Origin of the sequence: Pseudomonas extremaustralis, assembly GCF_900102035.1 — a bacterium.
Lineage (GTDB): Bacteria > Pseudomonadota > Gammaproteobacteria > Pseudomonadales > Pseudomonadaceae > Aquipseudomonas > Aquipseudomonas extremaustralis.
In genome coordinates, this window is sequence record NZ_LT629689.1 from 6,626,367 (window position 1) to 6,674,329 (window position 47,963).

46 protein-coding genes, 4 tRNA genes and 2 pseudogenes (1 of these 52 only partly in view) are annotated in these 47,963 nt (G+C 59.4%); 37 read left to right on the forward strand and 15 right to left on the reverse strand.

Features of this window, described 5'->3' with window-relative positions; all coding sequences use genetic code 11:
- The 6 genes from BLR63_RS30700 to mgtE form a co-directional block, all read left to right on the forward strand.
- Positions 1-257 carry the final stretch of an aspartate kinase gene (locus BLR63_RS30700; protein WP_010566599.1) on the forward strand. The gene continues 985 nt to the left of window position 1, outside the view, so only the last 257 of its 1,242 coding nucleotides appear in the window; its start codon lies beyond the left edge, outside the window; the stop codon is at positions 255-257.
- A 175-nt stretch (positions 258-432) separates the two neighbouring features.
- Positions 433-621 (forward strand): carbon storage regulator CsrA, encoded by a 189-nt coding sequence (csrA, locus tag BLR63_RS30705; RefSeq protein WP_003175645.1) that lies wholly within the window; start codon positions 433-435, stop codon positions 619-621.
- 62 nt (positions 622-683) lie between these two features.
- Positions 684-774: transfer RNA gene (locus BLR63_RS30710), tRNA-Ser, on the forward strand.
- Positions 775-882: 108 nt separating this feature from the next.
- Positions 883-959: transfer RNA gene (locus BLR63_RS30715), tRNA-Arg, on the forward strand.
- Positions 960-1,031: 72 nt separating this feature from the next.
- Positions 1,032-1,108, forward strand: a tRNA-Arg gene (locus BLR63_RS30720).
- Positions 1,109-1,447: 339 nt separating this feature from the next.
- Positions 1,448-2,890 carry a magnesium transporter gene (mgtE, locus tag BLR63_RS30725; RefSeq protein WP_010566598.1) on the forward strand — a complete coding sequence of 481 codons (1,443 nt, stop codon included), beginning with the start codon at positions 1,448-1,450 and terminating at the stop codon, positions 2,888-2,890.
- Between the two features lie 102 nt (positions 2,891-2,992).
- Here the strand turns inward: mgtE and BLR63_RS30730 are convergent, their stop codons facing one another.
- From BLR63_RS30730 to BLR63_RS30740, 3 genes are all read right to left on the reverse strand, one after another.
- Positions 2,993-3,319: an Arc family DNA-binding protein gene (locus BLR63_RS30730; protein ID WP_010566597.1), complete on the reverse strand. Its 327-nt coding sequence runs from the start codon at positions 3,317-3,319 to the stop codon at positions 2,993-2,995.
- A 386-nt stretch (positions 3,320-3,705) separates the two neighbouring features.
- Entirely contained in the window at positions 3,706-3,888 is a 183-nt protein-coding gene (locus BLR63_RS30735) for a PA3371 family protein (protein ID WP_010566596.1), read from the reverse strand.
- Positions 3,889-3,899: 11 nt separating this feature from the next.
- Positions 3,900-4,127 (reverse strand): hypothetical protein, encoded by a 228-nt coding sequence (locus tag BLR63_RS30740; protein ID WP_010566595.1) that lies wholly within the window; start codon positions 4,125-4,127, stop codon positions 3,900-3,902.
- A 326-nt stretch (positions 4,128-4,453) separates the two neighbouring features.
- Between BLR63_RS30740 and BLR63_RS30745 the strand changes: the two genes are divergently transcribed.
- Together BLR63_RS30745 and BLR63_RS30750 are read left to right on the forward strand one after the other, a co-directional pair.
- Positions 4,454-4,530: transfer RNA gene (locus BLR63_RS30745), tRNA-Arg, on the forward strand.
- Between the two features lie 190 nt (positions 4,531-4,720).
- Entirely contained in the window at positions 4,721-5,353 is a 633-nt protein-coding gene (locus tag BLR63_RS30750) for a hypothetical protein (protein WP_010566594.1), read from the forward strand.
- A gap of 70 nt (positions 5,354-5,423) precedes the next feature.
- Here BLR63_RS30750 and BLR63_RS30755 read toward each other — a convergent pair whose 3' ends face one another.
- Positions 5,424-5,975 carry a recombinase family protein gene (locus BLR63_RS30755; protein ID WP_010566593.1) on the reverse strand — a complete coding sequence of 184 codons (552 nt, stop codon included), beginning with the start codon at positions 5,973-5,975 and terminating at the stop codon, positions 5,424-5,426.
- A 113-nt stretch (positions 5,976-6,088) separates the two neighbouring features.
- A pseudogene (locus BLR63_RS30760) lies at positions 6,089-6,360 on the reverse strand (integrase core domain-containing protein); the annotation flags it as partial.
- Here BLR63_RS30760 and BLR63_RS30765 point away from each other — a divergent pair.
- Positions 6,354-6,621: pseudogene (locus tag BLR63_RS30765) on the forward strand (transposase); the annotation flags it as partial. The pseudogenes BLR63_RS30760 and BLR63_RS30765 sit on opposite strands and share 7 nt — an antisense overlap.
- Positions 6,622-6,670: 49 nt before the next feature.
- Here the strand turns inward: BLR63_RS30765 and BLR63_RS30770 are convergent.
- A complete protein-coding gene (locus BLR63_RS30770) occupies positions 6,671-9,067 on the reverse strand; it encodes a membrane-bound PQQ-dependent dehydrogenase, glucose/quinate/shikimate family (RefSeq protein WP_010566591.1) in 2,397 nt (798 codons plus the stop codon).
- A gap of 724 nt (positions 9,068-9,791) precedes the next feature.
- Between BLR63_RS30770 and BLR63_RS30775 the strand changes: the two genes are divergently transcribed.
- The gene (locus BLR63_RS30775; protein ID WP_010566590.1) at positions 9,792-11,177 is read left to right on the forward strand and encodes an MFS transporter; all 1,386 of its coding nucleotides are present in this window, start codon (positions 9,792-9,794) and stop codon (positions 11,175-11,177) included.
- 62 nt (positions 11,178-11,239) lie between these two features.
- On the opposite strand, the gene BLR63_RS30780 is transcribed toward BLR63_RS30775, so the two are convergent.
- The 4 genes from BLR63_RS30780 to flgA all read right to left on the reverse strand — a co-directional run bounded on the left by BLR63_RS30780 (position 11,240) and on the right by flgA (position 13,835).
- Entirely contained in the window at positions 11,240-11,989 is a 750-nt protein-coding gene (locus BLR63_RS30780) for a flagellar brake protein (RefSeq protein WP_010566589.1), read from the reverse strand.
- Between the two features lie 96 nt (positions 11,990-12,085).
- A complete protein-coding gene (locus BLR63_RS30785) occupies positions 12,086-12,556 on the reverse strand; it encodes a flagella synthesis protein FlgN (RefSeq protein WP_010566588.1) in 471 nt (156 codons plus the stop codon).
- A 48-nt stretch (positions 12,557-12,604) separates the two neighbouring features.
- A complete protein-coding gene (flgM, locus tag BLR63_RS30790) occupies positions 12,605-12,928 on the reverse strand; it encodes a flagellar biosynthesis anti-sigma factor FlgM (protein WP_010566587.1) in 324 nt (107 codons plus the stop codon).
- A gap of 142 nt (positions 12,929-13,070) precedes the next feature.
- Positions 13,071-13,835 (reverse strand): flagellar basal body P-ring formation chaperone FlgA, encoded by a 765-nt coding sequence (flgA, locus tag BLR63_RS30795; protein WP_042947297.1) that lies wholly within the window; start codon positions 13,833-13,835, stop codon positions 13,071-13,073.
- Positions 13,836-13,916: 81 nt separating this feature from the next.
- Here flgA and BLR63_RS30800 point away from each other — a divergent pair, with 81 nt between their 5' ends.
- The 6 genes from BLR63_RS30800 to flgE all read left to right on the forward strand — a co-directional run bounded on the left by BLR63_RS30800 (position 13,917) and on the right by flgE (position 18,971).
- Complete coding sequence (locus BLR63_RS30800) at positions 13,917-14,849, forward strand: chemotaxis protein CheV (RefSeq protein ID WP_010566585.1); 933 nt, start codon at positions 13,917-13,919, stop codon at positions 14,847-14,849.
- A gap of 43 nt (positions 14,850-14,892) precedes the next feature.
- Entirely contained in the window at positions 14,893-15,720 is an 828-nt protein-coding gene (gene cheR / locus BLR63_RS30805) for a protein-glutamate O-methyltransferase CheR (RefSeq protein ID WP_010566584.1), read from the forward strand.
- Positions 15,721-16,026: 306 nt separating this feature from the next.
- A complete protein-coding gene (gene flgB, locus BLR63_RS30810) occupies positions 16,027-16,434 on the forward strand; it encodes a flagellar basal body rod protein FlgB (protein WP_010566583.1) in 408 nt (135 codons plus the stop codon).
- A gap of 3 nt (positions 16,435-16,437) precedes the next feature.
- Positions 16,438-16,881, forward strand: a complete 444-nt coding sequence (flgC, locus tag BLR63_RS30815; protein ID WP_010566582.1) for a flagellar basal body rod protein FlgC — start codon at positions 16,438-16,440, stop codon at positions 16,879-16,881.
- Positions 16,882-16,897: 16 nt separating this feature from the next.
- A complete protein-coding gene (gene flgD / locus BLR63_RS30820; protein WP_010566581.1) occupies positions 16,898-17,623 on the forward strand; it encodes a flagellar hook assembly protein FlgD in 726 nt (241 codons plus the stop codon).
- 31 nt (positions 17,624-17,654) lie between these two features.
- Positions 17,655-18,971, forward strand: coding sequence for a flagellar hook protein FlgE (gene flgE / locus BLR63_RS30825; protein ID WP_010566580.1), 1,317 nt, complete (start codon positions 17,655-17,657; stop codon positions 18,969-18,971).
- Positions 18,972-19,284: 313 nt separating this feature from the next.
- Here the strand turns inward: flgE and BLR63_RS30830 are convergent, their stop codons facing one another.
- The gene (locus BLR63_RS30830; protein ID WP_010566579.1) at positions 19,285-22,176 is read right to left on the reverse strand and encodes a ribonucleoside-diphosphate reductase subunit alpha; all 2,892 of its coding nucleotides are present in this window, start codon (positions 22,174-22,176) and stop codon (positions 19,285-19,287) included.
- A 774-nt stretch (positions 22,177-22,950) separates the two neighbouring features.
- On the opposite strand from BLR63_RS30830, the gene BLR63_RS30835 reads away from it, so the two are divergent.
- Complete coding sequence (locus tag BLR63_RS30835; RefSeq protein ID WP_010566578.1) at positions 22,951-23,676, forward strand: response regulator; 726 nt, start codon at positions 22,951-22,953, stop codon at positions 23,674-23,676.
- Positions 23,673-25,283, forward strand: a complete 1,611-nt coding sequence (locus tag BLR63_RS30840) for an ATP-binding protein (RefSeq protein WP_010566577.1) — start codon at positions 23,673-23,675, stop codon at positions 25,281-25,283. Before BLR63_RS30835 ends, BLR63_RS30840 begins: the two co-directional genes overlap by 4 nt.
- 5 nt (positions 25,284-25,288) lie before the next feature.
- Here BLR63_RS30840 and BLR63_RS30845 read toward each other — a convergent pair whose 3' ends face one another.
- Entirely contained in the window at positions 25,289-26,008 is a 720-nt protein-coding gene (locus tag BLR63_RS30845; RefSeq protein ID WP_010566576.1) for a 4'-phosphopantetheinyl transferase family protein, read from the reverse strand.
- Between the two features lie 149 nt (positions 26,009-26,157).
- Between BLR63_RS30845 and BLR63_RS30850 the strand changes: the two genes are divergently transcribed.
- From BLR63_RS30850 to BLR63_RS30860, 3 genes are read left to right on the forward strand one after another with little or no spacing between them, the layout of a single operon-like run.
- On the forward strand, positions 26,158-26,466 hold the full coding sequence (locus tag BLR63_RS30850; RefSeq protein ID WP_010566575.1) for a hypothetical protein: 309 nt from the start codon (positions 26,158-26,160) through the stop codon (positions 26,464-26,466).
- A 17-nt stretch (positions 26,467-26,483) separates the two neighbouring features.
- Positions 26,484-27,161 carry a response regulator gene (locus tag BLR63_RS30855; protein ID WP_010566574.1) on the forward strand — a complete coding sequence of 226 codons (678 nt, stop codon included), beginning with the start codon at positions 26,484-26,486 and terminating at the stop codon, positions 27,159-27,161.
- Positions 27,158-28,504 carry an ATP-binding protein gene (locus BLR63_RS30860; protein WP_010566573.1) on the forward strand — a complete coding sequence of 449 codons (1,347 nt, stop codon included), beginning with the start codon at positions 27,158-27,160 and terminating at the stop codon, positions 28,502-28,504. Before BLR63_RS30855 ends, BLR63_RS30860 begins: the two co-directional genes overlap by 4 nt.
- Here BLR63_RS30860 and BLR63_RS30865 read toward each other — a convergent pair.
- On the reverse strand, positions 28,501-29,499 hold the full coding sequence (locus BLR63_RS30865) for an AraC family transcriptional regulator (protein WP_010566572.1): 999 nt from the start codon (positions 29,497-29,499) through the stop codon (positions 28,501-28,503). The genes BLR63_RS30860 and BLR63_RS30865 overlap by 4 nt on opposite strands.
- Before the next feature lie 340 nt (positions 29,500-29,839).
- Here BLR63_RS30865 and BLR63_RS30870 point away from each other — a divergent pair, with 340 nt between their 5' ends.
- The 3 genes from BLR63_RS30870 (at position 29,840) to BLR63_RS30880 (ending at position 32,987) form a co-directional block, all read left to right on the forward strand.
- Entirely contained in the window at positions 29,840-31,171 is a 1,332-nt protein-coding gene (locus tag BLR63_RS30870; protein WP_010566571.1) for a dicarboxylate/amino acid:cation symporter, read from the forward strand.
- A 248-nt stretch (positions 31,172-31,419) separates the two neighbouring features.
- Complete coding sequence (locus tag BLR63_RS30875; RefSeq protein ID WP_010566570.1) at positions 31,420-32,406, forward strand: XdhC family protein; 987 nt, start codon at positions 31,420-31,422, stop codon at positions 32,404-32,406.
- Positions 32,403-32,987 carry a nucleotidyltransferase family protein gene (locus BLR63_RS30880; protein WP_010566569.1) on the forward strand — a complete coding sequence of 195 codons (585 nt, stop codon included), beginning with the start codon at positions 32,403-32,405 and terminating at the stop codon, positions 32,985-32,987. Before BLR63_RS30875 ends, BLR63_RS30880 begins: the two co-directional genes overlap by 4 nt.
- A 63-nt stretch (positions 32,988-33,050) precedes the next feature.
- Here BLR63_RS30880 and rne read toward each other — a convergent pair whose 3' ends face one another.
- Positions 33,051-36,212 (reverse strand): ribonuclease E, encoded by a 3,162-nt coding sequence (gene rne, locus BLR63_RS30885; RefSeq protein ID WP_010566568.1) that lies wholly within the window; start codon positions 36,210-36,212, stop codon positions 33,051-33,053.
- Between the two features lie 767 nt (positions 36,213-36,979).
- On the opposite strand from rne, the gene rluC reads away from it, so the two are divergent.
- From rluC to BLR63_RS30905, 3 genes are read left to right on the forward strand one after another with little or no spacing between them, the layout of a single operon-like run.
- A complete protein-coding gene (gene rluC / locus BLR63_RS30895; RefSeq protein WP_010566567.1) occupies positions 36,980-37,939 on the forward strand; it encodes a 23S rRNA pseudouridine(955/2504/2580) synthase RluC in 960 nt (319 codons plus the stop codon).
- Positions 37,926-38,588, forward strand: coding sequence for an HAD-IA family hydrolase (locus BLR63_RS30900; protein ID WP_010566566.1), 663 nt, complete (start codon positions 37,926-37,928; stop codon positions 38,586-38,588). Before rluC ends, BLR63_RS30900 begins: the two co-directional genes overlap by 14 nt.
- 21 nt (positions 38,589-38,609) lie before the next feature.
- Entirely contained in the window at positions 38,610-39,593 is a 984-nt protein-coding gene (locus BLR63_RS30905) for a S49 family peptidase (RefSeq protein WP_010566565.1), read from the forward strand.
- Between the two features lie 34 nt (positions 39,594-39,627).
- Here the strand turns inward: BLR63_RS30905 and BLR63_RS30910 are convergent, their stop codons facing one another.
- The gene (locus tag BLR63_RS30910) at positions 39,628-40,206 is read right to left on the reverse strand and encodes a Maf family protein (RefSeq protein ID WP_010566564.1); all 579 of its coding nucleotides are present in this window, start codon (positions 40,204-40,206) and stop codon (positions 39,628-39,630) included.
- Between the two features lie 105 nt (positions 40,207-40,311).
- Here BLR63_RS30910 and BLR63_RS30915 point away from each other — a divergent pair, with 105 nt between their 5' ends.
- From BLR63_RS30915 to tmk, 10 genes are all read left to right on the forward strand, one after another.
- Positions 40,312-40,842 (forward strand): YceD family protein, encoded by a 531-nt coding sequence (locus BLR63_RS30915; RefSeq protein ID WP_010566563.1) that lies wholly within the window; start codon positions 40,312-40,314, stop codon positions 40,840-40,842.
- Positions 40,843-40,855: 13 nt separating this feature from the next.
- Positions 40,856-41,038, forward strand: a complete 183-nt coding sequence (gene rpmF, locus BLR63_RS30920) for a 50S ribosomal protein L32 (RefSeq protein WP_003179396.1) — start codon at positions 40,856-40,858, stop codon at positions 41,036-41,038.
- Between the two features lie 4 nt (positions 41,039-41,042).
- Complete coding sequence (plsX, locus tag BLR63_RS30925) at positions 41,043-42,053, forward strand: phosphate acyltransferase PlsX (protein WP_081480383.1); 1,011 nt, start codon at positions 41,043-41,045, stop codon at positions 42,051-42,053.
- A gap of 126 nt (positions 42,054-42,179) precedes the next feature.
- Positions 42,180-43,118 carry an ACP S-malonyltransferase gene (gene fabD, locus BLR63_RS30930; protein WP_042947291.1) on the forward strand — a complete coding sequence of 313 codons (939 nt, stop codon included), beginning with the start codon at positions 42,180-42,182 and terminating at the stop codon, positions 43,116-43,118.
- A gap of 19 nt (positions 43,119-43,137) precedes the next feature.
- Positions 43,138-43,881 carry a 3-oxoacyl-ACP reductase FabG gene (gene fabG, locus BLR63_RS30935; protein ID WP_010566560.1) on the forward strand — a complete coding sequence of 248 codons (744 nt, stop codon included), beginning with the start codon at positions 43,138-43,140 and terminating at the stop codon, positions 43,879-43,881.
- A gap of 190 nt (positions 43,882-44,071) precedes the next feature.
- Positions 44,072-44,308 carry an acyl carrier protein gene (acpP, locus tag BLR63_RS30940; RefSeq protein WP_010566559.1) on the forward strand — a complete coding sequence of 79 codons (237 nt, stop codon included), beginning with the start codon at positions 44,072-44,074 and terminating at the stop codon, positions 44,306-44,308.
- Between the two features lie 128 nt (positions 44,309-44,436).
- Entirely contained in the window at positions 44,437-45,681 is a 1,245-nt protein-coding gene (fabF, locus tag BLR63_RS30945; RefSeq protein ID WP_010566558.1) for a beta-ketoacyl-ACP synthase II, read from the forward strand.
- Complete coding sequence (pabC, locus tag BLR63_RS30950; RefSeq protein ID WP_010566557.1) at positions 45,681-46,496, forward strand: aminodeoxychorismate lyase; 816 nt, start codon at positions 45,681-45,683, stop codon at positions 46,494-46,496. The genes fabF and pabC overlap by 1 nt, the downstream gene beginning before the upstream one ends.
- A 1-nt stretch (position 46,497) precedes the next feature.
- Positions 46,498-47,631, forward strand: a complete 1,134-nt coding sequence (mltG, locus tag BLR63_RS30955) for an endolytic transglycosylase MltG (RefSeq protein ID WP_042947288.1) — start codon at positions 46,498-46,500, stop codon at positions 47,629-47,631.
- 19 nt (positions 47,632-47,650) lie between these two features.
- A partial coding sequence (tmk, locus tag BLR63_RS30960) for a dTMP kinase (protein WP_083365991.1) occupies positions 47,651-47,963 on the forward strand: 313 nt, incomplete at its 3' end.

The following is a 47,963-nucleotide window of genomic DNA, read 5'->3' on the forward strand; positions in this document are numbered from 1 at the left end:
GCGGGATCGGCGCCCGTGAAGTGGTTGGCGATACCAAGATTGCCAAGGTGTCGATCGTGGGTGTGGGCATGCGTTCCCATGCCGGCGTTGCCAGCCGCATGTTCGAGGCCCTGGCCAAGGAAAGCATCAACATCCAGATGATCTCCACGTCGGAAATCAAAGTCTCGGTGGTGATCGAAGAGAAGTACCTGGAACTGGCCGTTCGCGCGTTGCACACCGCTTTTGAGCTGGATGCTCCGGCCCGACAGGGCGAGTGATGTAATGCCAGAAAGGCGCGGCTTACCGCGCCTTTCATTTTTTTGTAGGGCGCATGGTCTTTTGATTGCGCTGGACAATACTTAGGCAGGTAGGGCTATGACTTTTTGGTTGTAGGTCGAATGCCTTTTTTTTGCAGACTGTTGTTCCTGAACTGAAATGCGTGAGGAGAAAGGCATGCTGATTCTGACTCGTCGTTGCGCAGAAAGCCTGATTATCGGTGATGGCGAAATCACCGTGACCGTGCTCGGCGTCAAAGGCAATCAAGTACGTATTGGGGTTAACGCTCCGAAAGAGGTAGCGGTGCACCGCGAGGAAATCTACCTGCGGATCAAGAAAGAGAAGGACGAAGAACCAAGCCTTTAATTTTTATCGTTTTTTATGTTTGCAAACGGGGATGAACGTGGTTAATATACGCCCCGTGTTGCGGAGAGCTGGCCGAGTGGCCGAAGGCGCTCCCCTGCTAAGGGAGTACACCTCAAAAGGGTGTCGGGGGTTCGAATCCCCCGTTCTCCGCCATTATTTGCTTAGTACGTTGCAATCTGGTTTTTTCGGTAAGTTGTTGAAATTACTCGAAAAAATAGCTTTACATAGAGATTGAACGGCCTATAATGCGCGGCAACAAATGCACTCGTAGCTCAGCTGGATAGAGTACTCGGCTACGAACCGAGCGGTCACAGGTTCGAATCCTGTCGAGTGCACCATTTAAGAGTCAACTGCAGTAATGCTGGTGATTCGGCTTCAACCAGTTGTGACCTGGTCTAAAAACACAATCTGCACTCGTAGCTCAGCTGGATAGAGTACTCGGCTACGAACCGAGCGGTCACAGGTTCGAATCCTGTCGAGTGCACCATACAAACAAAAAGCCCGCCAAGTGCGGGCTTTTTGCCGCCTGGGGGTTGTGTAGGATTTCACCTTTTTCTCCCGCCCCATGTGTTTTCCTTTCCCTCTGCGTCGTCGCAGTTCAAAGATGCAGCCAATGCTCAGCTTTGGCTCGCAAGCGCTTGTTCTTTCCAGTTTTTTGACGTTAAAAACGGCCGGGCGGTGTATCATTGCGCCCGTCAGCCCCGCCGGGGCTTGTGGAATACCTCCATGGACTTACCCAGTAGTTACTCAGTATCCCGTTTTACCAATCATGAATTGACTGATTGATCCTTCCGGCGTGCCCCGCTGCTGGGAGTGGAGTTCGCCTATGACCGAAGTAGAAGTAAAGAAAACTCAAGAAAGCCTGCAGGATCGCCTGGCGCAAGTCATCGAGCTGCTGCAGCGTCAGCGCGTGGTAGAAGACCTTACGCACCGCCAGGAAGGTCCGAATAACGATCGCGTTGAAAGCCTGGTTCACCGGCAAAACCTCGTCGAACTGCAACGCAAGCTCGATGACCTGCACTCTGCCGACGTCGCCTATATCCTCGAAGCCTTGCCGCTGGATGATCGACTGACCCTCTGGCAGTTGGTCAAGGCCGACCGCGACGGCGACATCCTGCTCGAAGTATCCGACTCCGTACGTGAAACCCTGATCGCCGACATGGACGATCACGAGCTCCTGGCTGCGGCCAAGGAGATGGACGCCGACGAACTGGCCGACCTGGCCCCTGAACTGCCCCGGGATGTGGTCCATGAGCTGATGGAGGCCCTCGACACGCAGCAGCGTGAGCGAGTGCGTTCAGCGCTGTCTTACGATGAGGATCAGGTCGGCGCACTGATGGACTTCGAGATGGTCACCATCCGCGAAGATGTCAGCCTGGAAGTGGTCCTGCGCTATCTGCGCCGCCTGAAAGAGTTACCGAGCCATACCGACAAACTGTTCGTGGTCGACTATGAGGGCATCCTCAAGGGCGTGCTGCCGATCAAGCGTCTGTTGGTCAATGATCCGGAAAAGAAAGTTGCGGACCTGATGGCCAGCGACACCGTGAGCTTTCACCCGGATGAGGACGCCTACGACGCGGCTCAGGCCTTCGAACGTTATGACTTGATTTCCGCTCCAGTGGTCGACAAGAACGGCAAGTTGATCGGTCGTCTGACCATCGACGAGATCGTCGACCTGATTCGTGAAGAGAGTGAAACCGAAGTCCTCAACATGGCGGGTTTGCGTGAAGAGGAAGATATTTTTGCGTCGGTCTGGCGTTCGCTGCGTAACCGCTGGGCCTGGCTGGCGATTAACCTGATCACCGCCTTTATTGCTTCCAGGGTGATCGGGCTGTTTGAAGGCTCCATCGAGAAACTGGTCGCACTGGCAGCGTTGATGCCAATCGTGGCCGGTATTGGCGGCAACTCCGGTAACCAGACCATCACCATGATCGTGCGTGCCATGGCACTGGATCAGGTGAGTACCGCCAACTCATCGCGGCTGCTGCGCAAGGAGTTGGCTGTGGGCCTGATCAATGGCCTGGTATGGGGTGGAGTGATCGGTGTGGTGGCCTACTTGCTGTACGGCAGTTGGTCCCTGGGGGTTGTCATGACTGCCGCCATGACCCTCAACCTGCTCCTGGCGGCGCTGATGGGTGTATTGATCCCCATGACCTTGTCTCGTCTCGGACGCGATCCCGCCATGGGCGCCAGTGTGATGATCACCGCCATGACCGACAGCGGCGGCTTTTTCATCTTCCTGGGCTTGGCGACGATTTTCCTGCTCTGAGCCCTTGAGGTGGGGGCAAATCTGCCCCCGTCTTGTTTTGTCTTCCCATATTTCAGACGAAAAAAAGCCAGCATCTAGCTGGCTTTGGCTTTCGGTTGCAAATCAATCGGCTTCGGTGGCCGCCTCAGCGTCGTGCGCGATAAGCGAGACGAGAGCATTTTGCTGGCGGTGGGAGAGCTGACGAAAACGCTGCAGCAGTTCGCGTTCATGCAGCGACAGCTCAGGGCTGTCCAGGCGCATGCTCAACTCGTCACCCAGCGCACCTTCCTGAATAAGGCTCTGTTCCAAGCGCGCGATGATTTCGGAGTTCATGCTGCGGTGATGATTGCGAGCCACCTCGGCAATGCGTTCCCGCATTCCGTCTGGCAGACGTACGACGAACTTGTCAGCCGTACGGCTGGAATAAATTGCCTGTTTCAATGGGCGCATATATTTAACCGGTTAGTTCAGGGGAGCGGTTTCTGGAATTGGCCGCAAGATGAGTGTTAAGACAAGGCTCACGACCAAAGTTCAACCTGAATTGCAATGAGGCCGCATCATGCCTCAGATTAGCCGGTTCCTTGGCGTCAATTCTGTGACAAATATTGAACTGCCTGAAGGCTTTATGCCAGCATTCATTTGCTTTTTTGTGGACTGGTTGGAAACTCTTGCGCGAGCGATTCCGCGAGGGAACTTCCCGCAACGCCAGGCCACCACAGGGTTTTAGGCCGCACATCGTATAGCAAAGTGGCCCTTTGCCCTTATCTTTAAGAGTAGTGGCAATTTGCCGATTTACTAGGGGGAAGCGACGTAAGGTAGGGCGGAATCGGAGGGGACTAGCGCAGTACCGGGTCGAATTTAATTCGACGGCCAAAAATGAGCGTCAACAGCAAAAGGCTCGCCGATACGCCGCTGGCGATGAATGCGCAGGTTTGAAGGTCTTGTTGCGCGTCAGCGCCTAAACCGATGGCGCCGGTGGCGAGGGTCAGGCACAGAAATAGCCAGGCGGATTTGGACATGAGCGGTTTCCTCAGAAAACCCAGTGTTCAGACGCAGGCGCGGCCTGAGTGCCTTGGGCCAGGCGTACCGGCGATTGCGCGTTGGGAGTCATCACGGCCAGTTGCGGGCGTTGTTGCAGATGGTGCGGCACGGCTTGGCTGATCTGCGCAGGATCGTTACTGCCGGTCGATTGAAAATGGAACATCACCAATGCAGCGAGGGCTGCGGTGTTGAGGGCTAACAGCAGGGCACTGCTCATGGTCATGTTCTCCGCTTGACGCCGTGGCTGAGTGGGTCTTGTAGGAGAAGTATTGCAGGTGCCGTGCCAATGTATAAATCTAATAAAATCAATTGGTTGGGTCTTGTTTAATAGGCCTGTGGATTGCAATTTGCAATGCTGGCAATTTGGGTGATTGCATTTTGCACGATGACGTCACGCGCCCGTGTTTACGGAGTGCAGGCGTGATGTACCCGACAAGCATCGACCTACACTGAAAAAGCCAACGGACGACATGACAAAATCGACCTTGGCCGTTAACATGCACGCCGTCCGTCGCCGTGCCCCTGGCCTGTAGGCAGACATTCGTCCCAGTAGCTCAATTGGATAGAGCATCCCCCTCCTAAGGGGAAGGTTGGCCGTTCGAACCGGCCCTGGGACACCATATAATTCAATATCTCCAGCCAATGTATGTAATTCTTGCACAGTCTTATGGGTGCATGATGGGTGCATACGCAATACTTTAGACTGAAAAAGCCGCAACAAAATTAGTTGAGGGCTGGGTGTAAGTGGAGGTATGAAGAGCGGGGTGATAATTCTGCCACCATGAAAAATTCGACTACAGGGAAGCAGTGATGCGAATTCTATTTTTTGCGATGTGCTGTTTGTTGATCACCGCCTGTTCAAGCAACCCAACAGCACTCTTTGAAGAGCAAGTCAAAAACAGCACCACGCCGTTAGCACGGACCCCCTTTGAGGCCATGCACAACGCGCAAGCCGTGCCCATGCCGATCAACCCAGGATGGCGGCCACCCCAGTGGAAGATCACCGCTGCGGAACCGCGCATCTTGATTAACGGGGTACCGTCGAACTATCGATTATTCAGCGTCGCCTTAATAAAGGACAAACCCTTTCATATTGACGTTAACTCCTGGTGCGTCAACGCGTGCCTGGGGTTCAGCAAGTACGCCCTGAACCCTTATTTGATATTGGTGGACGCCAAAGGCAACGTGCAGGCTGAAGGTTTTGGCAAGGCGACTGGCATAGTGGGAGTCATCAGCCAAGTGTTGAAGGGCACGGTGACAACCAGCGGCACTTACTACCTGATAGTCGCGGCGGATAACCGTGCTCCTGGGGAAACCATTGTCATCGACAACGTGCTGCTGATTGGGGCAGCGGCGAGCCCAATCACGCCGTTGCGGATTGGGATGGGTAGTTATCCGTTTGGGTCGGTTGGGCCGTTGTTGAATACGGAAGAGACGCCTTGAGGCTGTGAGGCAAGAAAGCGAACACGCCCGCTGCTAATTCAGTGGTGGAAGAGGTGAAGAAAGTGCCGGGCTAAGCCCTATCTCTGATTCGTAATACTGTTGTAGTCGAGCAGTTAGCATGACGTGCTGTGGCACGTACACCAAGGCCGGCACGGAGCAGTTCGGTCACCCGCTTATGCATGTCATTGTCGATGGGGCGGCCCTGATACTTGCCGGCGGCTTTGGCTTTCTCGATGCCTTGGGCCTGGCGCTCGCGCCGCTGCTCGTAATCCTTGCGCGCAATGGCGGCCATCATATCCACCAGCATTGAATTGATCGCCCCCAGCATCCTCCCGGTGAACTCATCCCCCTTGGAATCCATCGCAGCCTTGAGCTTTTGCCAGTCGTCTACCGGGAGGCGGGAGAGGCGGTCTATAGATTCCACCAGCAGCACGTCACCCTTGCGCGCATCTTTCAGCAGGCGCGGCAACTCCGGCCGGTCGGCGGTGGCGCCGCTAGCGTTCTCCAGGTACACGCTCGCAATGACCTTATTATGGTCGCTGGCGAACTGCTCAAGCGAGGCACGGGCGCGGCCGGCGTCTTGTTCTTCGGTGGAAGCTCTGAGGTATGCGCGGATGAACATGATGGGTGCCTGTATCAGTTAGGGCGTTCTACTAACGCTGTTGCACTTTGGGTGTTCCTTATCAAGCGGAAAGCTCGGAAAAGGCAAAATAAGCCTGTGTAGTGGCCAACTATCCCGGACACGACGTTAAGTTTTTCTTCGGCCCGAGTTGGAGCCAGCCCACCGTTAAACTGATGCGGCCTAACCCAGTTGTATCGATGCATCAAGAAATGGCTTATATCCCGCTGAGTTTCCTGAGTCGTCATGTCCCCAATGGTCGGTATCCACTCGGTTTTGAGGCTCCTGAACACCCGTTCCATCGGCGCTTATCCCAACAATTTCCTCGTCGGCTCATTCTCTGACGCATGCGATTTCGCCAGAGTCGTTGGCGAAAATGACGGCTTCCAGTACTGCTCCGACTTATACCAGCAGACGCACATCAAGCACGGGATCAGGTGCTCAATGACCGACGGTTATGATTGCTATCAGAACGCGATGGCCGAGCGGGTAAACGAGATTTTGAAAACGGAGCTTTTGCTGCATCGACCCCAAGACCTGGCGGATGCAGTGAAAATGGTGGATGAGTCGGTGCAGATCTACAACGGGGGAGCGACCGCATTTCTCCCTGAAATACAAAACGCCCGATGCGGTGCACCGGGCGTTTTGAGACTGAAATAGGTTTGAACCTATTCCAGGACTAGACAGCCACTAACGCATTATTTCTTGACGCTGTCCGGCAGCGTGTAAGCAATGATGTAATCACCGACGTCAGGCGAATGGCTCATGCCACCGGCGGAGATAACCACGTACTGCTTCCCTGTGGTGGGTGACTTGTAGATCAGCGGGGCGGCAACTGCGCCAACCGGCAGGCGTGCTTTCCACACTTCTTTGCCGCTGGCCGAATCGAGCGCGCGCAGGTAGTAGTCCTGGGTGCCTGCGAAGAACACCAGGCCGGAGGCCGTCGAAGTCGGGCCGCCCAGTGTCGGCATACCCAGGGGAATCTGCATGTGCGTCTTGATCCCCAGCGGGCCTGTGTCCTGGACCGTACCCATTGGAACCTGCCAGACCAGTTTTTGAGTATTGAGATCAATCGCGCTCATGCTGCCGAACGGTGGGGTGTTGCACGGCACGCCCAGCGGAGACTGGAGAATGTCGATTTTCACGCCGCCATAGATGCCGGCCACTTGCGGACGAATGGTGCCCATGAAGCCGGGGACTTCATCGGTGGATACTTTGAACTTTTTGGTCTCTTCCTTGGTGACCAGTGACATCCGCAAAGGCATGCGCATGTCGTTGACGAACATCATGCCGGTGTTTTCGTCGATGGACATGCCGCCCCAGTTCATGCCGCCGAGCAAGCTAGGCCACTCGATGTACGGCTTTTCGGTGGGTGGTGTAAACGGCCCTACGTAGACGGAGTCTTTGAACATGATGCGGCAATACAGTTGGTCGAAGGTCGATACGCCCCACATCGACTTTTCAGTCAGTGGGTCGGCGCCAATGACTGGCATGCCAACCGAGTATGGTTGCGTCGGCGACAGGTGCTCGCCTTCTGCTGCCGGCGAGGTGGTGACCGCGCGTTCCTGGACTTCGGTTACCGGCTGGCCGGTACGACGGTCCAGCACAAAGATATGGCCAGTCTTGGTGGTCTGAATCAGCACTGGCGTTTTCACGCCTTGGGCATTCTTGATGTCATACAGCACGGGTTGGGAAGGCAGGTCGTAATCCCACACGTCGTGGTGAACCATCTGGTAAACCCATTTGGCTTTACCGGTCGATGCATCGACTGCCACGACGGCCGCGCCGAATTTTTCCTTGGCTTGGTTACGATCACCGCCCCAATAGTCTGGAGGGCCATTGCCGGTCGGCAGGTAGACCAGGTTCAATTCTTTATCGTAGGTCGGAATAGTCCATACGTTAGGAGTTTCCAGAGTGAATTGGTGATCGGCAGCCGTTGTATCTGTACCCTCGGGCGCACCTACGTCCCAGGCCCATACCAGGGACCCGGTCAAGACATCGAATGCCCGAACCGCCCCGGAAGGCTCGCCCGCCACAATGTCGCGTACCCAGCCGCCGACCACTGTGAGGTGGCCCATGACAACAGGCAGCGACGTCGGGTGATAGCGCTTACTGTTTTCCGTCGGGCCCATGCCTTTCTTGAGGTCGACATAACCCTTGTCCCCAAAGCTTTGGCAAAGGGCGCCGGTGTGTGCATCCAGTGCAAACAAGCGGGCATCTACAGACGACACCAGAATACGCTGGCGACATTGCTGCTCATTGCCATAGGAGGCTTTTGCCGCCGCGCTCAAGCTGTCGTCTTTATCAATGTCGTAGTAGCCCACGCCGCGGCAAGTGACATGCTCTTCGCTCTTGGCATGAGGGTCGAATTTCCAGATCGGGTTACCCGTATCTCCGTCAAGAGCGGTGATCAGGTTTTCCGGCGTACATGAATACAGTACGTTGCCGATCTGCAGCGGTGTGTTTTCGTCAACGCCAGCGCCCGCACCGGTGGTGCGGCGGCCGGTCCTGTAGGTCCAGGCAACTTGCAGGTCCTTGACGTTATCCGGGGTGATTTGCGTATAGGGGGCAAATCGTGTTCCCGAGGCATTACGCCCGAAGAACTCCCAGTTTTCAGGGGCGTTGGATGGCTCGCTGGGTGTGGTCGGGCCAACTGCGGCGACAGGGTTCGAGATCCCGCCGTGGGGGAAGAACGCAGCAACGAACGTTGCGATCAGGGCGAGAAACACAGCAAACCCGAAGCGATTGGCTGCGCGCCGTGTGCTTGAGGACGTATTCGGGAAGGCGGCGCCGACCCACAGGCTGAGGGTCAGGATGATGGCCGGAACGACCAGGCGCGGAAGCAGCTCCCAATAGCTGAACTGACCGACTTCGTAAAAAGCCCACGCACAGGTGGCCAGGAATATGACCACGGAGAGGGCAATGCTAATGGGTTTGCGCACAACGAAGAGTGCCGCGAGCACTAAATAAGCCAGGCCGGCAAGCAGGTAATAACTCGATCCGCCGAGTGCTGACAGCTTTACGCCGCCGTATATCAACGCCAATGCTGCGGTAAAAACAAGCAGGGAAAACAGTCCCCTTGCGATATTGCTCATTGAGGAACTTCCAGGGTTGGATCGATTATCGTCCGTCATATTTGTATGTGCTCAGTTGGGGAGATACAAAGTTGCGTCCACTGCGTACGGGCAATCTGGCCGACTGCTCAGTCCGGCATTTCGCTGTCCAGGTGTCGTTCGTCCATGTTCCCGAGGCAAAGGGAGGGCGAATTACTGGACTGATTGAGTGTTGGCAGGAGGGGTAAACAAAACGTTGGCGGCAGTATTAAGCCGGCTTACTGTTCAGTCTGTAATGAGTATGTCCGCAGGTTCTGCGAACCTTGGCCGGGCGCATACGCTGTTTCGACTGATTCGGGGTTTGATCGAGGTGGTTTGATGCACGCGCTAGTCTATAGCGATGTTTTTTTGAATAAATCCATAAGACTGGAAAACATTGTTATTGGAACCGTAACAATCCGACGTGAACCGCATCGCCGAAGCGGTACTCCTCCAGATCTTTCACGCGGGGCTTTTTCGTGGGCGTTCGGTCTTTTCCTACGCCGGTCGAACCTTGCCGTCGATTGAGGTTCACAGCAAGGGCTCCTGTATTTATCGCAAAGGTGTACCCACACGCTTCTCGCCGGCGTCTGATCTGAGCTGTAGCCAATCGTGGTAAACAAAATAATCCCCGGAAATAGCGCATGTCGCCTGTCCGGACCCGGCAACCCGGGACTATCATGCCGGTAGTCCTGTCTCTCACCGCAAGGAGCCGCTCGGAACGCCGATGCGCCAGATCTGGAAATCTTTTCGAGCCCTTTATTTCGCTTCTTTGATGATGCTGATCGGCTCTGGCCTGCTCAGTACCTACCTGGCCCTGCGCCTGGCAGCCGACCATGTCGACAGCTTGTGGGTCGGTGCGTTGATGGCGGCCAACTATTTTGGCCTGGTACTGGGGGGCAAGATCGGGCACCGCCTGATCGCCCGGGTCGGACACATCCGTGCCTACGCCACGTGTGCCGGGATTGTCGGTGCGGCGGTGCTTGGTCATGGCCTGGTCGACTGGCTGCCGGCCTGGATCGTGCTGCGGGTGATCGTCGGCCTGGGGATGATGTGCCAGTACATGGTCATCGAAAGCTGGCTCAACGAGCAGGCGGATGCCAAGCAGCGTGGCCTGGTGTTCAGCGGCTATATGATTGCTTCTTACCTGGGGCTGGTGCTGGGTCAACTGATTCTGGTCATGCATCCTCAACTGGGGCTGGAACTGTTGATGTTGGTCGCGCTGTGTTTTGCGCTGTGCCTGGTGCCGGTGGCCATGACCCGACGTATTCACCCGGCGCCTCTGCATCCTGCGCCAATGGAGCCGCGCTTCTTTATCAAGCGTGTACCGCAGTCGCTGAGTACCGTGCTGGGGGCCGGTTTGATCGTGGGGTCGTTCTACGGTCTGGCGCCGCTCTATGCTTCTCAGCAAGGGCTGACCACCGAACAGGTGGGCCTGTTCATGGGTAGCTGCATCTTTGCCGGGCTGGTGGTGCAGTGGCCGTTGGGCTGGTTGTCGGATCGCTATGATCGCGCACTGTTGATTCGCTGCTTTGCCGTGTGCCTGGCAGTGGCGGCATTGCCGTTGGCGGTGTTGACCAAGGTGCCGCTGGAAGTGCTGTTCGTGGTGGGGTTCGTGTGTTCCCTGGTGCAGTTCTGCCTGTACCCGTTGGCGGTAGCGTTTTCCAATGACCATGTGGAGAGTGACCGTCGTGTTTCGCTCACGGCCATGTTGCTGGTGACCTACGGTGTCGGCGCCAGTATCGGGCCATTGCTGGCCGGTGTGATGATGAACATGTTCGGCAGCCAGATGCTGTATGCGTTCTTCAGTCTGTGCGCATTGATCCTGGTGTGGCGTATCCGGCCCAAAGCCGTTACCAATATGCATCAGGTGGATGACGCGCCGCTGCAGCATGTGGCGATGCCCGACAGCATGTCCAGCTCGCCGTTGGTGGCTGCCCTTGATCCGCGGGTGAATGAGCAGATGGTGCAGGAGCAGATGCAGACTGCCGCCGCGGAGCCTGAACCTGAGGTCGATCCGCAACCGCCGGTGGATGAGCCCGCCTTTGAAGGTCCGCCGGAACCTCTGGGGCCGGAAGAGCATCCCCATGACTTGAGTCGGGCGCGGCCCTGATGGCAAAAAAAACGGGCAGATCCCAGAAGGACCTGCCCGTTTTTTGTCGCGATCGTTAAGGTTTAAAAATCGTCGTCTTTGTCGAAGCGCCGCGCTTCACGTTGCAGCTGGTACACAAACCGTTCGACCTGGCGTTGTACCAGGCCACTCATGTTGTGGAAGCGCACGCCGGCGAAGGTGGTGTTGATCTTCTCTTCGTAATGCAGGTAACGCAGCTCTACCGAGGTGGTCATGCTGCCAAAGGGCAGGGCGGCGATAAAGCGGTCGTAGACCTGGCCCAGTTGCAGGCGCTCGGAGATGTCACCTTCAAAGCGCAATTTGCAACCCGTGGCGGAAATATCCAACAGCTTGCCGCTGACGGGCACCTTCAACTTCTCGCCGCCCAGCTCGATGTTGACCAGTTGGGCCAGTTTCAAGGCTGCGCGGAAGGCATTGCGGCGCTGGTGGTAGACCACTTCGTCGGGCATGCTGCCGGTATAGATGCGGTGGCCGTCCTTTTCGCTGATGCTCAGGTTGCCTTTGCTTTCCCAGGCGACGCGCACGCCATCGTGGAAGCCTTCGATGCGGAAGGGTTCGCCGTTCTCAAGATGGCGTTCGCCGTCGCGGGGGATCATTTCATCCAGCGCCAGGGTGCCGTTGTCCCGGCTGACGTCCACCAGGTAGCTCTGGAAGCGCTGGCTGCGTTCATGGAAGGTGATGATCAGCGGGTCATGGCTGTCCTGCAGCATCCGCAACGTGCCGGCGATTTCCAGAGGCGTGGTGAGGACCTTGGGTGGCTGCGGGGCATCTTCCGCATTAAGTGCGTTGAACACGGTTCTTCCATCTCCAGACAAAATACGACTACACGCAATGGCGAGCATTTTGCCAGTATGTGGCGCGACTTGGATAGGCCGCGCGCTAAACAGGCATCAGGCTTGGCTGCGGGTACTTGGCTTGACCAGGCGCGAGGTGGAGCCCTGGGCGTTGTAAAGCGCCGGAGGTTCTCCGCCGTGAAGTATGCGCAACTGGTTGGCGGTCGTCGCTTGCTGAAGCTGGATCGACTGACCATTGAGCAGGTTGACTTCCTGGCATTGGGCGAGCAGTTGATTGAGTTCTTTGCTCTGGGCCAGTAGTTGATCGCCGACCGAGGAGTGGCTGGCCAGTTGCGCCAGGCCATCATGGTCTGCCGGCAGGCCCAGGCCGGTGAGAATCTGACTGCGTTTCTTGCCATGCTGTTCCAGCAGGACAATCAGCGACTGCTTGCGTGCCAGAATTTCTTCCAGCAACGGCATATCCCGGCCATAGAGGGCCAGGGATTCTTCTTTGAGCAGCTCGAGCAATTGTTGCGTCGGCGCTAGATCATCAATGATCAGTTGAAGCAAATGTTCGTCGTGATGCATGGCTGGCCTTGGGTTTTAAGCGTCCAAAAGCCCGGCGCAGGCCTGTGCCTAGCGCTCGGCTTCGAAGTTAAGCAGCTTGCTGGCTACACGGTTGCTGTCGACTTTATAGCTGCCATCGGCGATTGCCTGTTTCAATTCGGCCACTCGGGCTTTATTGACGACGGGCTGATCGCGCAGCGAGTCAGTGACCTTCTGCAACTGTTGAGCCTCATTGCTCAGGTGTACGGATTCCCCGCTCTGGCTGGCGCTGGCCTGTTCTGTCTTGGCGGGCAGCGGCTGGGCCTTGGCTTCTACGCTGTCCTTGGTGCCAGCGGCGCGCGTAGTGCCTGACGTTGTCGGGGTGCTATTCAAACGACTGAAATCGATGACCATGATAAAAAAAACCTCTGGGTATTTGGACGCTTGCCATGTTTTCGGCCATACCCGGACAAACTTTAGGCGCGAATGACAATAAATCTCCGCACGGGACATCTCGCGCACAGTGTAGGAAAAGCCGGCGTCCTGTACCAGTAATCTATAAGGCTACCTCGACTTGGCCGGGCGCCGTCACCCGTGCCTTGATCACTCGGTTGGAGTTTAGGTTCTTGACCCGGATCTGTTCGCTCATGCCGCCGTTGGACAGCGCTTCTCCGGGCATTTTCACGTTCAGCCCGCCACTACTGGCGGAAATCACCACCTGATCGCCCTTGCGAATGACCTCGGCCTGTTCCAGATGTACCAGCGTAATGACCTGATCGGTGACCACTGGTCGGGTCAGTTTCTGCCCGATGGCTTGGTCGAGCGAGGTCAGGTACCCCTGATTGATCAGGCTGATATCCCGTTCGCGCAGCACAACATCCTCAAAGCCGATGATGCCGGTGCGTTTCAGTGGGCGGGCTACCACCACCACATCCCTGAACAGTTTGACCTGAGCCGGCACGAACACGGTCCAGGGCGAGCCACCTTCGCAGCGTACCTTGACCGTCACGCGACCGATGGGTTGGGCGGGGCTTTCCAGGGAGGCTGTCAATTCCTTGTCGCACATTGGCATGCGCAGACGGGGGTCCAATGGGTTGACCTGGATCTCATAACGTCCCGGCGTCTGTGTGGTCGCCAGATAATCTTCTACAGTGAATTCAAGAAAGCCTTGAGTGACGCCGATAAGGAGATCAGGCAAGGTGACGTTGTCAGCGCGGGCCGTGGCGCCCAGGCTCAAGGCGAGCAGCGCCATTGATGCGTAGAGTGATCTGCGCATTCCTGTGAGGCGAGGGCGTCGGGAAACTGTCGTTTTAATGTCCATGATCAATAAATAGCAAAGCTCGTGCCGTTTAGTGTTGGGTACGCGTCGTACCCCCAAAGGTTTTAGCGTAGGAGTCTGGGCATGGCAGGTGTAATGGATTCAGTAAACCAGCGTACACAGCTGGTAGGGCAGAATCGCCTGGAGTTGTTGCTTTTCCGTCTCGACGGCAAGCAGCTATATGGCATCAACGTGTTCAAGGTGCGGGAAGTGCTGCAATGTCCCAAGCTGACGATCATGCCCAAATCCAGCCCGGTGGTATGTGGGGTCGCCAATATCCGTGGCGCTACCATTCCGATTCTTGATCTGGCCCTGGCCACCAGTTCGGCAGGTCTGCAGGACCGCGAAAACCCGTTCGTGATCATTACCGAGTACAACACCAAGACCCAGGGGTTCCTGGTGCGCTCTGTGGAGCGCATCGTCAACATGAACTGGGAAGAGATCCATCCACCACCCAAGGGCACTGGCCGCGATCACTACCTCACGGCCGTGACGCGGGTCGATAATCAATTGGTGGAAATCATCGACGTCGAGAAAATCCTCGCCGAAGTGGCCCCTACGTCGGAAGCGATTTCCGTCGGCGTGGTGGACGCTGACACGGCGCACAAGGCCATCTCGTTGCGTGTGCTGACGGTGGATGACTCTTCAGTAGCGCGCAAGCAGGTCACCCGTTGCCTGCAAACCGTCGGCGTTGAAGTGGTGGCCCTCAATGACGGTCGCCAAGCGCTGGATTATCTGCGCAAGCTGGTGGAGGAGGGCAAGAAGCCGGAAGACGAATTCTTGATGATGATCTCCGACATCGAAATGCCGGAAATGGATGGCTATACCCTCACGGCCGAAATACGCAGCGACCCACGCATGCAAAAATTGCATATCATCCTGCATACTTCGCTGTCGGGCGTATTCAACCAGGCGATGGTCAAGAAGGTCGGTGCCGATGACTTCCTGGCCAAATTTCGTCCTGATGACCTGGCATCCCGGGTAGTCGACCGGATCAAGGCAGCAGATCACGGCTAGGGAATTTCTCCCGGGCGGTCACACGATTTAAGAGGCGGTATCATTGTCTACGGGTAATTTGGATTTCGAACAGTTCCGGGTCTTCCTGGAGAAAGCCTGTGGCATATTGCTCGGTGAAAACAAGCAGTACCTGGTATCCAGCCGTCTCAATAAGCTGATGGAGCAGCAGGGCATCAAGTCTCTGGGTGAGTTGGTGCAGCGTATTCAGGGGCAGCCGCGCAGCGGGCTCAAGGAAATGGTGGTCGATGCCATGACCACCAATGAAACCCTGTGGTTTCGCGATACCTATCCCTTTGAAGTGCTCAAGAGCAAGGTGCTGCCGGAGGCCATCAAGGCCAGTCCTGGGCAGCGCTTGCGTATCTGGTCGGCTGCCTGCTCGTCGGGGCAGGAACCGTACTCGATTTCGATGGCCATCGATGAGTTCGAGCGGACCAACATGGGCCAGCTTAAAGCCGGGGCGCAAATTGTCGCTACCGACCTGTCCGGCACCATGCTCACCAATTGCAAGACCGGCGAATACGACAGCCTGGCCCTGGGGCGCGGTTTGTCCCAGGAACGGCTGCAACGTTACTTCGACCCAAAAGGGGCGGGGCGCTGGGCGATCAAGGCGCCGATCAAGAACCGCGTGGAGTTTCGCTCGTTCAACCTGCTCGACAGCTATGCCAGCCTCGGCAAGTTCGACATGGTGTTCTGCCGCAACGTACTGATCTACTTTTCGGCCGAGGTGAAGAAGGACATCCTGCTGCGCATCCACGGAACCCTTAAGCGCGGCGGCTACCTGTTTCTCGGTGCGTCCGAGGCGCTCAATGGCCTGCCGGATCATTTCCAGATGGTGCAGTGCAGCCCGGGGATCATCTACCAGGCGAAGTAAGCCGTACGCAGACAAAGTGTGGGAGGGGGCTTGCTCCCGATAGCGGTGGTTCAGTTGATGTAGCTATCACTGATATACCGCTATCGGGAGCAAGCCCCCTCCCACATTTGTTTCTGCGGCAAAGCTGAAAAAAACGGCAATCCCATTGCCGCTTTACTGGCACTACGCGGAAACCGGTTGCCGCTTTTCTGGCATTGCCGCCGGCAATTTTCGCGCAAGCCCTTGATTTACGGGGCTGTCAAACATTGGCATGGGCCTTGCTATAACCCTGTTAACGAACAGCAGGTCAGCCTAAAGGTTTCCGCCATGAGCATCAGCTTCGATAAAGCGCTCGGTATCCACGAACAAGCCCTGGGCTTTCGCGCCCAGCGTGCCGAAGTCCTGGCCAACAACATTGCCAACGCCGACACCCCGAACTACAAGGCTCTGGACCTGGACTTCTCCGCCGTGCTCGCCGCACAGCAGGATAAGACCAAGAACGGCACCTTCGCCTTGAATATGACCAACAGCCGTCATATCGAAGCGCAAGGCCTGAGCAGTGGGGACGAGTCGCTGCTGTATCGCACGCCGATGCAGCCGTCGATCGACCAGAACACCGTCGACGCCCAGCTGGAGCAATCGGCCTACGCCGAGAACTCGGTGAACTTCCAGGCCAGCTTTACCCTGCTCAACAGTAAATTCAAAGGGCTGATGTCAGCCCTGCGTGGAGAGTAAGCCATGTCCTTAGCCAGTGTTTTCAATATTGCCGGCAGTGGCATGAGCGCGCAGACCACGCGCTTGAACACCGTCGCCAGTAACATCGCCAACGCCGAGACTGTGTCTTCGAGCATTGACCAGACCTACCGCGCCCGTCACCCGGTGTTCGCCACCATGTTCCAGGGCGGCCAGAGCGGTGGCAGCGATTCGTTGTTCCAGAACAAGGATGCCGCAGGGTCTGGCGTGCAGGTACTCGGCGTGGTTGAAGACCAGAGCAATCTGGAAGCCCGCTACGAGCCTAACCACCCGGCGGCCAACGAAAAAGGCTACGTGTACTACCCGAACGTCAACGTGGTCGAGGAAATGGCCGACATGATTTCCGCCAGCCGCTCGTTCCAGACCAACGCGGAAATGATGAACACCGCCAAAACCATGATGCAGAAGGTCCTGACCCTGGGTCAGTGATAAGGGGCGCCAAATAATGGCCATTGTTGATACGTCTACCAACACAGCGGTCCAGGACCTTTTCAACACCAAGGTCAAGACTGCGACAGACAACACCAGCATCGCCGCCGCGACCAGTGCGGCGACGGGTAACCAATCGCTGGGCAAGGATGCGTTCCTGCAATTGCTGGTGACACAACTGAAAAACCAGAATCCGCTGTCGCCTCAGGACAACGGTGCATTCGTGGCCCAGCTGGCACAGTTCAGCAGCCTGGAAGGCATCAACACCCTGAACGATTCGGTGAATGCGATCTCCAGCAACTTCAGCTCCTCGCAAGCGCTGCAGGCTTCTTCGCTGGTAGGGCGTTCGATCATCACCCAGACCGACAAGGCCTTGGTGGACACAAGCAAGAGCATGACCGGTTCGGTCGCGGTGACTGCGGCAACGGGCAACGTGTCCGTCAAGATCACCGATGCAAGCGGCGCTGTGGTGCGCACCATTGATATGGGCGCCCAGAGTGCTGGCACTTCCAGCTTCATCTGGGATGGCAAGACCGATGCGGGTGATGTTGCTCCCGCCGGTACTTACACCTTCGCGGCGACCACCAAGAGTGACAGCGGCGACTCGGTGGCCCTGGCGACTTCGCTGCCGGCAACGGTGACCAGTGTGACGTTGAGCCAGACCGGCGGCGAAATGGTGCTGAACCTTGCCGGTGGCATGGGCAGCGTCAAGCTCTCGCAAATTCAGACTATCGGTACATAGAGCCGGCTAAATACGGCAGAGGGAGAGAAACATGTCTTTTAATATCGGCCTTAGCGGCCTCTATGCGGCCAACAAACAGCTGGACGTAACTGGCAACAACATCGCCAACGTCGCGACCACTGGCTTCAAATCGTCCCGCGCGGAATTCGCCGACATCTACGCCGCGTCCAAGCTGGGCACCGGCCAGAACAGCGTCGGTAACGGTGTGAACCTGGCTGCGGTGTCCCAGCAATTCACCCAGGGCGACGTCAACAACAGTGGCGGCATCCTGGACATGGCGATCCAGGGCGGTGGCTTCTTCGTTCAGAAGGGCAGCGACGGTTCGCTGGAATACACCCGTAGCGGTGCCTTCCGTGCGGACAAAGACGGCTACATCACCAACAACACCGGCACTTCGCGCCTGCAAGGCTACGCTGCGGATACCAACGGCAAGATCGTCAAGGGTGGCTTGGTCGACCTGCAACTCAACTTGTCGAACCTGCCGCCAAAAGCTTCCAGCACCGTGGACTCTACCAGTAACCTGAACTCCTCGGAGGTGGTGATCGACCAGGTGGCCAAGCCATTCAACCCAAGCGACACCAGTACCTTCACCACCCAGTACAGCACCACCTTGTACGATACCCAAGGCAACGCTCACCCGATGGTGCAGTACTTGGTGAAGACGGGTTCGAACCAATGGAACTCCTACACCCTGATCGACGGCCGTAACCCTGATGGTACCCCGATCAGTGGCGCAGGCGCGGTGGCACCCGTTGCGTCGACCCTGACATTCGACACCGGCGGTAAGCTCACGGGTGTGGTTACCCCGCCTAGCGCGGTCTCCAACACCACGCTGACCATTTCCAACTGGGTACCGGGTACCGTGACCAACGGTGTATGGACTGCTAACGGTGCCGCGGCCAATGCCGGTGGTATTGCGGTCAATATGGCGAATATCACCCAGTACAACTCGGCCAGCTACCGCAACCCACCGGTCACCGATGGTTATGCCACCGGCCAGATCACCGGCTTGAAAATCGACGGCAGCGGCGTACTGTTCGCCACGTTCAGCAACCAGCAGAGCAAGGCCATCGGCCAGATCTCCCTGGCCAGCTTCAATAACGAACAGGGCCTGCAGCCATCGGGTGGCACGACTTGGAGAGAGACCTTCGCCTCGGGCCAGCCGGGTTATGACACCCCTCAAGCCGGTACCCTGGGCTCGATCGTGGCCAACTCCCTGGAGAACTCCAACGTCAACCTGACCAACGAGCTGGTGGACCTGATCAAGGCCCAGAGCAACTATCAGGCGAACGCCAAGACCATCTCCACCCAGAGCACCATCATGCAGACCATCATTCAGATGACCTGATGCGGTAGCGCTCCACAATAAGCCCCTCGAAAGAGGGGCTATTGAGAGGCCTCCTCCAACACCCTGCGAAGGCTGAGCTTTCGCAGGGTGTTTTGTTTTCGCAGGCCATCATCATGAGTGAGCCAGCACTGATTTCACGGTCGGTCTAAGTCGAAGCATCGGGTTTATTGTGGCCAGCCCGCTCTCCACAGCAAATCTGCCTCCCATGGAGCCCCCAAAAAGTAAAACCGCAGGCAAAAGAAAGCCCCCGGCAAACCCAGTGGGTCTGTCGGGGGCTTCTCATGCAGCGCCTTGGGGCGCCTGCCGGCTCAGCTTATTGGCAAGCTTCACAATCCGGCTCGTCGATCGCACAGGCCTTTGGCACTGGTGCCGGGCCGGCCGGTGCGGCGAGCACCGAGTCATCACCGTGGTTGCCGCTGGAAACCGCGTTCAGCTTACCGGTGTTGATGGTCGACTTCTCGGTGCTGGTCGCGGCCAGGGCACGGAGGTAGTAAGTGGTTTTCAGGCCGCGGTACCAGGCCATGCGGTAGGTCACGTCGAGCTTCTTGCCCGAAGCGCCGGCGATGTACAGGTTCAGCGACTGCGCCTGGTCGATCCACTTCTGGCGACGGCTGGCGGCGTCAACGATCCACTTGGTGTCCACTTCGAAGGCGGTCGCGTAGAGCTCTTTGAGTTCTTGCGGGATGCGTTCGATCTGCTGCACGGAACCGTCGTAGTACTTCAGGTCGTTGATCATGACCGAGTCCCACAGGCCGCGGGCTTTCAGGTCGCGAACCAGGTACGGGTTGATCACGGTGAATTCGCCCGACAGGTTCGATTTCACATACAGGTTCTGGTAGGTCGGTTCGATCGACTGCGATACGCCGGTGATGTTGGCGATGGTGGCGGTCGGTGCGATGGCCATGATGTTCGAGTTACGAATACCTTTTTGCACGCGGGCACGTACCGGCGCCCAGTCCAGGGATTCGTTCAGGTCAACGTCGATGTACTTCTGGCCGCGCTGCGCGATCAGGATCTGTTGCGAATCCAGCGGCAGGATGCCTTTGGACCACAGCGAACCCTGGAACGTCTCGTAGGCGCCACGCTCGTCGGCCAGGTCGCAGGACGCCTGGATCGCGTAGTAGCTGACCGCTTCCATGGACTTGTCGGCGAACTCGACCGCTGCGTCCGAACCGTAAGGAATGTGCTGCAGGTACAAAGCGTCCTGGAAGCCCATGATCCCCAGGCCGACCGGGCGGTGCTTGAAGTTGGAGTTCTGCGCCTGTGGCACCGAGTAGTAGTTGATGTCGATCACGTTATCGAGCATGCGAACGGCGGTGTTGACGGTGCGGGCAAGCTTTACGGTGTCCAGCTTGCCGTTGACGATGTGGTTCGGCAGGTTGATCGAGCCCAGGTTGCAAACGGCGATCTCGTCCTTGTTGGTGTTCAAGGTGATCTCGGTGCACAGGTTCGAGCTGTGGACCACGCCCACGTGCTGCTGCGGGCTGCGCAGGTTGCACGGGTCTTTGAAGGTCAGCCATGGGTGGCCGGTTTCGAACAGCATGGACAGCATTTTGCGCCACAGGTCTTTGGCCTGGATGGTCTTGAACAGCTTGACCTTGCCTGGGTATTCGGTGAGGGCTTCGTAGTACTCGTAGCGCTCTTCGAAGGCCTTGCCGGTCAGGTCGTGAAGGTCCGGTACTTCGGAGGGCGAGAACAGGGTCCACTTGCCGTCGTCGAAGACACGCTTCATGAACAGGTCAGGAATCCAGTTGGCGGTGTTCATGTCGTGGGTACGACGACGGTCATCGCCGGTGTTCTTGCGCAGCTCGATGAACTCTTCAATGTCCATGTGCCAGGTTTCCAGGTAGGCACAGACAGCGCCCTTGCGCTTGCCACCCTGGTTGACCGCTACGGCGGTGTCGTTGACGACTTTCAGGAACGGTACGACGCCCTGGGACTTGCCGTTGGTGCCCTTGATGTACGAACCCAGTGCGCGCACCGGGGTCCAGTCGTTACCCAGGCCGCCGGCGAATTTGGACAACATGGCGTTGTCGTGGATCGCGTGGTAGATGCCCGACAGGTCGTCCGGCACGGTGGTCAGGTAGCAGCTCGACAGCTGTGGACGCAGGGTGCCGGCGTTGAACAGGGTCGGGGTCGACGACATGTAGTCGAAGGACGACAGCAGGTTGTAGAACTCGATGGCGCGGTCTTCTTTGTGCTTCTCTTCGATCGCCAGGCCCATGGCCACGCGCATGAAGAACACTTGCGGCAGTTCGAAGCGGATACCGTCCTTGTGGATGAAGTAACGGTCGTACAGGGTTTGCAGGCCCAGGTAGGTGAACTGCTGGTCGCGCTCGTGGTTGATCGCCTTGCCGAGTTTTTCCAGGTCGAAAGTCGCCAGGACCGGGTTCAGCAATTCGTATTCGATACCCTTGGCGATGTAGGCCGGCAGGGCCTTGGCGTACAGGTCGGCCATCTCGTGGTGGGTGGCGCTGTCGGCCACGCCGAGGAAGCCCAGGCCTTCGGCACGCAGGGTGTCCATCAGCAGGCGTGCGGTCACGAACGAGTAGTTCGGTTCGCGCTCAACCAGGGTACGGGCGGTCATCACCAGGGCGGTGTTGACGTCGGTCAGGGCCACGCCGTCGTACAGGTTCTTCAGGGTCTCGCGCTGGATCAGGTCGCCGTCGACTTCTTCCAGGCCTTCGCAGGCTTCGGTGATGATGGTGTTCAGGCGGCCCAGGTCCAGAGGGGCAAAGGTGCCGTCGGCTAGGGTGATGCGGATCGAGGGGTGCGCTTGTACGGCGGCTTCTTGCGGGGAGCGTACGGCACGTTCCTTGGCGCGCGAATCACGGTAGATCACGTAGTCGCGGGCGACTTTCTGCTCGCCGGCACGCATCAGGGCCAGTTCGACCTGGTCCTGGATTTCTTCGATGTGGATGGTGCCGCCCGACGGCATGCGACGCTTGAAGGTCGCGGTAACTTGTTCGGTCAGGCGGGCAACGGTGTCGTGGATGCGCGACGACGCGGCAGCGGTGCCGCCTTCAACTGCAAGAAACGCTTTGGTGATGGCGACGGTGATTTTGTCATCGGTGTAAGGAACGACAGTGCCGTTACGCTTGATCACGCGCAGTTGGCCGGGTGCAGTGGCGGACAGATCCATATTCGAATCAGCGGCCTGCGGCACGGAGCCCTGCGGGTTCTCGCGAGTTGTGTCGGTTTGCATGGGGTGTTGTCTCCACATTCTGTATTTATTTGGGCACCATCACGGTGCCCACCGTTCCGTCCTGAAGCACTTACAGCAGGCCTGGGCCTGGCATAACAACTTCGGGACAGGAGGAAGAGAGCTATTCGCGCCGCTTCCATGCCGAAGTCTTCGGTTCGGAGCTCAAAGGCCCTTCGCCGTATTCCTGGTGGGTGACAGTTGCCAGGTTCAAGCACTGCAACACCCATACCGTCTTCCGCTGTTGGAGCTTGAAAACGGTTGCCATCCGCGTGCACGGTTTGGGCTTTGAAAAAATGCTTGGTTCAGGCCAAACAGGAGCAAGAAAGGGCTTGAGTTTCTCGTCTGATTTGTGTTTGGTCTTTTTGTCGAAAACCCTACATGTAGGGTTTTTTTGGCGCCGAGCTACAAGATAATGCGTTTTGGAGGGCTTAGCAACGCACCGCCTGTGGATAACGTTGTGAGTAAAATGTGTATGAAACGTGGAACGCCCGTGTAGGCCGCAGTGCTGCTGGATTCAGCCGTTTGTCACTGAATATTCCAATATGAAAACAGCCGATTGGATTTTTGAGGGCGCGAACCCTATCACAAAAAAACGCGATCACCGAATGGATTTCCTGGCTTGTGTTGGTGGCTTGAGGCATGGCTACAATCGACTTCCGTTATGCCCTCAAAACATGACAAAAAGGGTATGCCTGGCGAAGATCAAAGCAGGAGCGAGCCCGCCCCGCACGCGATCGCGTCGGCCAGAAGAACTTATAACAATGAGGATCACCCGTGGAGCAGGAAGCCTGGCAAATACTGATCGTCGAGGACGACCAGCGACTGGCCGAATTGACCCGTGACTATCTGGAGAGCAACGGCCTGCGCGTGTCGGTGGAGGGCGACGGGGCCCTGGCGGCGGCGCGGATCATCGCCGAGCAACCGGACCTGGTGATCCTCGACCTGATGCTGCCCGGCGAGGATGGCCTGAGCATCTGCCGCAAGGTGCGTGAGCGCTACGACGGCGTGATCCTGATGCTCACCGCCCGTACCGATGACATGGACCAGGTGCTGGGCCTGGACATGGGCGCCGACGACTACGTGTGCAAGCCCGTGCGCCCGCGCCTGTTGCTGGCACGCATCCAGGCCTTGCTGCGGCGCAGCGAACCGACGGAACCCGTTGCACTGGAGATCCAGCGCCGCCTGCAATTCGGCCCGCTGGTGGTGGATAACGCCCTGCGTGAAGCCTGGTTGCACGAAGGGGAGATCGAGCTCACCAGCGCCGAATTCGATCTGCTGTGGCTATTGGTGGCGAATGCCGGGCGCATCCTGTCCCGCGAAGAAATCTTCATCGCCCTGCGCGGCATCGGTTACGACGGGCAGGACCGCTCGATTGACGTGCGCATCTCGCGTATTCGTCCGAAGATCGGCGACGATCCGATCCATCCGCGCCTTATAAAGACCATCCGCAGCAAAGGCTACCTGTTCGTCCCTGAAGCCGCCGCCGACATGCCGCTGTGAACTCGATCTTCCTGCGTATCTATGGCGGCATGTGCGCCGCGCTGATCCTAGTGGCGCTGCTCGGCGTGCTGGCGCTGCACCTGCTCAATGAGGTGCGCAGCGGCCAGTACCGCGAACGCCTGGCCCACGGCACGTTCGCCTTGATGGGCGACAACCTTCAGCCCATGAGCCCCATCGAGCGCCAGCGTGCCCTGGCGGTGTGGGAGCGTCTGCTCGGCATTCCGCTGGAATTGCGCACCCTTGCCGATGCCCAACTGGACCTCAGCCAGCGCAGTCGCCTGCAGCGCGGCCAAGTCCTGGTGGAGCAGACCGGCCCCCATGCTGCACGGGTGTTGCGTCTGGTCAGCGAGCAGGAACAACTGGTGTTGACCGGTGAAGTGCAGCAGATCAGCGAGCAATTGGCCCGCGCAACCATCTATCTGCTGGCCGACGAACTGGTGCGCTTCCCGGTGGCCGAGCAGCCCAAGCGGCTGGCCGATATAAAAGAAGCGAAGGGCTTTGGCTTCGAGATGCACCTGATGACCCTCGATCAGGCGGATATGGACGACGATCAACGCCGCCGCGTGTCGGAAGGCGACACGGTAATGGCCCTGGGCAAGGGCGGCGATTCGATCCGCGTGTTCGCCGGTATGGTCGGTACGCCTTGGGTGCTGGAAATCGGCCCGTTGTTTCAGATGAACCCCTACCCGGCGCAGTGGTTGATCCTGATCGCCTTGATCGGCCTGACCCTGATCGGCCTGATCGTCTATCTATTGGTGCGTCAGCTCGAGCGCCGCCTCAGAGGCCTGGAAGCCGCCGCCACACGCATCGCCAAAGGCAACCTGGAAGTCCGCGTACCGGCCCGTGGCGCCGACTCGGTGGGGCGCCTGGCGGCGGCGTTCAATGGCATGGCCGAGCACTTGCAGCAGTTGCTGGCGATCCAGCGCGAACTGGTGCGCGCAGTGTCCCATGAGCTGCGCACGCCGGTGGCACGCTTGCGCTTCGGCCTGGAAATGCTTGGCGACGCGGCCACGCCCGATGCTCGGCGTAAATACCTGGAGGGCATGGACAGCGATATCCAGGACCTGGATGGCCTGGTGGATGAAATGCTCACCTATGCACGCCTGGAACAGGGTTCGCCGGAGCTGAATTTTCAGCGGGTCGATCTCGATGCGTTGCTAGACCAGGTGATCGGCGAATTGTCGCCACTGCGTCCTCAGATCAACGTGACCAGGGGGATTTGTCTGTCCTCGACGCACTGGGATGATGCCTGGGTCGACGCCGAACCGCGCTATTTGCACCGCGCCCTGCAAAACCTGGTGAGCAATGCCATGCGCCACGCCCAGGGCCAGGTATTGATCAGCTATCAGGTGGGACAGGTGCGCTGCCGTATCGACGTGGAGGATGACGGTCCCGGTGTGCCGGAAAGCGCCTGGGAGCGCATCTTCACGCCCTTCCTGCGTCTGGATGACAGCCGCACCCGTGCCTCGGGGGGGCATGGCCTGGGCTTGTCGATCGTGCGACGCATCATTTATTGGCACGGCGGGCGGGCATTGATCGGCAAGAGCAACAATCTGGGTGGGGCGTGTTTCAGCCTGAGTTGGCCGCGGGATCGGGAAAAGCCCTGACATCGCTATCCAGCGCCGATGGCTACCAGGCTCAGCAACTGCCCATCCTCCAGCGCAAACTGCGCCGCCAGTTCCGTGCCGTGGCTCCACTCGCTGGACAAGTCCGTCAGTAAGCGCAACCGCACAGATCCCGAGTCGGACCACTCCAGCACCTCGGCATGCTCAAAGTAGAAGCGCTTGCCCACGATTGGATAGAGCGCCTTGAACAAACTCTCCTTGACCGAGAACGTCAGCGTCACCAGCAGGGCGATCTGCTCGCGGTCAACGGTGCCCATGCGCTGCAATTCATCGACGGTCAGAATCTCACCGGCCAGGCGCTCCGCCCGCTCCAGGGACAATAGGTTTTCCAGGTCCATCCCCAGCCCACGCCATTGTGCCTTGTGCCCGACAATGGCGGCGGCGTGCCCGGTGCTGTGGGTGATGGAGCCACTGATATGGGTGGGCCATACCGGGGCGCGGTCTTCGCCGATCGCCGGGATGCAGTCCAGGCCGTCAAGTCGGTGCAGGGCGGCGCGGGCGCATAGCCGGCCGGCGAGGAATTCGGCCTGGCGCTTGGCCACAGAGCGCTGGATGCTCGGCGGTGATGGTACGGCGCTGCGCTGGAAATCACCGGCGGCCAGCAAGGTGGGATCAAAACGGGTGCTGAGAAACACCGTGCCCGGCAGGGGGGTGGGCAGCGGCCAATGGGCATCGAGTGGGGTGCAGCAAGCGGGTAAGGGCGTCATGGGCGGTATTTTGCCGAGTTGATCGGCTGGAGGATAGCCTGCGGTGGTTCAGGTGAGGTTCAGAGCCTGTTCAGGGGGAGTTCAGGGGCGTCTGCGTAGTCTGGGTTCCAACACCAGGGCATACAGCCAAACGCGTATGAGGTAACACCATGACTGCGATCAAAAAGCTGATGTTGGCGTTGACCATGCTCAGTGCCACCGCCGGGGCCCAGGCCGTCGATGGTGTCTTTGCCGCATTCGGTAACGAGAAACCGAAGAAGTCCAGCACGCTGATCCAGCGCGTCAGCTTCGAAGACGCTGGCAGTCAGCCCACGCCATGGGGCCAGTCATTGGGCCTCACCGCACCGCAGTCAGCCTATCGCGCCGGCTACGAACACCTGACCGGCCAGTTCAATGGCATTAAAATGCGCCAGCAAGACTTGCAGGGCCGCTATGATATCCCCCTGTCGGACAGTTGATTGCCTTGGAGAGCCTTATGAAATTGCTGGTGGTGGAAGATGAGGCGCTGTTGCGTCATCACCTGTTTACCCGCCTGACCGACAGCGGGCATGTGGTCGAGGCCGTGGCCAATGCCGAAGAGGCCCTGTACCAGACCGGCCAATTCAACCATGACCTGGCGATCATCGACCTGGGCCTGCCCGGCATGGGCGGCCTGGACCTGATCCGCCAACTGCGCAGCCAGGCCAAGACCTTCCCGATCCTGATCCTTACCGCCCGTGGCAATTGGCAGGACAAGGTCGAAGGCCTGGCGGCCGGCGCCGACGACTATGTAGTCAAGCCGTTCCAGTTCGAAGAGCTGGAAGCGCGGATGAACGCCTTGCTGCGCCGCTCCAGCGGCTTTACCCAATCGACCATCGTTGCCGGGCCCTTGCTGCTGGACCTCAATCGCAAGCAGGCGTCCCTCGACGAACAGCCCCTGGCGCTGACCGCCTACGAATACCGCATCCTCGAATACCTGATGCGCCATCACCAGCAAGTGGTGGCCAAGGATCGGTTGATGGAGCAACTCTACCCCGATGACGACGAGCGCGATCCGAACGTCATCGAAGTGCTGGTCGGCCGCCTGCGCCGCAAGTTGGAAGGCTCGACAGGGTTCAAGCCGATCGACACCGTGCGTGGCCTGGGCTACCTGTTCAATGAGCGCTGCCGTTGATTCGCTCCCTGCGCGTGCGGTTGATGCTGGCGGCCGCCACCCTGGCCGTGTTGTTCATGCTCGGCTTGTTGCCCGCCATGCAGGGGGCGTTCAGCCTGGCATTGCAGGATTCCATCGAACAGCGCCTGGCGTCGGACGTCACCACCCTGATTTCCGCCGCGCGGGTCGAAAACAACCGCCTGCTGATGCCGGCGCAGTTGCCCGACGAACGCTTCAACCTCACTGACAGTCGGTTGCTTGGCTATATCTATGACCGCGAAGGCCATCTGGTGTGGCGCTCGCGGGCGACAAAGGAAGAGAACATCAACTACAAGCCGCGCTATGACGGGCGCGGCAACGAGTTTGCAAGGATTCGCGAGGCCAACGGCCAGGAATTCTTTGTGTATGACGTCGAGGTCAAGCTGCTCGGTGGCAAGAGCGCGGCGTTCAGTATCGTCGCCCTGCAGCCGGTGCGCGAATACCTGCTGACCCTCGAAGGCCTGCGGGAAAATCTCTACCTAGGCTTCGGCGCGGCATTGCTGGTGCTGCTGACCTTGCTGTGGCTGGGCCTGACCTGGGGGCTGCAAGCCCTGCGGCGCTTGAGCCAGGAGCTTGACCAGATCGAGGGCGGCACCCGCGAGAGCCTTTCCGAGCAGCATCCCCGCGAACTGCTGCGCCTGACCGGTTCCCTCAACCGTTTGCTGCACAGCGAGCGCGAACAGCGTACGCGCTACCGCGACTCTCTTGACGACCTGGCCCACAGTCTGAAAACCCCGCTGGCGGTGCTGCAGGGCGTGAGCGAAGACATGGCCCAGCGTCCGCAGGATCGCGACCAGGCGTGGGTGCTGCAATCCCAGATCGAGCGCATGAGCCAGCAAATCAGCTACCAATTGCAGCGCGCTAGCCTGCGCAAAAGCGGCCTGGTACGCCATCAGGTGCGCCTGAAACCTGTGCTGCAAAGCCTGTGCGATACCCTGGACAAGGTGTACCGCGACAAGCGCGTCACCGTGGTCTTTGACTTGCCGCAAGAGTGCGATGTGCCCATCGAGAAGGGCGCCTTGCTGGAATTGCTCGGCAACCTGCTGGAAAACGCCTATCGGTTGTGTCTGAGCAAGGTGCGTATCAGCCTGGAGGAAAGCCTGGAAGGCACTGAGCTGTGCATCGAGGACGACGGCCCCGGTGTGCCGCCCGACCAGCGCGCGCGGATTCTGCAACGAGGCGAGCGGCTGGACCGTCAGCATCCGGGGCAGGGCATCGGTCTGGCGGTGGTCAAGGACATTATCGAAAGCTACGGCGCGCGCCTGACCCTTGGCGACTCACCGTTGGGTGGGGCGGCTTTCAAGATTCACTTTCCTGCGCTCTAGTTTTCCTGCGCTCGGTAAGCTCCCGGCGTCAGTCCCGTCCACTTCTTGAACGCCCGATGGAACGCCGACGGTTCGGAAAACCCCAACTGCTCAGCGATCTCCTGCAAGGACAGATCCGCACGGCCCAGGTGATAGATGGCGATGTCCCGCCGCAATTCGTCCTTGAGTGCCTGAAAGCTGGTGCCTTCTTCGCGCAAGTGCCGGCGCAGGGTTTGCGGGCTGATATGCAGGTGTTGGGCGACGGCTTCCAGGTCTGGCCAGGGTGTGCGGTCGCGGCTCAATAGGCGCCGCAGTTGGCTGCTCAAACTGTCGCCTTCATCCGGCCGCGACAACAAATCGGCGGGGGAACGCTCCAGGAAGTGTTTGAGGGTTCGTTCATCCTGCAATAGCGGCAGGCTCAGGTAACGGCTGGGAAACACCAGGCTGCTGTGTGATGCGCCAAATACGTGGGGGCACGGAAACAACAGGTCATATTCACTGGCGTGAGCTGGCATCGGATAGCTGAACGTGGCCTGGTACAGCCGAATGCGCTGGCCGATCAGCCAGCTGCCCAGCCGGTGCCAGATCACCAGCAGGCATTCGCTGAGGAAGTGATCCGGGTCCCATAGTTGCGAATCGTCCAGACTCAAGCGGGCCATTTCGCCTTCCTTTGTCAGCTGCCAACGCGGGCCTTGTGGGAACAGGCTATAGAACAGCAGGCCGCGTTCCAGGGCCTTCTCCAGCGTGCGGCAGTGGATCAGCGCGTGGCACATCATGGCGAAGGTGCCGCGCTTGCTCGGACCGTCGGCAAAACCCAGGTATTCGTCGTCCAGCCCCACCCAGAGCATTTGCAGCAGCCGGGTAAATTGCTCTGGCGCGATGCGGGCACGGGGTTCGGTGAGCAGCTCCGGGGTGATGCCCACTTGCAGCAGCAGGTCCGAATAATCGTACCCGGCTCGCCGCGCACCGCCGAGGGCCGCTCGGGCGTAGTGGCTGGCGATGGTACGTTCGCGCATGGGATGGTCTCGCCCTGGGAGTGGCGGATGGTAGTCACTCCCCGGTCGGCGCGACAAGGCGGATATCCGCCAAATTGTAGGACGAGATTGGCTGGTGAGGCGGAAATCCGCCATCTGTATGTTCGCCTCGGAGGATGTCCTGAATCCCCCACCCCTGATGTCTAAAGGCCGTCAGGGCGTTTCAGCAAAGTGGCACGGCGTTTGCGATACACAACACAGCGCAGGCCTGGTTCTGCAGATCTCGCAAACAACAAATCCCTCCAGTGCAGGAGGGTTCGCAATTCAAGTGCCGTGGGCAATGGCGGATATTTGCCACGCGGGACGATTGAGGAACTTTGCAATGACGACTCGTCAGCCAATCTACAAATCCCTGTATTTCCAGGTGATCGTTGCAATCGTTATCGGTATTTTGCTCGGTCACTTCTACCCGCAGACGGGCGTGGCCCTCAAACCACTGGGTGACGGCTTTATCAAGCTGATCAAAATGGTCATCGCCCCGATCATCTTCTGCACCGTTGTCAGCGGTATCGCTGGCATGCAAAGCATGAAATCGGTCGGCAAGACCGGCGGCTATGCGTTGCTGTACTTCGAGGTCGTTTCCACCATCGCGCTGCTGATCGGTCTGGTCGTGGTGAACGTGGTGCAACCGGGCGCCGGCATGCACATCGACGTGGCCACCCTGGACGCTTCGAAAGTCGCCGCCTACGTGACTGCCGGTGCGGACCAGAGCATCGTTGGCTTCCTGCTTAACGTGATCCCGAACACCATCGTCGGCGCTTTCGCCAACGGCGACATCCTGCAAGTGCTGATGTTCTCGGTGATCTTCGGCTTCGCCCTGCATCGCCTGGGTGCCTACGGCAAGCCGGTGCTGGACTTCATCGATCGCTTCGCCCACGTGATGTTCAACATCATCAACATGATCATGAAGCTCGCCCCACTGGGTGCCTTGGGCGCCATGGCGTTCACCATCGGTGCCTACGGTGTCGGTTCCCTGGTGCAGTTGGGTCAGTTGATGATCTGCTTCTACATCACCTGCGTCCTGTTTGTGGTCGTGGTGCTTGGCGCCATCTGCCGCGCTCACGGTTTCAGCGTTCTGAAGCTGATCCGCTACATCCGCGAAGAGCTGCTGATCGTTCTGGGTACGTCGTCCTCCGAATCCGCACTGCCACGCATGCTGATCAAGATGGAGCGTCTGGGCGCGAAGAAATCCGTAGTAGGCCTGGTGATCCCGACCGGCTACTCCTTCAACCTCGACGGGACTTCGATCTACCTGACCATGGCGGCCGTGTTCATCGCCCAGGCGACCGACTCCCACATGGACATCACCCATCAGATCACTCTGTTGCTGGTGCTGCTGCTGTCCTCCAAAGGTGCTGCTGGCGTGACCGGTAGCGGCTTTATCGTACTGGCTGCGACCCTGTCCGCTGTAGGCCATCTGCCAGTCGCCGGCCTGGCGCTGATTCTGGGGATCGACCGCTTCATGTCCGAAGCCCGCGCGCTGACCAACCTGGTGGGTAATGCCGTTGCCACCCTCGTTGTGGCCAAGTGGGTCAAGGAATTGGACACCGACCAGCTGCACAGCGAACTGGCTTCCGGCGGTCGCGCTATCACTGATACCCGTGCAGAAGATGATCTGGGCGTGGCCGAAGGCCCTGCACCTGCCGTCAAGTAACTCGCTGATGGCGTGAACTCACGCCGGCCGCAACCCGCAAACGCCCCGACTGGTTCGGGGCGTTTGCATATGTGTCCGGCCACTCTTGCACTGTTTTGATTTACAGTAACTCATCACTTCATTAATTCGGTGGGGCCTGTATCGATGACAGGGCCTGTTGTCTTTGCCGATAAAATTCGCGCCGCTCAAGGCGTTCTGACCGCAGTTATCAAGCGGGCATTTTTGCTGGAACACTTGCAGGAGGGTGCATGGACAGTGTTGATTTGAATGTCCTGCGCAGCGTGCTCGAATGGCGCCGCGCCGGGCAGCAAGTGGTGTTGTACAGCGTGGTCCAGACCTGGGGCAGTGCGCCGCGCCCGCCGGGTGCCATGTTGGCGCTGAGGGGCGATGGCGTGGTGATCGGCTCGGTGTCCGGTGGCTGTATCGAGGACGACTTGATCGCACGCCTGCAGGATGGTCGCCTGGCGAAAGATGGGCCGCCGGTGCAGTTGATCACCTACGGTGTGACCCGCGATGAGGCGGCGCGATTCGGCCTGCCTTGCGGGGGCACCCTGCGCCTGACCGAAGAGCGGGTCGAGGATTGGGCCTGGGTAGCGCAGTTGCTGGAGCGTTGTGAAGCCCATGAAATTGTCGCGCGCGAGCTGGACCTGGCCACCGGCGTCGTGAGCTTGAGCGGGGCGAGCAAGAGCGACGTCGTCACGTTTGACGGCGAGCGCCTGCGCGCGATCTACGGGCCGCGCTGGCGCTTGTTGTTGATCGGCGCCGGGCAGTTGTCGCGGTACGTGGCGCAAATGGCGCGCCTGTTGGATTTCGAAGTATTGATCTGCGACCCGCGCGAAGAGTTCGTCTACGGCTGGGAAGAGCAACATGGCCGCTTTGTGCCCGGCATGCCTGATGAGGCGGTGCTGAATATCCAGACCGACGAACGCACCGCCGTCGTCTGCCTGACCCACGATCCGCGCCTGGATGACATGGCGTTGCTCACGGCCTTGAATTCCAATGCGTTCTACATCGGCGCACTGGGGTCGAGGGTCAATAGCCAGAAACGGCGTGAAAATCTCGCTGCGCTGGGGTTGTCTGCCGACGCTATTGCGCGTTTGCATGGGCCGATCGGCTTGCATATCGGCAGTCATACGCCCTCTGAGATTGCTTTGTCGCTGCTGGCGGAAATTGTCGCGATCAAGAATGGCGTGGCGCCGATGCAGAAAAAGCCGTTGCAGGTGGCAGCGCCGTGAATATCACGGCGATTGTGCTGGCGGCCGGGCAGGGCAGTCGCTTCAGGGCAGAGAAGGGGGCGGATCAGGATAAGTTGTTGGTCGATTGTGTCGGCCGGGATGGGGTGACGCGGCCCGTGATCGAGCAGGTGCTGACGAATTTGCCTCGGCGCATTGTCAATCGCTGGCTGGTGACCACACCGGAGCGCAGTGAGGTTATCCGACTGGCGCAGGCGTATGGCTGCCAGGTCTTGCTGGTGCACTCGACAGGCATGGGCGACAGCATTGCAGCGGGGGTTGCGGCCAGCGCCTCAGCGCAGGGGTGGTTGGTGGTGCTGGGGGATATGCCGTTCATTCAATCCTCGAGTATCGAGCGGGTGATTGAGGCGGCGGCGGTGGATGCCATCAGTGTGCCGGTACACGCGGGTGAATATGGGCACCCGGTGGCATTTGGTCGGGACTTCGGGCCGCATTTGAGGGCGCTCACCGGTGATCGTGGCGCCAAACCGTTATTTGCCCAGGCAACCGTGCACGAAGTCGACGTGGCAGACCCTGGCATCTTCTGGGATGTGGATGTACCGCAGTTGTTGCAGTACCGCTAACCGGGCAGACATAAAAAAGCCCCGCCTGATCGCTCAGGCGGGGCTTTTTAGTGGCTGATGGAATCAGGCGAGGGGTTTAGGCTCGTGCTCTGCTTCCAGGGCCTTTGGGGTGTGCTCTGCCACGTCTTCAACGGAACCTGGGGTCGCGTCAACGATGGAGGCAGTATGCTCAACCGGGGCTGGTGCTTGTGCCGCAGCAGCGGCGGCGGCCTCGGCTTCCTTGCGGCGACGACGCACTTCACGTGGATCGTTCGGTGCACGACCATTTTCGGTCAGGGCGCTGGCGGGCGCTGCTTCAACCACCGGAGCGGCGACTTCGGCAACCACTGGCGCTTCAACCACGGGTGCAGGTTCTGCTACCACGACCGGAGCGGCTTCAACCACTTCGGCCACCGGTGCTGGCGCTTCTTCTACCACAGGGGCAGGCGCTGGTGCTTCAACCGGAGCGGCCGGTTCGGCAGTCCACTGGAAGGCGGTCTGTTCTTCGCGAACTTCACGCACTGCCGGGGCGGCCTCTTCTACGACCGGTGCATGCACCACGGCTTCAACCACTGGCGCGGGCTCAACGGCAGCCACTTCGACTTCAGGTTCGGCCTCGCGAACCGGTGCCACTTCCACTTCAGGAACCACTGGGGCTTCGATTGGGGTCGTGGCTTCCACCACCGGCGCTTCAACTGCTGGGGTTTCAACAGCCGGTGCTTGTACGGCAGCGGTTTCTTCGACAGCGGCAGTGGCGCGTTCAGCCTGCTCGTGGGCCTGGGCTTCAGCTGGCGCGCTGATGACCGAGCTGGCAACGGCTGCGGTAACGGCCAGGCCGGCAGCCAGTTCGGTGCCGGTTGGCTCGCTGGTAGCGGCTTCTGCGTTCTCGCCGGACTCTTCCGAGCCTTCGATCACATTGCCATTGGCATCGCGTTGACGCTCGCGACGGTTGCTGCGACGACGCTGGCCACGGGAGCGGCGGCGTGGACGATCGCCTTCGGCGTTGTCCTGGCCGTCTTCCTGCAGTTGCTCTTCGCCAGTCAGCACTTCTTCTTCGCTGGCGGCAGCGGCCTGCTCGGTACGCGGTTGACGCTCTTCACGCGGTGCGCGTGGCTGGCGTTCTTCGCGCGGCGGGCGAGCCGGGCGTTCTTCAGTGGTGGCAACGGCAGCGACGGCACCGGTGGCAGCGGCTGGCGCGGCATCCAGTGGTTCGCGCAGTTCACGCACACGTTCTTCACGCTCGCCACGGGGCTTGCGATCTTCGCGCGGAGCACGTGGTGGGCGTGGTGCCCGCTCTTCGCGCGGTGCGCGTTCTTCGCGGGCTACGGTCGTCGGGGTCTCTTCACGGGCTTCGCGAGGCGCACGCTCTTCACGGGGTGCGCGCTCTTCACGCGGTGCACGTTCTTCGCGTGGTTTGCGCTCTTCGTCACGGCGACCGTTGCGGTTACGGCTCTGCTGACGACCGTTGCGACGCTCTTCGTTACGCGCCGGACGCTCGGTGACCGGTTTTTCGACCACAACCGGTGCCGCAGGCTCTTCCTTGCTGGCGAACAGGCTGACCAGCGACTTCACCAGGCCCTTGAACAGGCTTGGCTCCGGCATTGCGGCCGGTGGGGCTACTGGCGCTGCGACTTCAACCGGCATCGGTGCGTTGGCGCGGGCCGGTGCGGTCTTCACGGCCGCTTCCTGGCGAACCAGGGTACGGGTCGCGGCGGCTGGCTGGACTTCTTCCACTTCGGCCGCGGCCGCGGCGATTTCGTAGCTGGACTGGCCGCTGTGGGCTTCCGGGCTGTCATCGCGCAGGCGTTGTACTTCGAAGTGCGGTGTTTCCAGGTGATCGTTCGGCAGGATGACGATACGGGCACGGGTGCGCAGTTCGATCTTGGTGATCGAGTTGCGTTTTTCGTTGAGCAGGAAGGCGGCGACCGGAATCGGCACTTGCGCGCGGACTTCGGCGGTGCGGTCTTTCAGGGCTTCTTCTTCGATCAGGCGCAGGATCGCCAGGGACAACGATTCAACGTCACGGATAATGCCGGTGCCGTTGCAACGCGGGCAGACGATGCCGCTGCTCTCGCCCAGGGAAGGACGCAGGCGCTGACGGGACATTTCCAGCAGGCCGAAGCGCGAGATGCGGCCAACCTGCACACGGGCACGGTCGGCTTCGAGGCATTCGCGGACTTTTTCTTCCACGGCGCGCTGGTTCTTGGCTGGGGTCATGTCGATGAAGTCGATCACGATCAGGCCGCCGATATCACGCAGGCGCAGCTGGCGGGCGATTTCCTCAGCCGCTTCCAGGTTGGTCTGCAGGGCGGTTTCTTCGATGTCGCTACCTTTCGTGGCGCGCGCCGAGTTGATGTCGATGGACACCAGGGCTTCGGTCGGGTCGATCACGATGGAGCCGCCGGAAGGCAGTTCGACCACGCGCTGGAAGGCGGTCTCGATCTGGCTTTCGATCTGGAAACGGTTGAACAGCGGAACGCTGTCTTCGTACAGCTTGATCTTGCTGGCGTACTGCGGCATCACCTGGCGGATGAAGGTCAGGGCTTCGTCCTGGGCTTCAACGCTGTCGATCAGCACTTCACCGATGTCCTGGCGCAGGTAATCGCGGATGGCGCGGATGATCACGTTGCTTTCCTGATAGATCAGGAACGGCGCGGAACGATCCAGGGACGCTTCTTTGATGGCGGTCCACAGTTGCAGCAGGTAGTCGAGGTCCCACTGCATTTCTTCGCTGCTGCGGCCAAGGCCGGCAGTGCGAACGATCAGGCCCATGTCGGCCGGAGCGACCAAACCGTTCAGCGCTTCACGCAGTTCGTTGCGCTCTTCGCCTTCGATGCGACGGGAAATGCCGCCGGCACGTGGGTTGTTGGGCATCAGGACCAGGTAACGGCCGGCCAGGCTGATGAAGGTGGTGAGGGCCGCGCCCTTGTTGCCACGTTCTTCTTTTTCGACCTGAACGATGACTTCCTGGCCTTCGCTCAGGACGTCCTTGATGTTCACGCGGCCTTCGGGGGCTTTCTTGAAGTATTCGCGGGAGATTTCTTTGAGTGGCAGGAAGCCGTGGCGCTCGGAGCCGAAATCGACAAAGGCAGCCTCAAGGCTTGGTTCGATGCGAGTAATACGGCCTTTATAGATGTTGGCCTTCTTTTGCTCGCGTGCACCGGATTCGATGTCCAGGTCGTAGAGGCGTTGGCCATCTACCAGTGCAACACGCAACTCTTCGGGTTGAGTTGCGTTAATCAGCATTCTTTTCATGTTGTACCGTCGGTTTCCGGGCTGCCGGAAACGGCGTTCGGCACACACGACTTCTCACGGTCGGTGTCAGGTGCGTCAAGAGTGGTTGGCCACTCCAGTGTCCAGCTAAATCGGCCAATTGGGCCGGTATCGCGACGGACGCGTCCTGCTTGTTAGCGGCGGTGACAAAGGCACCACTTCAACAAAAGCTAAGGTCAGGAGGAGGAATCAACCGGCGACTGTGGACGAGATGAAGCGTCTAAATATAAGCCTAGTGCTACACGGTCCGACGGTTGTGCATCTCCACCCTACACGTATCCCTGATAATTCGGGTGCTGCCGCGCGCAGAATCCGCAGCGGGTTGGCATTTACCGTGTTCTCCAATGGGGAGTCCACGCTCATGGCTAAACAAGACCGAGTGCGGGCGATTGCGCTCTCACTCGGCTCTTAACAGGCGTTGTTTCCGAAGCATTCGCCATGGACTGGCTCAAGACTGACTGCACTTTGTGAACTGGCCGTAAATATCGGCACGGAAGGCGAGTATTCACTCTGCTTCCTGCGCTCGCTTCAGGCCTCATGTCACCTGCGCTTGTTACAATCTCAAGCCTTCCTAGGTGGCGAAAGCCCCGTAGGACGGCCTCGCGTCCTGATGAATTGCGATGGTCAGGGCCGGCAGTTTGCCGCAAGTCCTCTGTCCAGGCCGCTTTTGGCGGCGTTCGCGACTATAGCAGCAATGATTAAGTGCTTCAATTCCATAAAAAATTGTTATCATCGCCGCCATGACGACTACCGCCCCCCAGACCCCCAGCGTACAGCTGCTCGAGGTCTCGCCGGAATATGCCGGCCAACGCATTGACAATTTCCTCCTGGCCAGGCTCAAAGGCGTGCCCAAGACCTTGATTTACCGCATTTTGCGTAAAGGCGAAGTGCGCGTGAACAAGGGGCGGATCAAGCCCGAGTACAAGTTGCAGGCGGGCGATATCGTTCGTGTGCCGCCGGTACGCGTGCCTGAGCGTGATGAGCCTGTGCCGTTGGCCCAGGGCCTGTTGCAGCGTCTTGAGGCGTCGATTGTCTTCGAAGACAACAAGCTGATCGTGATCAACAAGCCCTGCGGTATCGCCGTTCATGGCGGCAGTGGCCTGAGTTTTGGCGTGATCGAAGCCTTTCGCCAGTTGCGCCCGGATGCCAAGGAGCTGGAACTGGTTCATCGTCTGGACCGCGACACCTCCGGCCTGCTGATGATCGCCAAGAAGCGCAGCATGTTGCGCCATCTGCACACGGCCTTGCGGGGCGATGGTGTGGACAAGCGCTATATGGCGCTGGTGCGCGGCCACTGGGCCAGCTCGATCAAGAGCGTCCGTGCGCCGTTGCAGAAGAGCAATCTGCGTTCCGGCGAGCGCATGGTCGAAGTGGATGAGGAGGGCAAAGAGGCCCTGACCCTGTTCAAGGTGCTGCGTCGCTTTGGCGACTTCGCTACCCTGGTGGAGGCCAAGCCGGTCACCGGTCGTACTCACCAGATTCGCGTACATACCTTGCACGCGGGCCATTGCATCGCCGGTGATACCAAGTACGGCGACGAGGATTTCTCCAAGGAAATCCGTGATCTGGGCGGTAAACGCCTGTTCCTGCATGCCTATATGCTCACTGTGCCGTTGCCCGATGGCGGCGAATTGAAGCTACAGGCGCCGGTCGATGAGATGTGGGCCAAGACCGTGGAGCGCTTGAGTGTCGCGCCTTGATTACAAGCTACTGATTTTCGATTGGGACGGTACCCTGGCCAACTCCATTGGTCGGATCGTTGAATCGATGCATGTGGCGTCGACACGCTCGGGTTTCGAGCTGTGCAGCGACCTGGCGGTCAAGGGCATCATCGGCCTGGGTTTGCCTGAAGCGATCCGCACCCTGTACCCGCAGATCGGCGACGATGAGCTGGTGGCGTTCCGCGACCATTACGCCGATCACTACATTGCGCTGGAGGCCGAGCCCTCGCCGCTGTTTGATGGTGTGGTGCAATCCCTGGAGGCATTTCGCGCCGAGGGTTATCACCTTGCTGTCGCGACCGGCAAGGCGCGTCGCGGCCTGGATCGGGTGCTCAAGGCGCACGGTTGGGAAGATTATTTCGACATCACCCGCGCCGCCGATGAAGCCGCCAGCAAGCCCCATCCTCTGATGTTGGAGCAGATCCTGGCACATTGTGGTGTGTCGCCGCGCCAGGCGTTGATGGTGGGCGATGCGTCTTTCGATCTGATGATGGCGCGCAACGCTGGCATGGACAGCGTGGCGGTGAGCTACGGCGCCCAGTCTGGCGAAGCTTTGCAGCAATACGAGCCCAGGCTGACGATCGATCATTTTTCCGAGTTGCAGGCCTGGCTTGGCCGGGCTCAATAAGTCTTTGCTGGGGTTGATGGCATGAGTGACGAATGGAAAGCGCCTGAGAAGGCCGAGAGCGGTGATGACAAGAGCTGGAAGCTGCTGGAGAAAACCCTCCTGGCCGGCGTCCAGGAGCAACGTCGTGCACGGCGCTGGGGGATTTTCTTCAAGTTGCTGACCTTTACCTACCTGATAGCCATGCTGATGCTGTTCAGTCCGCTGATGGATATTGAGAAAAGCGCGACCCGTGGCGCCAGCTACACCGCCCTGATCGAAGTGCGTGGTGTGATCGCCGACAAGGAGTCCGCCAGCGCCGACAATATCGTCACCAGTCTGCGCGCCGCGTTCGAAGACCCCAAGGTCAAGGGTGTGATCCTGCGTATCAACAGCCCGGGCGGCAGTCCGGTGCAGTCGGGCTACGTGTACGACGAGATTCGCTGTTTGCGCGGCCTGCACCCGGATATCAAGCTGTATGCGGTGATTTCCGACCTTGGAGCCTCGGGCGCCTATTACATTGCCAGTGCTGCGGATCAGATCTATGCCGACAAGGCCAGCCTTGTCGGTTCCATTGGTGTAACGGCGGCCGGTTACGGATTTGTCGGTACCATGGAAAAGCTGGGTGTGGAGCGGCGTACCTACACCTCGGGTGAGCACAAGTCGTTCCTCGATCCGTTCCAGCCGCAAAAGGCCGATGAAACCGAGTTCTGGCAGGGCGTGTTGGACACCACTCATCGCCAGTTCATTGCCAGCGTGAAGCAGGGGCGCGGGGATCGTCTGAAGGATAAGGACCACCCGGAGCTGTTCTCCGGGCTGGTGTGGTCGGGCGAGCAGGCTTTGCCGCTGGGATTGATCGATGGCCTGGGTAGCGCCAGTTCAGTGGCGCGGGACGTGATTGGTGAGAAGGAACTGGTGGATTTCACCGTTGAGGAATCGCCGTTCGACCGCTTTTCCAAGAAACTCGGCGCCAGCGTGGCGGAGAAGTTGGCCCTGTACATGGGCTTTCAGGGCCCGACCCTGCGCTGAGATCTCAAGCTCGGTGTAGATAAGTGGGGCGTTTCTAAGGGATTTGTACGCCTTGCGCCAGCAGCATATCCACCAGTCGAATAAGGGGTAGGCCGACGAGGCTGGTCGCATCCGGTCCTTCAGTGCTCTGGAACAGGCTCACCCCCAGCCCTTCGGCCTTGAAGCTGCCTGCGCAGTCATACGGCTGCTCGATACGCAGGTAGCGCTCGATGCGTTCAGCATCCAGTTCGCGCATGTGTACGGTGAAGGGGATGCAGTCGACCTGGCAGTGCCCTGTGTCGCTGTTCAATAGTGCCAGCCCGGTGAGGAAGCTCACACGCTTGCCGCTGGCGGCCAGCAGTTGTTCGCGCGCGTTCTCGAAGGTGTGAGGCTTGCCAATGATGCGGCCTTCCAGCGCTGCGACCTGATCCGAGCCGATAATCAAATGGCCTGGATGGCTGGCAGCGAGGGCGCGGGCTTTCTGTTCGGCCAGGCGCTTGACCAGCTCGATGGCTGACTCGTCCGGGCGATGGCTTTCGTCGATATCCGGCGAGCTGCAGACGAATGGCAGGTGCAGGCGGCTGAGCAGTTCCCGGCGATAAACCGAGCTGGATGCGAGTAATAAAGGCAGCATGGGCGTCTCCTCAAGGCAGTCGCGAATTCTAGCGGGGCGACCGGCCGACGCACAGGGCTGAATTTCCTTTGACATGGCTGGGGGCATCCCTATAATGCTGCGCCTATGTTGAATGACCCGATTCCACCTCACGTTGACCCGCGCAAATTGGCTGATCGTGGCACTTCCCTTCAAGGTGAGTTGCTGCTGGCCGATTTGGAGAGACTCTGCGACCCGCTTTCCGACACTGTCGGTACGGTGCAGGCCAAATTCGTTTTTGAACGAGATGAACGTAAATCTGTGGTTATTCACAGCTTTATCGACACCGAAGTCAAAATGGTTTGCCAGCGTTGTCTTGAGCTGGTCACCCTGCCGATCCACAGCGAGTGCAGTTATGCTGTGGTGAAGGAGGGTGCGAATACCCAGTCGTTGCCGAAAGGTTATGACGTGCTGGAACTGGGCGAAGATCCTTTGGATCTGCATGCACTGATCGAGGAGGAGCTTCTGCTCGCCTTGCCCATTGTGCCTGCTCATCATCCGGAAGAATGCCAGCAGCCGGCGGGCCTCGATGACGAGCCCGAACCGAGCGAGGACGAGGTAACGCGGTCCAACCCGTTCAGTGTATTGGCGCAGTTAAAGCGTGACCCAAACGTTTAGGAGTTAATCAATTATGGCTGTTCAGCAGAACAAAAAATCCCGCTCCGCCCGTGACATGCGCCGTTCGCACGACGCTCTCGAGGCTAGCACCCTGTCCGTGGAAAAGACCACTGGTGAAGTTCACCTGCGTCACCACGTATCGCCAGAAGGCGTATACCGTGGCCGTAAAGTGATCGACAAGGGCGCTGACGAGTAATCACTTGTCTGCTCAAGTCATCGCGATTGACGCAATGGGCGGGGACTTCGGTCCCCGCAGCATTGTTCAGGCCTGTATTGCCAGCCTGATTGCCACCCCCTCGCTGCATCTGACCCTTGTCGGTCAACCCTCTCTTCTTGACGAACTCATTGCCAGCCATTCGGCGGTGGATCGCGCGCGCCTGACGATTACGCCGGCCAGCGAAACCATCGGCATGGATGAAAAGCCGGCGGCTGCCCTGCGTGGCAAGCCCGACTCGTCAATGCGGGTGGCCCTTGAGTTGTTGCGCGATGGCAAGGTGCAAGCCTGTGTCAGTGCTGGCAATACCGGGGCGTTGATGGCGTTGTCGCGGCATGTGCTCAAGACCCTGCCGGGGATTGATCGGCCGGCGATGGTGGCGGCGATTCCGACGCAGAAAGGCTATTGCCAGTTGTTGGACCTGGGCGCGAATGTCGATTGCAGTGCCGAGAACCTGTTCCAGTTCGCCGTGATGGGCTCGGTGGCCGCCGAAGCGCTGGGTGTGGCCCGGCCGCGGGTGGCCTTGTTGAATATCGGCACTGAAGACATCAAGGGCAACCAGCAGGTCAAGCTCGCCGCGACCCTGTTGCAGGGTGCGCGTGGCTTGAACTACATCGGCTTTGTCGAAGGTGACGGCCTGTACCGTGGCGAAGCCGATGTGGTGGTGTGCGATGGGTTTGTCGGCAACATCCTGCTCAAGTCCAGTGAAGGCCTGGCGACCATGATTGCCATGCGTATCGAGGCCTTGTTCAAGCGGAGCCTGGCCTCGCGCCTTGTGGGGGCTCTGGCGCTGCCACTGATGCGGCGCTTGCAGGCCGACCTGGCGCCAGCGCGGCATAACGGTGCGAGTTTTCTCGGTCTGCAGGGCATTGTGGTCAAGAGCCATGGTTCGGCGGGTGTCGAGGGATTTCAAAGTGCGATTGCACGGGCAGTGATCGAGATCCAGGAGAACCTGCCGCAACGCTTGCACGGCCGTCTTGAGGATCTGTTGCCTTAGGCGAATCGGCCCAGGAATGCTTAAATGTGACCGGCCAGTTCAATTGACCATCCAATCTGTCAGTTTCGTGTGCTCCCATCGTAGGGGCGACTATTTCCGACGACCAGATCATTAGGGGCTTGTTACATGTCTACATCCCTCGCATTCGTCTTTCCAGGGCAGGGTTCGCAGTCCCTCGGCATGTTGGCCGAGCTGGGCGCGCAACATCCGCTGATCCTGGAAACTTTCAAGGAAGCTTCCGAGGCCCTGGGTTACGACCTGTGGGCACTGACCCAGCAGGGGCCGGAAGAGCAACTCAATCAAACCGATAAAACCCAGCCGGCCATCCTGACCGCTTCGATCGCCCTGTGGCGTTTGTGGCTGGCGGAAGGTGGCGCGCGCCCGGCGTTCGTGGCCGGTCACAGCCTGGGTGAATACAGCGCCCTGGTTGCGGCGGGCAGCCTGACCCTCGGTGAAGCGGTCAAACTGGTCGAGCGTCGTGGCCAACTGATGCAAGAAGCCGTTCCGGCCGGGCAGGGTGGCATGGCCGCGATTCTGGGCCTGGACGATGCCGTCGTGATCAAGGCTTGCGCCGAAGCGGCCCAGGGCGAAGTGGTCAGCGCGGTGAACTTCAACTCTCCAGGCCAGGTGGTGATCGCCGGTGCCAAGGCCGCTGTCGAGCGCGCCATCGAAGGCTGCAAGGCTCTTGGTGCCAAGCGTGCCTTGCCGTTGCCGGTGAGCGTGCCGTCCCACTGTGAGCTGATGCGTCCGGCAGCTGAGCGTTTTGCCGAGTCCATCGCTGCCATCAACTGGCAGGCGCCGCAGATCCCCCTGGTGCAGAACGTCAGCGCGGCTGTGGCCGCCGACCTCGAGACCCTCAAGCGCGACCTGCTGGAGCAGCTCTACAAACCGGTGCGCTGGGTTGAGTCGGTCCAGACCCTGGCTGCCAATGGCGCCACCGAGCTGGTCGAGTGCGGCCCAGGCAAAGTCCTGGCCGGCCTGAACAAGCGCTGCGCCGATGGCGTGTCGACTGACAACCTCAATACCCCTGATGCCTTTGCTGCCGCGCTTGCGGTGCAGGCTTGAGAACTTAGGAGAAGCCTGCATGAGTCTGCAAGGTAAAGTAGCACTGGTTACCGGCGCGAGCCGCGGCATTGGCCAGGCGATCGCCCTGGAGCTGGGCCGTCAGGGTGCCGTTGTGATCGGCACCGCCACTTCCGCCTCGGGTGCCGAGCGTATCGCCGCGACCTTGAAGGAAAACGGCGTTCAAGGCACCGGCCTTGAGCTGAATGTCACCAGCGATGAGTCCGTGGCGGCCGTGCTGGCCCAGATCACCGCGCAGTTCGGCGCACCGGCGATCCTGGTCAACAATGCTGGCATTACCCGTGACAACCTGATGATGCGCATGAAAGACGACGAGTGGTACGACGTGGTCGACACCAACTTGAACAGTCTGTTTCGCCTGTCCAAAGGGGTTTTGCGCGGCATGACCAAGGCGCGTTGGGGCCGAATTATCAATATTGGCTCCGTAGTGGGTGCCATGGGCAACGCAGGCCAAGTAAACTACGCAGCCGCCAAGGCCGGTCTGGAAGGTTTCAGTCGTGCACTGGCGCGTGAAGTCGGCTCGCGGTCGATTACGGTCAACTCGGTAGCCCCAGGGTTCATCGATACCGATATGACCCGCGAATTGCCGGAAGCACAGCGTGAAGCCTTGCTGACGCAGATTCCGCTGGGCCGTCTGGGCCAGGCTCAAGAGATCGCGAATGTGGTCACTTTCCTGGCATCCGACGGTGCGGCATACGTGACTGGGGCTACAATCCCGGTTAACGGCGGGATGTACATGAGTTAAATTGTGACGGGTCGCTTCAAAAAAATGTCATACGAGCTGTCTAAAATCCGTTATAAAGCTGCAACTTAATTTATAGGCAGGTGGCGGACCGGGTACAGGTGAAGCTTTCAGTTGAAAAGCTGAAATGGCTTTCTATACACTTACCCACTGGCCAGCTGCCTGAATTTGTCCATTAGGAGTTAAACAAGGTATGAGCACCATCGAAGAGCGCGTCAAGAAAATCGTTGCCGAGCAACTGGGCGTTAAAGAAGAAGAAGTGACCAACACTGCTTCCTTCGTAGAAGACCTGGGTGCCGATTCCCTTGACACCGTTGAGCTGGTGATGGCTCTGGAAGAGGAATTCGAGACCGAAATCCCGGACGAAGAAGCTGAAAAAATCACTACTGTTCAAGCTGCTATCGACTACGTTACCGCCCACCAGGCGTAATAGTTTGTAGTCGTCGCTTGCTGTTAGGGAAAAACCGCACTGCTGTAACGGCGTGCGGTTTTTTCTTTAAGCTCTGATGAAAAGTCAGTTCAGATGCAAAGTGTCGTCATCAAGAAAAGGAGAGTGCTGTGTCGCGTAGACGCGTCGTAGTCACCGGTATGGGTATGTTGTCGCCACTGGGTACGGATGTGCCGAGCAGTTGGCAGGGCATTCTGGCTGGCCGCAGTGGTATTGGTCTGATCGAACACACGGACCTTTCTGCCTATTCCACCCGTTTTGGCGGCTCGGTAAAGGGCTTCAACGTCGAGGAATACCTCTCGGTCAAAGAGTCCCGCAAACTTGATCTGTTCATTCAGTACGGCCTGGCTGCCGGTTTTCAGGCGGTGCGTAACGCCGGCCTGGAAGTCACCGATGCCAACCGTGAACGCATCGGCGTGGCCATGGGGTCGGGTATTGGCGGGTTGACCAATATCGAAGAAACCAGCCGCACGCTGCACGATTCTGGCCCTCGTCGAATTTCACCGTTCTTCGTACCAGGCTCGATCATCAATATGATTTCCGGTTTCCTGTCCATTCATCTGGGGGCACAGGGACCTAACTACGCCATTGCCACGGCGTGCACCACGGGCACCCACTGCATCGGCATGGCAGCACGCAACATCGCCTACGACGAAGCTGACGTGATGATCGCCGGCGGCGCCGAGATGGCGGCCTGCGGCCTGGGCATGGGCGGCTTCGGCGCGTCCCGTGCACTGTCGACGCGCAACGACGAGCCGACCCGCGCCAGCCGTCCCTGGGACAAGGGCCGTGACGGTTTCGTGTTGTCCGACGGCGCCGGGGCCCTGGTGCTCGAAGAGTTGGAGCACGCCAAGGCGCGCGGTGCCACGATCTATGCCGAACTGATCGGTTTTGGCATGAGCGGCGACGCCTATCACATGACCTCGCCACCGTCCGACGGCGCCGGCGCTGCGCGGTGCATCACCAATGCGCTGCGCGATGCCAAGGTCAATCCGGACCAGGTGCAATATATCAACGCCCACGGCACCTCGACCCTGACCGGCGATCTGGCGGAAGCCGAAGCCATCAGGTCGGTGTTTGGCGACCACGCCTACAAGCTGGCGGTCAGCTCCACCAAGTCCATGACCGGCCACTTGTTGGGTGCGGCGGGCGCGGTAGAGGCGATCTTCAGCGTACTGGCCATCCAGGATCAGGTCGCTCCACCGACCATCAACCTGGATGAACCGGACGAGGGCTGCGACCTGAACTTCGTGCCCCACGAAGCGCAACCAATGCCGATCGATGTGGTGATTTCCAACTCGTTCGGGTTTGGTGGTACCAACGGTTCCCTGGTGTTCCGCCGGTTCGCCGAGTGATGCACAGCTGGGTCGACGGTCAACCAGCGGACAGTGTGCCCCTGAAAGATCGCGGCCTGGCGTATGGCGATGGGTTGTTCGAGACCATCGCCGTCAAGGCTGGGCAACCGGTGTTGCTTGAGCGTCATCTGCAGCGTTTGGAGGAGGGGTGCAGGCGCCTCGCCTTGGTTGCGGATCACTCGCTGGTTCGCCGCGAAGTGCTGGCCTATGCCGCCGCTCTCGGTGACGGTGTCCTCAAGTTGATCCTTACCCGTGGCGACAGTCTGCGCGGCTACGGGATCAACCCTGGCGCACCGGTGCGCCGTATCTTGCAGGGCAGTGCGCCTGCTGCTTATCCCCAGGCCCATGGAACCGACGGCATCCGTCTGTTTCCGTGTGCTACCCGCTTGGCCGAGCAACCATTGCTGGCCGGTCTCAAGCACCTCAACCGCCTGGAGCAGGTCATCGCCCGCGCCGAATGGCAAGATGCCGAGCATGCCGAAGGTTTGATGCTGGATATGTCCGGTCGTGTCATCGAAGGTGTATTCAGCAACCTGTTCCTAGTACGTAATGGCTTGTTACTAACTGCCGATCTGCGTCGTTGCGGCGTGGCGGGGGTCATGCGTGCCGAGGTTCTGGCCCAGGCGCAAGTCATGGGCATCCCGGTGGCTGTGGCCGACATCAGCCTCGAGCAGTTGCGGGAGGCTGACGAAGTCTTTATGTGCAACAGCGTGTATGGCATTTGGCCGGTGCGTGGATGCGCTGCGATGAGCTGGTCGGTTGGGCCGCTCACCCGTAAACTGCAGGGCATTGTTCGCGCGCTATTGGATGTTTGAGTTGATACGAAAACTGGTTGTACTGCTGCTGGTCGGTGTGTTCTCGGCGGCTTTGCTGTTGGGCGTTTGTGCCTGGAAGTTAGACGCTGCGTTGAAGCAGCCCTTGAATGTGGCCGAGGAGCAGTTGCTCGATGTACCGGCGGGGGCAACCCCTACCGGCACGTTCAATCGCTTGGAAGCCGACGGTGTGCTTGACGGTGCCTTTTGGCTGCGCCTTTACTGGCGCTTCAATCTCGACGGTCAGCCGTTGCACAGCGGCGAATACCGCATGACCCCCGGCATGACCGCCCAAGGCCTGATCGGCCTGTGGCAACGCGGCGAAGTGGTGCAATACAGCCTCACGTTGGTGGAGGGATGGAATTTTCGCCAGGTACGCCAGGCCTTGGCCAAGCACGAAAAAATCGTACAGAACCTCGCGGGCCTGAGTGACAGCGAAGTCATGGACAAGCTTGGCCACCCCGGCGTATTCCCCGAGGGGCGGTTTTTCCCGGATACCTACCGTTTCGTGCGTGGCATGACCGATGTCGAGTTCCTGAAAAAAGCCTACAACCGTCTGGACGACGTGCTCGCCCAAGAGTGGAGCAAGCGCGCTGCCGATGCGCCGTATACCGATCCCTATCAAGCGCTGATCATGGCTTCCCTGGTGGAGAAAGAGACCGGTGTGCCAGAGGAGCGTGGACAGATCGCCGGGGTGTTCGTGCGCCGGATGAAGATCGGCATGCTGCTGCAGACCGATCCGACAGTGATCTATGGTCTGGGAGAGCGCTACAACGGCAAGTTGACCCGCGCGCACCTCAAGGAGGCCAACCCGTACAACACCTACATGGTTGCCGGGTTGCCGCCGACGCCCATTGCCATGGTCGGCCGCGAGGCGATCCATGCAGCGCTCAACCCCGTGCCGGGCAGCAGCCTGTATTTCGTCGCCCGTGGCGATGGCAGCCATATTTTCTCCGATGACCTGGATGCACATAATGCTGCCGTGCGTGAGTTCCAGCTCAAGCGCCGCGCCGATTACCGCTCAAGCCCCGCGCCAGTGGTGAAACCGTCGCAGGACGTAACGCCACCGGCCGATGTGCCTGCTGAAAAGCCGGCCGAGCCTGTGCCGGATACCGCCGCGCCGCAAAGCCCGCAATGACTCTGACTAAGGACTGCCTGTGACTGGCTTGTTTATTACCCTGGAAGGCCCCGAAGGCGCCGGCAAAAGCACCAACCGCGATTACCTGGCAGAACGCTTGCGCGCCGAGGGTATCGAGGTGGTGTTGACCCGCGAGCCCGGCGGTACGCCGCTGGCCGAGCGCATCCGCGAGGTATTGCTGGCTCCGGGTGAAGAGCAGATGAATCCGGATACCGAGCTTTTGCTGGTGTTTGCGGCCCGTGCCCAGCACCTGGCCGAAGTGATTCGTCCAGCCCTGGCTCGGGGGGCGGTGGTGATTTGCGACCGTTTTACCGATTCCACCTACGCCTATC

Bases quoted from the DNA above. Each gene is read 5' to 3' on its own strand.
- BLR63_RS30875 (WP_010566570.1), top strand. From the start codon at position 31,420: ATGGACAGTGTTGATTTGAATGTCCTGCGCAGCGTGCTCGAATGGCGC.
- rne (WP_010566568.1), bottom strand. From the start codon at position 36,212: ATGCTGATTAACGCAACTCAACCCGAAGAGTTGCGTGTTGCACTGGTA.
- mgtE (WP_010566598.1), top strand. From the start codon at position 1,448: ATGACCGAAGTAGAAGTAAAGAAAACTCAAGAAAGCCTGCAGGATCGC.
- BLR63_RS30800 (WP_010566585.1), top strand. From the start codon at position 13,917: ATGGCAGGTGTAATGGATTCAGTAAACCAGCGTACACAGCTGGTAGGG.
- BLR63_RS30750 (WP_010566594.1), top strand. From the start codon at position 4,721: ATGCGAATTCTATTTTTTGCGATGTGCTGTTTGTTGATCACCGCCTGT.
- BLR63_RS30785 (WP_010566588.1), bottom strand. From the start codon at position 12,556: ATGCATCACGACGAACATTTGCTTCAACTGATCATTGATGATCTAGCG.
- BLR63_RS30855 (WP_010566574.1), top strand. From the start codon at position 26,484: ATGAAATTGCTGGTGGTGGAAGATGAGGCGCTGTTGCGTCATCACCTG.
- BLR63_RS30770 (WP_010566591.1), bottom strand. From the start codon at position 9,067: ATGAGCAATATCGCAAGGGGACTGTTTTCCCTGCTTGTTTTTACCGCA.
- rpmF (WP_003179396.1), top strand. From the start codon at position 40,856: ATGGCTGTTCAGCAGAACAAAAAATCCCGCTCCGCCCGTGACATGCGC.
- flgD (WP_010566581.1), top strand. From the start codon at position 16,898: ATGGCCATTGTTGATACGTCTACCAACACAGCGGTCCAGGACCTTTTC.
- BLR63_RS30915 (WP_010566563.1), top strand. From the start codon at position 40,312: ATGTTGAATGACCCGATTCCACCTCACGTTGACCCGCGCAAATTGGCT.
- rluC (WP_010566567.1), top strand. From the start codon at position 36,980: ATGACGACTACCGCCCCCCAGACCCCCAGCGTACAGCTGCTCGAGGTC.
- flgE (WP_010566580.1), top strand. From the start codon at position 17,655: ATGTCTTTTAATATCGGCCTTAGCGGCCTCTATGCGGCCAACAAACAG.
- acpP (WP_010566559.1), top strand. From the start codon at position 44,072: ATGAGCACCATCGAAGAGCGCGTCAAGAAAATCGTTGCCGAGCAACTG.
- pabC (WP_010566557.1), top strand. From the start codon at position 45,681: ATGCACAGCTGGGTCGACGGTCAACCAGCGGACAGTGTGCCCCTGAAA.
- BLR63_RS30910 (WP_010566564.1), bottom strand. From the start codon at position 40,206: ATGCTGCCTTTATTACTCGCATCCAGCTCGGTTTATCGCCGGGAACTG.
- fabG (WP_010566560.1), top strand. From the start codon at position 43,138: ATGAGTCTGCAAGGTAAAGTAGCACTGGTTACCGGCGCGAGCCGCGGC.
- flgM (WP_010566587.1), bottom strand. From the start codon at position 12,928: ATGGTCATCGATTTCAGTCGTTTGAATAGCACCCCGACAACGTCAGGC.
- csrA (WP_003175645.1), top strand. From the start codon at position 433: ATGCTGATTCTGACTCGTCGTTGCGCAGAAAGCCTGATTATCGGTGAT.
- BLR63_RS30905 (WP_010566565.1), top strand. From the start codon at position 38,610: ATGAGTGACGAATGGAAAGCGCCTGAGAAGGCCGAGAGCGGTGATGAC.
- flgB (WP_010566583.1), top strand. From the start codon at position 16,027: ATGAGCATCAGCTTCGATAAAGCGCTCGGTATCCACGAACAAGCCCTG.
- flgA (WP_042947297.1), bottom strand. From the start codon at position 13,835: ATGGACATTAAAACGACAGTTTCCCGACGCCCTCGCCTCACAGGAATG.
- BLR63_RS30865 (WP_010566572.1), bottom strand. From the start codon at position 29,499: ATGCGCGAACGTACCATCGCCAGCCACTACGCCCGAGCGGCCCTCGGC.
- BLR63_RS30755 (WP_010566593.1), bottom strand. From the start codon at position 5,975: ATGTTCATCCGCGCATACCTCAGAGCTTCCACCGAAGAACAAGACGCC.
- BLR63_RS30775 (WP_010566590.1), top strand. From the start codon at position 9,792: ATGCGCCAGATCTGGAAATCTTTTCGAGCCCTTTATTTCGCTTCTTTG.
- BLR63_RS30730 (WP_010566597.1), bottom strand. From the start codon at position 3,319: ATGCGCCCATTGAAACAGGCAATTTATTCCAGCCGTACGGCTGACAAG.
- flgC (WP_010566582.1), top strand. From the start codon at position 16,438: ATGTCCTTAGCCAGTGTTTTCAATATTGCCGGCAGTGGCATGAGCGCG.
- fabD (WP_042947291.1), top strand. From the start codon at position 42,180: ATGTCTACATCCCTCGCATTCGTCTTTCCAGGGCAGGGTTCGCAGTCC.
- BLR63_RS30830 (WP_010566579.1), bottom strand. From the start codon at position 22,176: ATGCAAACCGACACAACTCGCGAGAACCCGCAGGGCTCCGTGCCGCAG.
- BLR63_RS30845 (WP_010566576.1), bottom strand. From the start codon at position 26,008: ATGACGCCCTTACCCGCTTGCTGCACCCCACTCGATGCCCATTGGCCG.
- BLR63_RS30870 (WP_010566571.1), top strand. From the start codon at position 29,840: ATGACGACTCGTCAGCCAATCTACAAATCCCTGTATTTCCAGGTGATC.
- BLR63_RS30850 (WP_010566575.1), top strand. From the start codon at position 26,158: ATGACTGCGATCAAAAAGCTGATGTTGGCGTTGACCATGCTCAGTGCC.
- BLR63_RS30735 (WP_010566596.1), bottom strand. From the start codon at position 3,888: ATGTCCAAATCCGCCTGGCTATTTCTGTGCCTGACCCTCGCCACCGGC.
- BLR63_RS30740 (WP_010566595.1), bottom strand. From the start codon at position 4,127: ATGAGCAGTGCCCTGCTGTTAGCCCTCAACACCGCAGCCCTCGCTGCA.